Genomic DNA, 56,048 nt, shown 5'->3' with positions numbered 1-56,048 from the left:
ATAAAATAGCAAGGTCGTGCTATAAAGGCAACATGCCGAAGATCGTCGACCCCGGGGCCCGGCGCCTGGAGATAGCCGAAGCCGTCTTCCGGGTGATCCAGCGGGACGGCCTCGCGCAGGCGTCGCTCAGGAGCGTCGCCGACGAGGCCGGGCTCGCGATCGGTTCGGTGCGGCACTACTTCCGGGGCCACGACGAGCTGATCGTGTTCGCCATGCGCGCGCTCGGAGACCGGGTGGAGGCCCGGTTGCTGCGCCACCTCCCCGAACTGCTCGATCCGGAGACCCCGCGTTCACGACGGCAAGAACTCACCGAAGCGCTGCTCGGCGAACTGCTTCCGCTCACCGAGCAGACCCGGGCCGAGACCGACGTCTGGCTGGCCTTCTCCGCCGCCGCGAAGTACCGACCGGATCTCGCCGAGGAAGCCGCGCGGGCGCACTCGGGGGTCCGCGCGCTCGTCCGCCGGGTGCTCGAAGGCGCGCGTGGCGCGGGCGGCCTCCTCGACGACCTCGACCTGGACGTCGAAACCGAACGGCTGGCGGCGTTGCTGGACGGCCTCGCCATGGCGGGCGGGCGGACTCCGCCGAAGCTGATGCGCACGGTGCTCGGAAGGCATCTGGAAACCCTCCGACACCCCGGAGCGGAGACGAAATGAGCACGTTCTACGAGGTCGCCGCCCAGGACCCCGGCCGCGTCGCGGTGATCGACGTCGACGGGCGCGAGACCACCTTCGGCGAGCTCTCGGCACGCGCGAATCAGCTGACCCACGCCCTGCGGGCGCTCGGCCTCGGCGAAGGCGACGGCGTGCTCGCGATCATCCACAATGGACTCACCTACTACGAGCTCCTGCTGGCGACCCTGCAGGCGGGGATGTACTTCACGCCGGTCAACCATCGGTCCTCGCCCGCCGAGATCGGCTACATCGCGGCCAACAGCGGTGCCAAGGTCGCCGTCGCGGACGCGGACATCGCGGTCACCTGCACCGCGGAATTGCCTGGCCTGCACCGGTTTTCGCGGGGCGTGACACCCGGCTGGGCGGACTACGCGGCCTGGGGCGCGGACCGGCCCACCACCACGCCGGAGCGGCGGACCGCCGGCCAGACGATGCTCTACACGTCCGGGACCACAGGGCGCCCCAAAGGCGTGCGGCGTGCCCTGTCCGGGCGGCCACCCGCACTGCACCCGATCCACGCGCACGTCCTCGAACGGCTGGACGTCCTGCCAGGGCACGGCGTGCACCTCGTCGCCTGCCCGCTCTACCACGCGGCACCGGGCATGTTCTCGACGTCGATCCTGCATCTCGGGCACACACTCGTGCTGATGGACCGGTTCGACGCCGAGGAAACGCTGCGACTCACGGAAAAGCACCGCGTGACGAGCACGCATCTGGTGCCGACGATGTTCCACCGCATGCTGCGGCTGCCCGAGGACGTCCGAGCGCGCTACGACCTGTCGAGCCTGAACTCGGTGATCCACGGTGCCGCGCCGTGCCCGCGGGAGGTCAAGGAGCGGATGCTCGTCTGGCTCGGGCCGGTGGTCCACGAGTACTACGGCGCGTCCGAGGGCCTGATCACGGCGGTGCACGCGCGCGAATGGCTCGGCGCGCCGGGTACCGTCGGCAAAGCGCTGGACGGGGTGCGGGTCAAGGTTCTCGACGACGACGGCGCCGAACTCCCCGCGGGCGAGACCGGGACGCTCTACTTCAGTTCCGCGCATACGAAATTCGACTATCACGATGATCCGGACAAGACGGCCGCCGCGCGTTCCGGAGAATTCGTCACCGTCGGGGACGTCGGCCATCTCGACGCCGAGGGCCGGGTGTTCCTTTGCGACCGGCGAACGGATCTCATCCTTTCCGGCGGTGTGAACATCTATCCCGCCGAGATCGAGGCACGGCTCCTGAGCCATCCCGACGTCGCCGACGTCGCGGTGATCGGGGAACCGGACCCCGAGTGGGGGCAACGGGTCGTCGCCGTCGTCCAACCGGTCGAGGGCGCCGTCGGTGATTCCTTGCTGGCGAAGCGGCTCGAAGAACATTGCCGAGCCGAGCTCGCCGGGTTCAAAACGCCGCGCCGGTTCGAATTCCGGGAGCGGCTGCCGCGGACCGAAAGCGGAAAGATGCTGCGGCGGACGCTTCGGGCGAAGTGAACAGCCCTTTCGGGCAGTGCCGATCGCGGTACCGTTTTCCCATGCGCCTGCGGTCTGTGACCACATTGCTCGCAACACTCGTTCTCGCGTTCGCCGTCCCCGCGACGGCCGCGGCGACTCCCGGATCCGGGGTGACCGGGACGATCTTCCACCAGAAGACCGTCGGGGACACCGATTACGTGCTGCGCGAGGTCGTCATCCAGCCCGGCGGCTACACCGGCTGGCACTACCACGACGGAAAGCTCTACGCGTACGTCAAGGCGGGCACGCTGACACACAACTCGGCCGACTGCGGGCTCGACGGCCTGCATCGGCAGGGCGCCGTCTTCACCGAACCGAGCGACACCGTCCACATCGGACGGAACCTCGGGACGACGCCGGTGGTGCTCGAGGTGCTCTACGTGCTGCCGCACGGGAGCCCGCTTTCGCAGGACGCGCCGAACCCGGGTTGCCCCTTCTAGGCGCCGAACCAGCCAGCCACGTCGAGGCGGAAGCCCTCCGACGGAGCCATCGTGCGAAGGTCGGCTTCGAGCGCGCGAACCCTTTCGGCGCCCAGCGCGCCGACCCACTCCTTGCGCAGCTTCTCGAAGATCGCCGCGGACCGGCCGAGTGAGTCGAATCCGCGAGCGGTGAGCCGGACGACCTTGCGCCGCGCGTCGGCAGGGTCGTCGGCGCGTTCGACGTAACCGAGCTGCTCCAGCTTGTCGATCGTCTTGCCCGCCGCCTGCTTGCTGACCCCGAGCCGCCGGCCGATCTCGCTCGCCGTCGCGCCGTGGCGGCCGATCGCCTGCATGGCGAAGCCGTACGCCGGGCGGACGTCGGGATGGCCCTGCCCGGCCAGCTCGGCGTGCATCCGGTCGATGATCGAACGGAAGCCCGCGAACAGCAGGAGCGGCAGCTCGAACCCCGGCGGGTCGGAAACCTGCTTGCGTTGTTCGACAACCTGGTTTACCTTTTCGTCAACCACGTTGACCATCTTAAGGGGCTGCCTTGTTCACCGATCACACCGTCGAAACCGCGCCCGAAGCCTCGCGTCGCTCGATGGAAGCGACCATCCGGAAGTTCGGCCACCTCCCCACCGCCGTCGCCCGGCAGGCGTCGTCACCGGAACTGCTCGACGGATTCCTGAAACTCAGCGCGAGTTTCGAGCGGACGACGCTCGAACCCCTCGCGCGGGAGACGGTCGTGATGACCGTGGCGACCCGCAACGGCTGCGAGGTGTGCGTCGAAATCCACACCGGCAAGCTGAAGGGCCTGCACGCGGACGACGACGTCATCGCGGCGCTTCGCTCACAGGAGCCCGTGCCCGACGAGCGACTGGAAGCCGTCCGGCAGTTCACGCTCGCGGTGCTCGAAACCGCCGGCGGCGTGGACGACGACACCCTGCGAACCTTCTTCGAGTACGGCTACACCGAGCGGAACGCCCTCGAAGTCGTCATGGGCATCGGGGCCTACACGATGTCGACCCTGGCGAACCGGCTCATCCGCGCCTAGTCGCTCTGCGTGATCGCCCCTCGTGGCCTGGATCACTCCAATGGCCGCCGATCTTGATGTATCTGGGCAGTCCCGACCGTCTCCTGTCTTGTGCAGCCGAAAGTTCGCCACCCGCGGCGCGGCGCACCGGCGGTCTGGCCTGCCGAGGGGGCAGACCAGACCGCCGAAAAACCGAAGACGTTCCACAGGTGTTGGGGGTACGCGAAGGCCCTCTTCCCGCGACTGAGTCACGGGAAGGGGGCCTTCGGGTGTCTTCTCCCGCAATTAGTCACCTACTTGCGGCGGGGCGTCCTGAGACCTACGTGGCTCCCGGCTGCGGTTGACCTCAGCCCGGTCCGTGAAGGCCTCCTTGAGGGACTCTGGGTCCCTCAAGGAGGCCTTCACGGACCCGTCCAGCGCCAACCCAAAGCGACAGCGAGCCAGGGCCGGATTCCCGTGGGCAGGCGACTACAGGTCCACCAGAACCGGAATCGCAATTAGTCACCTACTTGCGTCAGACCTCGAGAGCCCACCGCACGTACCGCATCGTCGGCGCGAAGCCCGCCTTCTCGAAGACCCCGAACGCTCCGGCGGGATCCGCGGAGTCCACGTTCAAACTCGCGCGGTCGTACCCCTGATCGGCGGCGACCCGCAACGCGTGGCCCATCAACGCGCCGGCGACACCTCGCCGCCGGTACTCCCGAAGCGTTCCGACGACCATGAAGTGCGCGTCACGAACGCCGGTGGCCTCCGTGTCGGCGTCCCAGCACATCGTCACCAGCATCCCCACCGCGGAGCCCGCCGCACGAAGCAGGAAGCTGACCTCGGGCCGGAAAGTCTGGTTGGTGATCTTGTTCCGCCAGAGATCGGCAGGCATCGGCACCGCGCCCCAGTAGTCCCGGTACGCCTCGTTCCGGACCGTCCGGAAGTCCTCGTCGTTCCACTCCGACCACGGCTCGATCCGGAATCCGTCAGGGATCGCCAGCCCGTCCAAGGCACCGAGCGAGTGCTCCATGCGCTGGAAGTAGCGCACCGGCACGAAACCCCGGGACCGGACGAGTTCGGCCAGGCCCGCGATGCGCTCCGGCCGATTGACGTCGACCACGAGCTTCGCCGACGGGTGATGCAGCGCGTGCACCACCTTGGCCGCCGCCACCCCCGCGTCGACGAGCGCGCCGCCGATCCCCCTGCGGCGATACGCGGGATGGACGCCGCCGTCGAGGAAGACCCGATGGACCTCTTCCGCGGACGGCTTGAAGCGGATCTTCATGTAGCCGGCCATCACGTCGCCGTCGAAGGCGGCGAGACTCGCCCGCTCCAAATCCGCGTACGGGTCGATCAGCTCCTGGAGAGTGTCCTCCGCCGTGTAGTTCTCGCCGATCCCGTCGACGGTCTCCATGGCGTTGAGGAGGTCAGCCGACGCCTGGGCGTCCTGCGGGGTGAGCGGCCGCCACGTGAGGTCGTGCATGCGGCCGAAGGTAGCGCCGCGCGTGCGGCCTGTCGCCGGGTTTTCGGTGGGCGCAGTAGGGATCGAACCTACGACCGCTCGGGTGTAAACCGAGTGCTCTCCCGCTGAGCTATGCGCCCGGGAGGTGGCACCCGCGGACGGGTGCCACCGGTGAAGACTCAGGCCAGCGAGGCCACGGCCTTCTTCCACGCCTGCTGGTCACGCGCCTCGCCGGGCTGGTTGACCTCGGCGAACCGCACGATGCCGTCCTTGTCGATCAGGAAGGTGCCGCGGGTGGCCAGGCCGGCCGTCTCGTTGAAGACGCCGTAGGCCTTCGCGACCTCACCGTGCGGCCAGAAGTCCGAAAGCAGCGGGAACTGGTAGCCCTCCTGCTCGGCCCACGCCTTGAGCGAGAACGGGGTGTCCACGGACACGCCGATGACCTGGACGCCCTGGCCGTCGTAGTCCGCGAACTCGTCGCGGAGCTGGCACAGCTCGCCGGTGCAGATGCCGCTGAACGCGAACGGGTAGAACACGAGCAGGACCGGCTTCTCGCCCTGGAAGGACGACAGCTTCACGGCCTGCTTGTTGTAGTCGTTGAGCGTGAAGTCCGGGGCTTGCGTTCCGACCTCGACGGCCATACCGGCGGTTTCCTCTCAAGAGCGAACAGGGGCCTGCGACGACAACCCTATCGTGTCGCTCGCGCGGCTCCTGAGGTCACCGCTTGGTCTTCGACGACTTCGGCGACACCAGCCGGGTACCCGCCCACTTGGGGCCGGCGCTGATGTTGGCCGTCTGCGCCAATCCCACCTGCGGCACCGCTTCGGCGATCTCGCTCGGCTCGACGTGTCCTGGCTGCCCCGTCTTCGGGGTCAGCACCCAGATCACGCCGTTCTCGTTCAAGGGGGTCCGGACCTCGATCAGCGTGTCGCCGAGATCACCGTCGTCTTCGCGCCACCACAGCAGCACCACGTCGATGACCTCGTCGGCGTCCTCGTCGAGGATGTCGCCGCCGATCTGCTCCTCGATCGCCGCACGAAGATCGTCATCGACGTCCTCGTCCCAGCCGATCTCCTGGACCACCATGTCCGGCTTGATCCCAAGCCTTTCGGCGACGCTGTTCTGATCAGCGTCTCCCGCGGCGACCACTGCTGTCACTCCTCCAACTACGACGGAGCGTGGTGTCGCCACGGCCGGATCGACCGGGCGGGCACCACACTCGGGTACACGATGCCCGTTAGCGAACACTGGTGAGGCGCTGCGCGCAACCGTCCACACCGGATCTTGAACAACTCGTGTCGCAGCGTACGGGCATTCGGACCACTCTGGCGAGGTCAATTCAGGCGCGCCTGGGCGCCTCCGAACGCCCTGCTCTAGGGTGGGAGAGAAAACGCGCGCGCGAATACAGGCGCGTGCGAGGCGTGTCGCAATCGGGTCCGCGAACGTTACCGATCAGTAGCGGTGACGAGAACGGAACCGGAGGACGACGATGGACGGCGAACACGCCCGCGTACGAGCACAACCAGCTACCACCTTTCGCAAGGAGACCCCTTGGCCCCGCAGAACGACGGCGCCTCCGGCAAGGAGACCCCGGCACGCGTCCGCGTCATCCGTGACGGATTGGCGGCGCACCTGCCCGACATCGACCCGGAGGAGACCGCCGAATGGCTGGACTCCTTCGACGAGGCGCTGGCCAGGGGTGGTCAGCAGCGCGCCAGGTACCTGATGCTGCGCATCCTCGAGCGGGCCAGGGAACGCCACGTCGGCGTTCCGGCGCTGACGTCGACGGACTACGTCAACACCATCCCCACCGAGAACGAACCCTGGTTCCCCGGTGACGAGGAGATCGAGCGCCGCTACCGCGCCTACATCCGGTGGAACGCCGCGATCATGGTGCACCGCGCGCAGCGTCCCGGCGTCGGCGTCGGCGGGCACATCTCGACCTACGGCTCGTCCGCGGCGCTGTACGAAGTGGGCTTCAACCACTTCTTCCGCGGCAAGGACCACTCGGGCGGCGGCGACCAGATCTTCATCCAGGGACACGCCTCCCCCGGCATCTACGCCCGCGCGTTCCTCGAGGGCAGGCTGAGCGAGAACCAGCTGGACGGGTTCCGCCAGGAGTACTCGCACGCCGGCGAGGGCGGCGGCCTGCCGTCGTACCCGCACCCGCGGCTGATGCCGGAGTTCTGGGAGAACCCGACCGTGTCCATGGGCCTCGGCCCGATGAACGCGATCTACCAGGCGCGGTTCAACCGCTATCTGCGCGATCGCGGCATCAAGGACACCAGCGACCAGCACGTCTGGGCGTTCCTCGGCGACGGCGAGATGGACGAGCCGGAATCGCGCGGCCTCATCCACGTGGCCGCCGGCGAAGGCCTCGACAACCTGACCTTCGTGATCAACTGCAACCTGCAGCGGCTCGACGGTCCAGTGCGCGGCAACGGCAAGATCATCCAGGAACTGGAGTCGTACTTCCGCGGCGCCGGCTGGAACGTCATCAAGGTCATCTGGGGCCGCGAGTGGGACTCGCTGCTGCACGCCGACCGTGACGGCGCGCTGGTCAACCTGATGAACACCACGCCGGACGGCGACTTCCAGACCTACAAGGCCAACGACGGCGCCTTCGTCCGCGAGCACTTCTTCGGCCGCGACCCGCGGACCAAGGAGCTGGTCAAGGACCTCACCGACGCCGACGTCTGGAACCTCAAGCGGGGCGGCCACGACTACCGCAAGGTCTACGCGGCCTACAAGTCGTCGCTGGAGCACCACGGCCAGCCGACGGTGATCCTGGCCCACACCATCAAGGGTTACGGCCTCGGGCCGTCCTTCGAGGGCCGCAACGCCACACACCAGATGAAGAAGCTCACCCTCGACGACCTCAAGCTGTTCCGGGACGCCCAGCGCATCCCGATCAGCGACGAGGAACTCGAGCGCGACCCGAAGCTCCCGCCGTACTACCACCCCGGCAAGGAATCGCCGGAGATCGAGTACATGATCGGCCGCCGCAAGGCGCTCGGGGGGTTCTTGCCGGAGCGCCGCCCGAAGGCCTCGAAGGCGCTCGTGCTGCCCGGCGACAAGGTCTACGAAGGCATCCGCAAGGGCTCGGGCAAGCAGGAGGTCGCCACCACGATGGCGTTCGTCCGGCTCGTCCGCGAGCTGGCGAAGGACTCCGAGATCGGCAAGCGGATCGTCCCGATCATCCCGGACGAGGCGCGCACCTTCGGCCTCGACTCGATGTTCCCGACGGCCAAGATCTACAACCCGCACGGCCAGACGTACACGTCGGTCGACGCGAGCCTGATGCTGGCCTACAAGGAGTCCGAAAAGGGCGTCATCCTGCACGAGGGCATCAACGAGGCGGGTTCCACCGCGTCGTTCACCGCCGTCGGCACCTCGTACGCCACGCACGGCGAGCCGATGATCCCGATCTACATCTTCTACTCGATGTTCGGGTTCCAGCGGACCGGTGACGGCCTCTACGCGGCGGCGGACCAGATGGCCCGCGGGTTCGTGCTCGGCGCCACCGCCGGCCGCACCACGCTGACCGGTGAGGGCCTGCAGCACGCCGACGGGCATTCGCTGCTGCTGGCGGCGACCAACCCGGCCGTCGTGGCCTACGACGCGGCGTGGTCGTTCGAGATCGCCCACATCGTGCGGGACGGTCTGCGCCGGATGTACGGCGAGACCGGGCCGGACGGCAACGGCGAGAACATCTTCTACTACATGACGATCTACAACGAGCCCTACCAGCAGCCCGCCGAGCCGGAGAATCTCGACGTCGACGGCCTGCTGAAGGGTCTGTACCGCTACGCCGACGCCCCGTCGGGCGACGGCCCGGAGGCGCAGATCCTGGTGTCCGGCGTCACCATGCCGGACGCTCTTCGCGCGCAGCAGATGCTCGCCGAGGAGTGGGGCGTACGCGCGGCCGTGTGGTCCGCCACGTCGTGGACCGAGCTGCGGCGTGAGGCCGTCGAGGCCGACCACGACAACCTGCTCCACCCGGGCGACTCCCCGCGTGTGCCGTACATCACGCAGAAGCTGTCCGGCGCGAACGGGCCGGTGGTCGCGGTTTCGGACTGGATGCGCGCCGTACCGGACCTCATCCGCCCGTGGGTGCCGAACGACATGCTGACGCTGGGCACCGACGGGTTCGGGTTCTCCGACACCCGCCCGGCCGCCCGGCGGAAGTTCCTGGTCGACGCGCAGTCGATCGTGGTCGGCACGCTGAGCGCGCTCGCCAAGCGCGGCGAGTTCGACCGGGCGAAGGTGGCCGAGGCGGCGCAGAAGTACCGCCTCGACGACGTCGCCGCCGCGGGTCCGCAGTTGTCGGACTCCGGCAGCGCCTGACGCTGAGATGAAGGGGCCTTTCATTGCAAAATTTGCGATGAAAGGCCCCTTCATTGCGTCCGGCGGCGAAGCAGTTAGGGTTAGACATCGGATGTTTCTGGGGGTTTGTGGAGAGGGTGAGCGAGTGTGACCAAGCGTCGACTGCCGAAGCCGAGTGAGCTGAAGCAGATCCTGCGGCCGAAGCCGATCGTGCTCAACCCCACCGAACGGCGGCTGGCGGGCGCGCACACGATCGCCGACCTGCGGATGCTCGCCCGCAAGCGGACACCGCGGGCGGCGTTCGACTACACCGACGGCGCCGCGGAGCTGGAGGACAGCCTCCGCCGTGCCCGGCAAGCCTTTCGCAGCATCGAATTCCACCCCAACGTCCTGCGCGGGGTGTCCGATGTGGACACCGGCAAGGAGATCCTCGGCCGGCGTTCGGAGCTGCCGTTCGCGTTCGCGCCGACCGGGTTCACGCGCATGATGAACCACGAGGGCGAGTCCGCGGTGGCCCGCGTCGCCCAGCGCAACGGCATCCCGATGGGCCTGTCGACGATGGCGACGACGTCGATCGAGGACCTCGCGGCGGCCGCCCCGGAGGCCCGCAAGTGGTTCCAGCTCTACGTCTGGCGCGACCACAAGGCGGGCGAAGATCTGATGAATCGCGCCTGGGCCGCCGGATTCGACACGCTCATGCTGACGGTGGACACCCCGGTCGCGGGCGCGCGGCTGCGCGACGTCCGCAACGGGCTGACCATCCCGCCCGCGCTCACCCTCAAGACGTTCGCCGACGGCGCGATGCATCCGGCGTGGTGGTTCAACCTGCTGACCACCGAGCCGCTGACCTTCGCGTCGCTGAGCCAGTTCGACGGCACGGTCGCCGAACTGCTCAACCAGCTCTTCGACCCGACCCTGAACTTCGACGACCTCGACTGGGTCCGCCAGACCTGGCCGGGCAAGCTCGTGGTCAAGGGCATCCAGAACGTCGACGACGCGCGTGACGTGGTCAAGCACGGCGCCGACGCGGTGCTGCTGTCCAACCACGGCGGCCGTCAGCTCGACCGCGCGCCGACCCCGATCGAACTGCTGCCCGCCGTGCTCGACGAAATCCAGGGCGACGCGGAGGTGTGGGTCGACACCGGCATCCTCTCCGGCGGCGACATCGTGGCCGCGATCGCGCGCGGCGCCGACGCGGTGCTCATCGGGCGCGCGTTCCTCTACGGCCTGATGGCCGGGGGTGAGCGCGGCGTTCAGCGGTGCGTGGACATCCTGCGTGCCGAGATGGTCCGGACGATGCAGCTGCTGGGCGTGCGCACCCTCGCCGACCTCAAGCCGTCACACGCCACCATGCGCTGACCCCCTCGCAATTCGGCACCTGCTTGCGGTACTTGCGCGTGCAAGTACCGCAAGCAGGTGCCGAATTGCGTGGTCAGCGGGTCGCGGCGGTGACTCCGGCCGGCGCCGTGCGGACCTGCTTCGCCGTGCGGTTCCAGCTCCACCAGCCGTGCACGACCAAGCCGGCGAACACGATGTAGACCGCGGCCGAGAAGTACAGGCCCGAGGAGAGCTGCAGCGGTACGCCGATCGCGTCGACGACCAGCCACACCAGCCAGAACTCGACGAGACCCGCGCCCTGCGCGGCGAAGGCGACCAGCGTGCCGACGAAGATCGCGGCGTCCGGCCATGGCGCCCACGAGGCGTTCAGGGCGTCGAGGACCAGCGCCATCGCGGTGGTGCCGATCGCGAACGCGCCGATCATCGCCAGCCGCTCGCCGAGACGGCCCTTGCGGACGACGACGCCGTAGACCGGATCGCTGCGGCGGGACCAGGCCCACCAGCCGTAGATCGAGATGACGAGGATCGCGATCTGCCTGGTGGCGAGCCCGCCGAGATGCGCGGAGAGGTAGACCGAAAAGAGCAGCACGGTGGCGCCGACCTGGACCGGCCACGTCCACAGCGTGCGGCGTTGCGCGAGGAAGACCACGGCCAGCGCGAAGATCTGCCCCGCCAGTTCGGCGAAGGAGATCCACTGTCCGAGCACCGTGACACCGTTGTGCAGCAGGAAGTCCACGTCCGCACCCCTCTCCGTCTCCCGCTCCAACATGCTCCGTCGCGACGCCATTCCCCAGCGAGTGTGAGGTGCGGAACAGGGAGACGGCTCGAGAGACGCTGAGGCGGAGTAACCGGGGGCCAGCGGGACGCGAAAAGGGCCCTCCACCGCGTGCTCCGCGGCGACGGGCCCTCATCGACTCCACGCGGGCCCGGTGCCTTCCTCGATCACCGGGCCCGCGGGATGCTCAGGAATCTACGCGACCGATGCCCACCGGCGAAGTCGGCGGCTCCGAACGGACCTCCCGCTTGCCGGCGCCCGGCTCCAACTGGCCCTGCAGATTGGCCAGCCAGCCCTGCCAGCGGTCCTGCGCCGGCTTGATCAGGCCGCCGCCGAAGCCGACGACGATGACGCCGCCGATGGTGGCGAGGACGGCCACCAGAACCGGCCCGGTCACGGCTGTCGCGATGTTCACCTGGCCGAGCGCGGCGATGATGCCGAACGCCATGATCATCCAGTAGGCGACCGTGCCGAGCAGGCGTCCCGCCGGCCGGGTGGAGAGCGCTCCGGTGACCAGGTCGCGGACGACCTTCGCGACGGCGGCCGCGACGATCACCAGCACCAGTGCCACCAGGATCCGCGGCAGGAACGCGATGATGTCGTTGAGCAGCGCGCTGACCGGATTGCTCTCACCGAATACGCCGAACGCGAGTTGCAGCGCGATCAGGAGAATGAAGTAGTACACGAGTTTGACGAGGATTCCGCCCGCGTCGACATTCGCCTGTTTGAGCGTTCCGGTGAGCCCGGTCTTCTCGATGAGCTTGCCGAATCCGATCTTCGACAGAACCAGTCCCAATGCCTTCGACAAGGCTTTCGCGATCAACCAGCCGATGAACAGGATGATCAGGAAACCGACCAACTTCGGCACGAAGGTGGCGACAAGGTTCCATGCTTGTCCCAGACCGTCTTTCAGCTGCTCGCCCACGGCGAACTCCCTCCTCTGCGCATCCGCGACCTACCCGGTGCGGCTTGCGAGGGATCGTTGATCACCGGCACCGCACCGGCAACTCGGCGACCCACGATCGAGTGAGTGAGCTAGCGGGAAAAGATCCACAAGTCGCATACTTGTCCTACCGGTGGGGACCGGGGAGACGAGGCCGTCCGGCGCAGCGAAAAACGCGAGCGCCGGGCGGCCTCGAGTATTATGCGAACTCTTTTCGCAATTCGCCGCCGTCTGTCCACTTCGGACACGAGCGGCAACGGGCCGCAGGATGAAGGCCACCTTTGCCCGGCGGACCAGGCCGTGTCCGGTAAGTCTGTTCGATGAGCTTCGTGATCCAGGCCGTCAGGGACCGCCTGGACACGAAGACCGCGAACATGACTTACAGGACACGGCCTAGGATCGGCTGACCATGGCTGATGCGACCTCCGGACGGCAAGTGCCCAAGCACCACGGGCTGTCCGTCAAGACCCTCCGGCGGCTCGAGCACGCCTCCGGCCGGCTCGCGAGCGCGAGCGTGGCGGTGATGGAAGAGCGGCTGAGCTGGTTCAACCGTCTCCCCGCCGACCAGCGCGCGAGCGTCCTGCTGATCACCCAGGCGGGTGCCGCCGGTTTCGTCGATTGGCTCCGCGACGCGAAGGAGGCGCTCTCCCTCACCACCGAGGCGTTCCGCGAAGCACCCGCCGAACTTTCCCGCTGGGTGAGCCTGCGGCAGGCGGTCGGCATGGTGCGCCTGGCGATCGAGGTGTTCGAGGAGCAGCTGCCGGAGTTCGCCGCGAACGAGGCGGAACGCGCCGCGCTGATCGAGGGGATCCTGCGCTACGGCAGGGAGATCGCGTTCGCCGCCGCCAACTCCTACGCGGCCGCAGCCGAGGCGCGCGGCGCCTGGGACGCGCGGCTGGAGGCCTTGGTCGTCGACGGCATCGTCCGCGGTGACGCCGAGGAAGCGGTACTCTCCCGCGCCGCCGCGCTCGGCTGGGATCCGGCCGCGCCCGCCACCGCGCTGGTCGGCACCCCGACGTCGGACGACCCGCCCGCCGTCGTGTTCGAGGTCCGCAGCCGCGCCGCCAGGGTCGGGCGCCCGGTGCTGCTTTCGGTGCAGGGGTCCCGGCTGGTCGTGGTGGTCGCCGGTCCCACCGACGGCAGCGTCAAGGACCGCGAAATCCTCACCAAGCTTTCGGTCGCGTTCGCCGAGGGCCCGGTCGTCGCCGGGCCGACCGTGCCCACTCTCGCCGAAGCGCACCACAGCGCGACCGAGGCGCTCTCGGGCCTGCGGGCCGTCGTCGGCTGGCCCGGCGCGCCACGGCCCGCGAGATCGATCGACCTGCTGCCGGAACGCGCGTTGTCCGGCGACCCCGAAGCCGAACGCCTGCTCGTGGAGCAGATCGCCCGGCCGCTGGAGGAAGCGGGCCCGGCCCTGCTGCGGACGGTGGAGACGTACCTCGACAGCGGCGGCGTCCTGGAGACCTGCGCGCGGACGCTGTTCGTGCACCCGAACACCGTCCGGTACCGGCTACGGAAGGCCGCCGAACTCACCGGCCGCCACGCCGCCGAATCGCGCGACGCCTGGGTCCTGAAGGTGGCACTGACGGTCGGGCGGCTGGCTCGCGCTCGTGGGCTCTGGTAGCCACGGATAGTGGATCAGGCCTTGGCCGGATCGGCGGCTTCGGCCGCCCGCTCGATTTCCGCCCGCCGGTTCTTCCAGAAGGCCGCGTCCCGCCGGGCCGTCTCGACCTCGCCGTCCACTTGCTCGCGCAGGATGTCGGCGTGCCCGGCGTGTCTGCTCGTCTCCGTGAGCATGTGGACCAGGACGTTGAACAGCAGCACGTCAGGACGTGGCCACCAGGGCACGTGGCCGGGTGAGTCGATGGCGAGCGCGGTGATGGTCGCGTCGGAGTGTTGCCAGAGGCGCCGGTAGCGGCCGGTGATCTCCTCGCGAGTTTCGTGTTCGGTCGCCCACAGGTCGGTACCGCGCTGCTCGAGATCGTCCCATCGGGGGACGGGCTCGGGGAACGGCCGATCGAAGACCTCGCCGAAGTACCGGGCCTCCCAGACCGACAAGTGCTTGACGAGACCGAGCAGGTTGGTCCCCGTCTTGGTCAGCGGACGACGGATGTCGTACTCGGACAACCCGTCCAGCTTCCGGAGCAGCACTTCACGGATCTCCCGCAGTTCGCCGTGCAGGTACTCCTTCGCGAAATCGTCGATCATGAGCACGAGCATGCACCACCCGGCCGGTGACTCTGCGCAGTGACGGACTTCATAGGGAAAGCTGGTTGAACCCGACAAGGCTTTTGGGTTAAGCGCAGAGATCAGGATGGCACTTTTGGAGGGTTCCTACAATTACGTCGGCCGGACTTGGTGAGCGTCGGCATCACGACCATGGTGGCCGAGAGTGTTCTCTAGTGGGGTGACAGTCGCAGTCCTCGCCCCCGGTCAGGGTTCCCAAGCCCCAGGCATGCTCTCCCCTTGGCTCGAGCTCGACGGTGCCCGCGCGCGCGTCGAAGCCTGGTCCGAGCGGGCCGGTCTCGACCTGGTCCGTCTCGGCACCGAAGCAGACGCCGAGGAGATCCAGGACACCGCGATCACGCAGCCGCTGATCGTGGCGCTGTCGCTGCTGGCGTTCGAGCACCTTCAGCGTGAGACCCCGGTCGCCGCGGACTCGCCGGTCGCCGGTCACTCCGTCGGCGAGCTGGCGGCCGCCGCCATCGCCGGGGTGCTGAGCCCCGAAGACGCCGTCGCGCTGGCCGCCGTCCGCGGCGCGGAAATGGCGAAGGCGTGCGCGCTGGAGCCCACGAGCATGGCCGCGGTCATGCTCGGCGACCCGGAGCAGGTCGTCGCGTGGCTCGACGGGCACGGCCTCGCCGCGGCGAACCGCAACGGCGCCGGCCAGATCGTCGCCTCCGGCGCCGCCGACGCGATCGAGAAGATCGTGGCCGAGCCGCTGGAGGGCACCAAGGTCCGGGCGCTCAAGGTCGCGGGCGCGTTCCACACCTCCTACATGGCACCCGCGCGTGAAGCGCTGGCCGCCCACGCTGCGAAGATCACCCCGGCGGACCCGACGCGTCCGCTGCTGTCGAACGCCGACGGCCAGGTCGTCACCAGCGGGGCCGAATACCTCGACCGGCTGGTCAAGCAGGTCACGAACCCGGTGCGCTGGGATCTGACCATGGACGGTCTGGTCTCCGCGGGTGTCACCTCGACGCTCGAACTTCCGCCGGCGGGCACGCTGACCGGGCTGGTCAAGCGGCAGCTCAAGGGAACCGTGACCACCACGATCGCTCTGAAGACGCCCGCCGAGCTGGCGAAGCTTCAGGGGCAGGAGGACGCTTCGTGACCGACCGATCCACCTTGCGGCAGGCGCCGGGCGCCGCCGGGACCCGCATCCTCGGTGTCGGGAGCTTCCAGCCCGAGAAGATCGTGACCAACGACGATCTCTCGAAGATCATGGACACCAACGACCAGTGGATCCGCGATCGGGTCGGCATCGTCGAGCGCCGGTTCGCCGAAAAGGACGAGTCGCTGGTCGACATGGCGGTCAAGGCGGGCACCGCCGCGCTGGCGGACGCCGGGGTGGACCCGTCCGAAGTGGACACGGTCATCCTGCCGAACTGCACGATGCCCACGCAGATCCCGAACGCCGCCGCGCAGGTGGCCGACCGGATCGGCATCACGCATCCGGCCGCGTTCGATCTCAACGCCGCCTGCGCCGGGTTCTGTTACGGCATCGGCGTCGCCTCGGATCTCATCCGGGCGGGCACCGCGAAGAAGGCGCTCGTCATCGGCGCCGAAAAGCTCACCGACCACGTCGACCCGGTCGACCGCGCGAACGCGATCATCTTCGCCGACGGAGCGGGCGCGGCGGTGGTCGGCGCGGCCGACACCCCGCAGATCGGCCCGGTCGCCTGGGGCAGCGCGGGCGAGCACGTCGACCTCATCTACATGCGCGACGACAAGTGGATCTACCAGGAGGGCCAGTCGGTCTTCCGCTGGGCGACCACGCAGATCGCGCCGATCGCCTTGCACGCGCTGGAACTGGCCGGGCTCGAACCGTCCGATGTGGACGTGCTGATCCCGCATCAGGCCAACCTGCGCATCGTCGAAGCCATCGCCAAGAAGCTGCGCGCCAAGGGCGCCCGCGAGAACATGGTCGTGGCCGACGACATCAAGTACTCGGGCAACACCTCGTCCGCGTCGATTCCACTGGCGCTGGACCACATGCGCAAAGCAGGCACCGCGAAACAGGGCGACGTCGTACTCGCCGTGGGCTTCGGTGCCGGACTCTCCTACGCGGGCCAGGCCTTCATCTGCCCGTGATGAATACTTCCCTTGTGGACACCGTGTCCGCTGGGCAGCCGAAAGCATCACCGAGAAGGGAACAACCAGTGGCAGACAACGCAAAGATCCTCGCCGGCCTCGCCGAGATCGTCGAAGAGGTCGCCGGTGTGGCGCAGGACGACGTGACCGCCGAGAAGTCCTTCGTGGACGACCTCGACATCGACTCGCTGTCCATGGTGGAGATCGCTGTTCAGGCCGAGGACAAGTTCGGCGTCAAGATCCCGGACGACGAGCTCGCGAACCTGAAGACCGTTGGCGACGCGGTGAACTACGTGTCGGCCAACTCCAAGTAAGTCCGACTTCTTGATTGGCGCCGACCTTGGGGAGACTCCAATGAGCAACATCGACGTCGTGATCACCGGGATGGGCGCGACCACGCCGCTCGGCGGGGACGTCGCGTCCACGTGGGACGGCCTGCTCGCCGGCGCGAGCGGGATCCGCCGCATCGAAGCCGACTGGGTCGACGAACTCGAACTGCCGGTGAAGATCGGCGCCATGCTCGCCGTCGACCCGTCCGAAGTCCTGCCGCGGGTCCAGGCCCGGCGGCTGGACCGCTGTGAACAGGTGGCGCTCATCGCCGCCCGGCAGGCTTGGGCGGACGCGGGCTTCGAGCAGCCGACCGACGAGCATCAGGATGTGGAACCCGAGCGCCTCGGGGTGACCATCGGTACCGGTGTCGGCGGTCCGGTCACCCTGATCTCCCAGAACGACCTTCTGCACAAGCAGGGACTCCGCAAGGTCTCCCCGCTGACCGTGCCGATGCTGATGCCGAACGGTCCCGCCGCACACGTCGGGATCGACCTGAAGGCGCGTGCCGGTGTGCACTCGCCCGCGTCGGCCTGCGCGTCGGGCGCGGAAGGCATCGCCGCCGGCTACGAGATGATCCGCTCGGGCCGGGCCGACGTCGTGGTCGCCGGTGGTGCCGAATCATGCATCCACCCGATCACCCTCGCCGGTTTCGCCCAGGCGCGGACGGTGTCCACCCGCAACGACGACCCGACGAAGGCGTCCCGGCCGTTCGACGTGAACCGTGACGGTTTCGTCCTCGGCGAGGGCTCCGGCGTCGTGATCCTGGAGCGGGCGGACCGCGCCAAGGCCCGCAACGCGCGGATCTACGCGCAGCTCAGCGGGTACGGGATCACCTCGGACGCCTACCACATCACCGGCAACCACCCGGAGGGCGTCGGCCAGATCGCCGCCATGCGGCAGGCGATGACGATGGCCGGGGTCTCCCCGACCGACGTCGGCCACGTCAACGCGCACGCGACCTCCACGGTCGTCGGCGACGTCGGCGAGGCCGCGGCGATCCGCAACGCCGTCGGCGAGCACGTCGTGGTGACCGCTCCCAAGGGCGCGCTCGGCCACCTGGTCGGCGGTGCGGGCGCGGTCGAGGGCATCGCCACGATCCTGGCGATCTACCACGGGCTCATCCCGGCGACACTGAACCTCGAGGACCTGGACCCGAAGGTGCAGCTCGACGTCGTCTCCGGCGAGGCGCGCAAGGTCGAGCTGGGCGCGGCGATCAGCAACTCGTTCGGCTTCGGCGGGCACAACACGGCTCTGCTGTTCACCCCGGCGGCCTGATTTCAGTACGTGAAGGCCCCTTTCGCCGCTTCTAGCGCGGTGAAGGGGGCCTTCACGTGCGTCGGGGCTGGCTGAGGGGCCGTAGGCGGGGTCAAAGCTGCAATGAAGGGGCCTTTCATAGCAAATTTTGCTATGAAAGGCCCCTTCATTGCAGCAGGGCGGGAGTCGCGGGGGCGCCGCCTCCGGATGCTATGAACGGTCCGTTACTTGCGAATTTTGCAAGTAACGGACCGTTCATAGCATTGGCCGGGGCGTCACAGGGACCTTCAGGCCTCCGAGCGCTTGACCAGATGCCTCCCGATCCACCAAGCGGCTTCCACCAGCACGATCCCCACCCCGGCACAGGCGAACGCCGACAGCGTGTACGCGCTCACGCTCGGGTCCAGCGCGAAGAACTTCTGCGTGAACGGGATCAGGAACAACGCGAGCGTCAGCACGACCATCCCGCCGATCAGCAGGATCTTCCACCACCGGTACGGCCGCGCGACGATCCCGAGCACCCACAGCGCGATCGTGATGAGGGTGATCAGCGCGGTCGTCCCCGCTTGGATCTTGTCCAGTTCGGACTGTCCGGATCCCTTGTACACCAGCAGGTAGCTCACGAAGGTCGCGGTGGCGATGACGAGCCCGGCCGGGACGGCCATCCGCATCACCCTGCCGACGAAGCCGCTGCGGGCGCGTTCGTTGTTCGGCGCCAGCGAAAGCACGAAGGCGGGCAGGCCGATCGTGAACCAGGCGGTGATGGTGATGTGCCGCGGCAGGAACGGGAACGGCACCTGCGCGATGCCGACCATCAGCGCCAGCAGCACCGAGTAGACCGTCTTGGTGAGGAACAGGTTCGAGACGCGCTCGATGTTGCCGATCACGCGCCGCCCCTCGGCGACGACGTGCGGCAGGGTGGCGAACTTGTCGTCCAGGAGCACGATCTGCGCGACCGCGCGGGTGGCGGGGCTGCCGGCGCCCATGGCGACCCCGATGTCCGCGTCCTTCAGCGCGAGGACGTCGTTCACGCCGTCGCCGGTCATCGCGACGGTGTGGCCCTTCGACTGCAGGGCACCGACCATCGCGCGTTTCTGCAACGGGGTCACGCGGCCGAAGACGGCGCGTTCCTCCACCGTGTCGGCCAGTTTTTCGGCGTCGTCCGGGAGCTTCCGCGCGTCGACGGGTTTGTCCGCGCCCGGCAGGTCCAGCGTGCCCGCGACGGCACCCACCGAAATGGCGTTGTCGCCGGAGATGACCTTGACCGCGACGTCCTGGTGCGCGAAGAAGTCCAGAGTGTCCTTCGCGTCCGGGCGGACCTTCTGCTCCAGCACCACGAGCGCGACCGGTTCGATGTCGCCGGGTCCTTCGGCCGCGTCGACGGCGCGCTCCGCGCGGCCCAGCAACAGGACGCGCAGGCCGCGAGAGCCGATCTTCTCGGCCTCCGCCCGGTGCTCCCCCTCGGGCAGCAGGACGTCGGCCGCGCCGAGCACCCAGTCGCCGTCGCCGTTGAACGACGCGCCGCTCCACTTGCGCGCCGAGGAGAACGGCATGGTCGTGGAGACCCGCCAGCCCGGATCGGTCCGGTGCGCCTCCGCGATCGCCTGCAGGCTCGCGTTCGGCCGGGGATCGGCGGCGGCGAGCGCGGCCAGCGCGGCGTCCACCGGGTGGCCCGGCGTGATCTCCCGGACCTCGGAAAGCCGCATCGCGTTCTCGGTGAGCGTGCCGGTCTTGTCCGCGCACACCACGTCGACCCTGGCGAGGCCCTCGATCGCCGGGAGTTCCTGCACCAGGCACTGGCGCTTGCCGAGCCGGATGACGCCGACCGCCAGCGCGACGCTGGTCATCAGCACCAGTCCTTCGGGCACCATCGGCACGAGCGCCGCGACCATGCCGCGCAGCGCGTCCGGCCACGCCTGGTCGCCCGCGAGCTGGTTGTAGATGGTCAGCGCGCCCGCCGGGACGAGCAGGTACGTGATGAACTTGAGGATCTTGTCGATGCCCTGCCGCAGCTCCGACTTCACCAGGGTGAACTTGCTGGCCTCCGCGGCCAGTTTCGCCGCGTAGGACTCGTCGCCGATGACGTCCGCGCGATAGGTGCCGCTGCCCGCGACGACGAAGCTGCCGGACAGCACCTTGTCGCCGGGCTGTTTGATCACCGGATCGGATTCACCGGTCAGCAGCGACTCGTCGACCTCCAGCGCGTCGGCCGTCAGCGTCGGGCCGTCGACGACGATCTTGTCGCCGGGCCCCAGTTCGACGAGGTCGCCGAGCACGACGTCTTCCGGGGCGATCTCGGCGCTCTGCCCGTCACGGCGGACCGTCGGCTTCGCCTGCCCGACGATGGCCAGCCGCTCCAAGGTCCGTTTCGCCCGGAGTTCCTGGATGATGCCGACGGCGCTGTTGACGATGATCAACCCGCCGAACAACCCGTCGATGAAGTACCCCGTCGACAGGATGAGCACGAACAGCACGCCGTAGATCGCGTTGATCCGGGTGAAGACGTTCGCGCGGATGATCTCGCCGGTGGTCCGGCTGGTCTTCGTCGAGACGACGTTGGTCTGGCCCGCGGCCACCCGCTGGGCGACCTCTTCGCTGGTGAGCCCCCTCGAGGCGTCGGTCAGCAGGGCCGGCTGATCTATTGCCATGCCCGCGACTCTATTCCGCCCGGTTCCCGCCCGCGTCAGCCTGCGGGACCATGTCACCCCTTACTTCAGCATCTTTCGTGCTCGGGGTTGGTACCGCCCTCGGTGGTGTCGACGCGCCAAGACCCGCTCTCCAGCCGCAGCGGCAGCACCAGCCGCCAGCGGATGCACGCCTCCGGCAGGTACACCGGCGCGTCCTCGACGTCCTGCGTACTGGTGAAGGCGACGAGTACCCGGAGCGTGTTCGGCGCGCCCGGCTCGATGCGGTAGACGAGGATGCTGCCGTCCCGAGTGGACTGATAGTCCTTCTTCCACTCCGCCGCGGTCTTGGTCTTCGCCCGTTCGCGGGTGACCACCGAAGTCCACTTCGGATAGTCGCGTTCGTTGATGGAGTCGAAATATCCCTGCAGCACCTGCCGGACGCTTTGGTACTGCGGATGCGCGAAAACGTCGGGAGTCACCTCGACGGCCGGCGAGCCAGGCTGCTCCTCCGGGGCGACCGACGTCGGCGAGTCGCTGACGACCGGTTCGGTGGGCGCGGCTTCCGGGCGCAGGTAGAGATCGCGTGCCAGCAGCCCGACGCCGACGGTCAGGGAGACCACGACCACGATGACGGGAATCAGCCACCGCTGGCGAGAGAAGGGGCGAGGCTGGGCGGTCACCCTGAAAGGTTAGCCGCCCGCCTCTTCCGTCTTCACCGGCGTCTACCCGACTTGGTGCAGCCAGGTGACCGGGGCACCGTCACCGGCGTGCCGGTACGGTTCGAGCGCTTCGTCCCAATTGGCGGCGAGGAGCTCGTCGAGCTTGTGCGCCAACGATTCGCCGGTGCGGACCTTGCTCACGAGAGCGCGCAACTGGTCCTCACCCACGACGATGTCGCCGTTGGCACTGGTCCTGCCGTGCCACAGGCCGAGACCCGGGGCGAAACAGAACCTCTCGCCGTCGACCCCCGCACTGGGCTCTTCGGTGACTTCGAACCTGATCATCGGCCACGCCTTGAGCGCGGACGCCAGCTTTCCGCCGGTGCCCGAAGGCGCACGCCAACCACATTCGGCGCGGAGCTGTCCTGGACTGGCGGGCTGCGCCGTCCACTTCAACTCGACTCGGGCACCCAGGGTGCCCGAAATGGCCCACTCGACGTGCGGACACACCGCAGACGGCGACGAGTGGACGTACACCACGCCACGGGTGTTGCCACGGGTGCTCACTGCTGACCTCCGCTACTCGACGAGGGGCGTCTTCCCCTACGACCTCGCGAGCTGCGCTGGTCAGGTGGCTCGTGCCGCCTCCCGGTACGCGTGAGCACATTGTGCACCCCAACTGTGCTGTTTGGCCACATGAACACCACAAGTCGCACCTGATTGGGACGCGTGACTCACGTGAAGGCCCCCTTTCCCGGGCTCAGCCGCGTGAAGGGGGCCTTCACGCGGGTTAACCCTGGGCGCCCAGGGACTTCGCCGCGGCGAAGGTGTCCACCAGGCCGGTGCCCTTGTCGAAGCTCGACGTGTACGGCCCGGCCGCCACGTACGGCGAGCCGTTGGCGAACTTGTACGCCGTGCCCTTGATCGCGGCCTCGATGTCACCCGGGGTCGCGGACGGCGCGACCTGGAACAGCTGCGCGACGATGCCGGCGATCTGCGGTGCCGCCATCGAGGTCCCGCTGATCACGTTGTAGGTGGCGAGGTCCAGGAGTCCCGGGCCGTTCTTCGGTTGCAGGCCCTGCGTGCAGATCGGCTGCGTGGGACGGCAGGACGAGAGGATGTTCTCCCCCGGCGCGGAAACGTCGGGCCAGCTCGCCTGGTCGGTCTTCAGACCGCGCGAGGAGAAGTCGGACACCGTGCCGTCGCGGGTGCCGGTCCCCTGGTCGTTGAACGACGCCGCGGAAAGCACGCCCGGTGTCTGGTCCTGCCCCGGCGGGTTGGAGAGGTTCGCCGAACCGTCACCGCCGTCGTTCCCGTTCGCCCACACCGTGACGACGCCTTCCGCGGCGAGCGCGCGTTGCAGTTTCACGGTCGCCGAGTTCGGGTCGAAGGTGCCGCCGCCGCTGGGACCGTAGGAGTTGTTGGTCACCTTGATCGGCGGGCAGACCGACGCCGCGACACCCGGGCCGCAGGGTGCCCTGTGGTTCTCCAGCACCCAGTTCAGCGCCGCGTCCGTGCCGAGCACGAGCAGCGCCGCCCCGGTCGAGACCGAGACGATCTTCGAGCCCGGCGCCGAGCCGCCGACCTTGGTGCCGTCGGTCAGAGTCAGCTGGTTCCCGGCGGCGATGCCGGTGACATGCGTGCCATGGCCGCCGAGGGCGAGGGTGTCGGTGTCGACGGAGGTCGGGACGTCGACGATGCAGTTCGTCGCCGTGCCGTCGAGACAGAGACTCTTGAGGTTGCGCACCACCCGCGTCTTGCCGTCGGCGCCCTTGAACGCCGGATGGGTCGGGTCGACGCCGGTGTCGATGATCGCGACGGAGACGCCCCGGCCGTCCACGGGAGCGCCGCCGGCGTCCTTGAGCTGCGCCTGCGTCTGGAGGCTCCGCGTCGCCGTGGTGCCGGAGCTGCCGTGTGCCTTGAGCTTCTCGTTGCCTTCGACGTAGGTGACCCCGGCGGCCTCGCGCACCGCGCGCACCTGGTCTGCGGTGCCCCGGACGGCGACGACGCCGATCTTCCCGAACGAGGTGATCTTCGTGAGTCCGGCCGAGCGGGTCGCGCGTTCGGCGGTGGCGACGTCGTCGGCGTGCACGAGCGCGGTCACCCCCGTGGCGCCGGCGACGGCCGAGAGCAGGCGGGACAGTCCGGGGGCGACGGGGGCGAGCGGCCCCGCGGCCTGCGCGGGGACCATCCCCGCGGCCGGGACGGCCAGCAGGGCGACGACGAGGGCTGCGCGTCGACGCCAAGGACGAGATACGGCCATTGCGTTTCTCCTGGTGACAGGGGGCAAGGAACTGTCACCTACCAACGAGTACCACCCGGACGGGTGACGGTGCTCACGCGCATTACAACTTTTCGGAGCAACATCACCGCGCCTACCTGCGACGTGTCTTCCCGTTGCTCCGGATGGAGGCGCTAGTTTGTGCAGCGAGACCGACGAGATGGGGAGGGGTTCGGTGCGACTCGTTCGCCTCGCTCAACAGCCGTCCCGGGTGGCCGAGGACGTCCGCGCCGCGCTGGCTTCACTCGGCCGGGGCAGCAACGTCGTCGGCGGGGTCGCCCTCGTCGGCGCCAGCCCGGTCGACGGGCGGCCCGTGGAGGCCGTCGTCGTCATGCCGAAGGGCGTCCTCATCGTCATCGGCGTCGACCTGCCGGACCCGGCGCTGAAACTCGAAGCCCCGCTCGGCGGACCGTGGAAGGCCGACGGCTGGCCGCTGGTCCACGGTGACACCTCGATCAACCCGGCCACGGACGCGCTCTCGCTGTCCGCCGCGTGCACCCACAAGATCGCGGACGTCGCCCCCGGCGCCGGGCCGATCGGCACGATCATCGCCGTCGGCCCCTATGTGGAGACGGTCGACCAGCCGGCCGCGGATCTCGCCGGCTCGGTCCGTGTCCTGTACCCGACGGCGACGACGATGCTCGCCGCGACGGTCTCGCTGGCCACCGCGCCCCGGCCCCGCTCGGTCCAGCAGGCGCGGGAACTGATCGCCGCGCTCGCCCCGGACGCGCCGCCGATGCCCGAGGAGATGTTGCTCGGCGAGGGTTTCTCCGCCTACTCCGACGACGAGCCGACGGTGATCCGCGAGAACCCGCTCGTCGCCATCGCCCCGACGGTTCCGGTGCAGCATCCGGGGAAGGCGAAGAGACCGGCGAAACCGGCCGCTCCGCCCGTTCCGCCCGTCAAGCCCGTGCAGGCGGCCCCGCCCGTTCAGCCTGTTCAGCAGGCCGTCGCCGCGAAGCCCGCTCCTCCGGCCCGGCAAACCCCGCCGCCGGCGGCGCCCGCTCCTGCCGAACCGTCCCCGAAGAAATCGCACCAGTCCAGGACGGTGAAGTGGCTTCCGGTCGCCGCGATCGGCCTGCTCATCGTGCTGCTGGTCGCGGCCATCAGCGTGGCCTCCGGCGGTGACGACACGGCGTCCACGCAGACTCCCCCGCCGCCGACTCCGGCCACCAACCCTCCGCCGCCGAGCAGCAGCGCGGTGGAGAACATCCAGTTCACCTCGCGGGCGTCGGCCGCGGACCAGAAATGCGCGTCGCACGCGTACGGCGACGTCCAGGCGAGCCTTCAGCGGACGAGTTGCGCGGGGGTGAAACGGGCCAGTTTCGCCAGTTCCATCGACGGCCGGGCCGCCGCGGTGACGATCGCCGTCGTGGAATTCCCGAACACCGAACAGGCGACCGCGTTCAAGGCCGCCGCCGACACCCCCGGCGGTGGCGGCATCCTCGACCTCGCCACCGAGACCAACCAGTGGCAGGGCGAGGTCCCGGTGTTCGAGGGCGCCGCCTACCAGAGCGGCCTCGACGGGAAATCGGTCCGGCTGGTGCAGGTGGTGTGGGTGCCGGGACCGTCCACTGCGGACGATCCCGGCCTGGTCCGCGGCGCGAAGGCCGCGCTCGAACTGCCGGTGAACGGCTAGGGCGTGTCCGGTAAGTCATGTTCGACGGGCTTCGTGATCCAGGTGGTTCCTGACGGTGCGGGCGGATCGGCCTCGTACCGGGTCGTACTCGGCCGCATCCGCCCGTGCCGTCAGGGACCGCCTGGGCGCGAAGACCACGGACATGACTTACCGGATACGACCTAAAGGCCATATGCCTCCAGGAGGCGCAGCCACACCTCGCTGATCGTGGGGAACGACGGGACCGCGTGCCACAGCCGCGACAGCGGGACCTCCCCGACGATCGCGATCGTCGCCGAGTGCAGCAGTTCGGAGACGTCCTGCCCGACGAAGGTCGCGCCGAGGAGGACACCGCGTTCGGTGTCGACGACGATCCGCGCCTTGCCCGCGTAACCGTCCGCGTGCAGCGAAGAACCGGCGACCGCGATGTCGATGTCGACGACGCGGTGCGGCTTGCCCTCCTCGGGTCCGGCTAGCCCGACCGAAGCGACCTCCGGGTCGGTGAAGACGACCTGCGGGATGGCGTGGTGATCGGCCGTGGCGCTGTGCGCGCTCCATGCGGCGGAATCGACCGGCTTGCCCGCCGCCCGCGCGGCCACGGAGTCCCCGGCGGCCCTGGCCGCGTATTTGCCCTGATGGGTCAGCGGCGCCCGGCCGGTGACGTCCCCGACCGCGAACAGCCAGTCACCGTCCACAGCGGACACACGGCCGTTGTCGTCCGTCTCGAGCGGCGCGCCCGCTTCGAGCCCGATCGACTCGACGCCGAGTCCGTCGGTCGCCGGGCGGCGGCCGGTGGCGACGAGGAGTTCGTCGACGACCAACCGGTCGCCGCCCTTCAACGCCAATTCCTTGCCACCGTCCACTGCGGACACGGAGTCGATGCCGGAGCCGGTGTGCACGGTGACCCCGGCTTCGCGGAGTCCCGCGATGACGGCGTCACCCGCGAACTCCGGCAGCCGCGGCAAGGGACGCGCCCCCGAGATGATCAGGTGGACTTCGGCGCCGAGGGTGGCGAAGGCCTGCGCCATTTCGACTCCGACCACACCGCCGCCCAGTACGCCGAGACGACCCGGAACCTTCTCCGCCGAAGTCGCCTCTCGCGAACCCCACGGGGAAACGGTGTCCAGCCCGGGGATCGACGGCGTACGCGGGACACTGCCCGTGGCGACGATCACGGCGTGCCGCGCGGTCAGCACGTCGCCGCCGTCGACGGTGACCTCCCGCTCACCGGTGATCCGGCCGTGCCCGCGGATCGGGACGATCCCGACGCCTTCGGCCCACTTGACCTGTCCGGTGTCGTCTCCCTTGCCGGTGAACCAGTCCCGGCGCGCGAACACCTCGGCCGGGTCGACCGCGTCGCCCACCGGGACGCCGGGCACCCGCTTGGCGGCGGCGAGGAGGTTCCCCGGCCGCAGCAGCGCCTTGCTCGGAATGCAGGCCCAGTAAGAACATTCGCCGCCGAAGCGCTCGTGTTCGACGAGCGCGACCCGCAGTCCGCCGCGTGCTGCCCGTTCGGCGGCGACCTCGCCGACGGGGCCGCCTCCGATCACGATCACGTCAAAAGTCTGTGCTGACATGCATTCAGCGCACACCACCGCGCAGCTTCGCGCAACCTGCCGCTATCCTCGTGTCGCTGCGTGAGTCATCAGCCGCGGGTTCAGGTTGCACCGTGCCGGTTACGCAGTAGAACGATCGAGCGCGGGAGGTTTTTTCATGGCCAGGAACACTGCTGTGCATCTGCTGGATGATCTGACCGGCGAGGCGGCCGAAGAAACGGTCGCTTTCGGTTTGGACGGAATCGCTTACGACATCGACCTTTCGGCCGACAACGCCACCGCACTCCGGGAAATCCTGCGTGCCTATGTGGACAACGGCCGACGGATCGGTGGACGGAAACTGCGGCCGCGGGTCGTGCAGCGACCCAAGGGCGCCCGGGTGTCGAAGTCGACCCCGAAGACCACGGCCACCGCCGCGAAGGCCGAGGCGAAGTCGGCCGCGAAGCCGGGCCGCAAGCCCGCCGCGAAGGGTGTCGCCGGTCGCAAGCCCGCCGCCGCCAAAGCCGCTCCCAAGACCGCCGCCGCGAAGACCACCGCAGCCAAGGCGGAGGCCAAGGCTCCGGCCAAGACCACGACGAAAGCCACCGCTGCCAAGGCGAAGGCGACCCGCGGCACGACGGCGAAGCCCACCTCGGCCAAGGCTCCGGCCGGTCGCGCGAAGACCGCCGCCGCGACCAAGACCACGGCCGGCGCAGCGCCGAAGACCGCGGCCAAGACGACAGCCGGCGCAGCGCCGAAGACCGCGGCCAAGACGACTGCCGCGAAGGCCGCGCCGAAGGCAGCTGCCGCGAAGACGACGGCCGCCAAGGCCGCGCCGAAGGCCGCCGCCAAGACGCCGGTGAAGAAGGCCACGGAGCCGAAGAAGGCCACGCGCGCCGCCCGTAAGGTGCCTGCCGTGACATTCTCGGCCACCGAAAAGTAGTTCCGCTAAAAGCAAATGGCCCCCTTCGCGTAATTGAGCGAAGGGGGCCATTTGTGTCCGGTCTCGTGAGTGGTAAGTGTCGTTAGAACGACACTTACCACTCACGAGGCCGGACGCTGAGCCCCTTCCGAATGCCACTTCGGATACCCGTACCGCGTGTGCCGGAGCGAGCGGTGCCACTCCCGCTCCTCGGCCGAGGGCTTCCGGGTGGTGAGTTCACCCAGTCGCGCGGCCGCCGCCACGCGGACCGCGGCCGTGACTTCGGCAACACCTTTACGCAGGCCATGCTCGGCGAGCGACGCGACCGGGCTCCGGTGGGAGTCGAGCGGACGGGGATCCGCGGGTGCCGAAGTGAGGTACCGGCCGACCCGCTCGGCCGCGGTCGACACGAGCAGTGTCGAGTGCGCGAGCAAGCCCGTTCTCGTCCGGAACACGGCGAAACCGCACAGCTTCGCGTCACCGACGAACAGTCCCCGATCACCGACCCGCGACGGCAGCCCGAGTTCGGCCACCGTCGCGGTCATCAGTTCCCCGAGCGCTTCGAGCGGCTTGACGGCTTTCGCCGACAAACCGAGCTCTGGCAGGACGAGGGTGATGTTGAGATTGCCGGGATCGTGGAACACGGTGCCGCCGCCGCTGGCCCGGCGCAGCACCGGGACGCCGTCGGCCGCGCAGACGTCGGCCTTGACCTCGCGTTCGATCTTCTGCCCCCGCCCCACGACCACGGAGTCGGTGCTGCGCCAGATCCACAGGACCGGCGCCTCCGGTGCGGCGCGCAGGAGGGCTTCGTCGAACGCGAGGTTGTCGGCCGGGTCGTCGAACGAGGCGACGACTTCCGAGGGACCGATCACAGTGCTTTGAGTTCCTCCACGATCTCGCCCACCGACGATTTGGCGTCGCCGAAGAGCATGCTTGTCTTCGCATCGTAGAAGAGCTCGTTGTCGATGCCGGCGAAGCCCGAGCTCATCGAGCGCTTGAGCACGATCACCGACCGGCTGTGGTTCACCTTGAGGATCGGCATCCCGTAGATGGGCGAGCCAGGATCGGTCTCCGCGGCCGGGTTCGTGACGTCGTTCGCGCCGATCACCAGCGCGACGTCGGTCTGGGCGAACTCGGAGTTGATCTCGTCCATTTCCTTGAGCTGTTCGTACGGGACGTCGGCCTCGGCGAGGAGCACGTTCATATGCCCAGGCATCCGGCCGGCCACCGGGTGGATGGCGTAGGCGACCGTGATCCCCTTGGCCTCCAGCAGTTTCGCCATCTCGCGGACCACGTGCTGTGCCTGCGCGACGGCCATGCCGTAGCCGGGGACGACCACGACCTTGTTCGCGTACGCCATCTGGATCGCGGTGTCGGACGCGCTGGTGCTGCGGACCGGGCGGACCTCGCCGGAGCCACCGCTCGAAACCGCCGTGCCGCCACCGAACCCGCCGGCGACGATGGCCGGGATCGACCGGTTCATCGCCTTCGCCATCAGGTTCGTCAGGATCGAACCCGAAGCACCGACGATCATGCCGGCCACGATCAGCGCGGTGTTGTCGAGTGCGAGCCCCATGGCCGCGGCGGACAACCCGGTGAGCGCGTTCAGCAACGAGATGACGACCGGCATGTCCGCGCCGCCGATCGGCAGCACGACCACCACGCCGAGCACGCCCGCCGCGAGCAGCAGGCCGATCATCAGCAGTTCGGCGTCACCGCCGACGGCGATGACGACCGCGAAGACGATCGCGGCGATCAGCACCAGCGCGTTCACCGGCTGCTGCAGTTTGCCCAGCGTGATCGGGCGGCCGGAGATGAGCTCCTGCAGTTTCCCGAACGCGATGTTCGAGCCCCAGAAGGACACCGAACCGACGATCGCGGCGAACAACGACGCGATCGCGACGTACGCCGGCTCGTGCGCGTAGCCCTCGGTGGTGCGGAACTCGACCCACGCGATGAGCGCGACCGCCCCGCCGCCGACGCCGTTGAACAGCGCCACCATCTGCGGCATCGCGGTCATCTTCACCTTGCGCGCGGACGGCACGCCGACGACGACACCGATCGCGACGCCGAGCGCGATCAGCAGCCAGTTGCTCATTCCCGGGGTCAGGAGCGTCGCGATCACCGCGATGCCCATGCCGATCGCGGCGATCCAGTTGCCGCGTACCGCGGTGCGCGGACCGGTCAATCCCATCAAGCCGTAGATGAACAGTGCGAAGGAAATGATGTAGAGGACGGCGATGAAGGTCGTCACTTGTCACCACCGTCTTCCGGCTTCTTCGCCTTGAACATCGAGAGCATCCGGTCGGTGACGAGGAAGCCGCCGACCACGTTGATCGTGCCGAAGGCGATCGCGATCACCAGCAGGATCTTGTTCAGTACGCCGTCGACACCGAGGCCGAGCACGATGAGCCCGCCGAGCAGGACGATGCCGTGGATGGCGTTGGTGCCCGACATGAGCGGGGTGTGCAGCGTGTTGGGCACCTTGGAAATGACCGTGAAGCCCACGAATCCGGCGAGTACGAGGATCGCCAAACTGCCTACGAGCATCACTCGCCCCCTTCTTCTTTTCCGGCCACGCAGGCCCCGGCGACGATCTCGTCGGAGAAGTCGAGCGCGAGCTTGCCCTCCTTATCGACGAGCAGTTCGAGCAACTCGGTGACGTTGCGCGCGTAGAGCTCGCTGGAATGCGCGGGCATCTCCGCGGCGAGGTTGAGCGGCGAGCAGATGGTGACGTCGTGCTCGACGACCTCCTCGCCCGGTTTCGTCAGTTCGCAGTTGCCGCCGGACTCGCCGGCGAGGTCGACCACGACACCACCGGCGGGCATCCCCTTCACCGCGTCGGCGGTGACGAGGACGGGCGCCTTGCGGCCAGGGACGAGCGCGGTGGTGATCACGACGTCGAACCTCGTGATCGCCTCGGTGAGCCTGCGTTGCTGCTCGGCCTTTTCCTCGTCGGTCAGCTCGCGGGCGTATCCGCCTTCGCCGACCGCCTCGATGCCGAGGTCGAGGAATTTCGCGCCGAGCGACTTGACCTGCTCGCCGACCTCGGGCCGGACGTCGTACCCGGTGGTCTGCGCGCCGAGCCGTTTCGCCGTCGCCAAGGCCTGCAAACCGGCGACACCCGCGCCGAGCACGAGCACCTTCGCCGGTGGCACCGTCCCCGCCGCGGTGGTGAGCATCGGGAAGAACCGGGTGAGCTTCTCCGCCGCCAGCAACACCGCGCGATAACCCGCGACACTGCTCTGCGACGACAACGCGTCCATCGCCTGCGCGCGGGAGATCCGCGGGATCGCCTCGACGGCGAAGGCGCGGACGCCCGCCGATTCGAGCGCCGCTATCCCGTCCGGATCACCCCGTGGATTCAGGAAGCCGATGAGAATGGTGCCCTGCTTGAGCTTCGCGACTTCGGCCGCGCTCGGAGGCGCCACCTTCACCACGATGTCGGCATCCCACGGGTCGCCGATCACCGCGCCGGCCTGCTCGAAGGTCTCGTCGGCGAGCAGCGCGCCGGCGCCCGCGCCGGGCTCGACCACCACCCGCAGTCCGCGTCCGGAGACGCGCTCGATGAGCTTCGGTACCAGCGCGATGCGGCGTTCACCTTGTCCGGTTTCCCGGACAACACCGACCGTGAGCTGCTCGTTTTCTGCCGCCACAGGCGACCTCCTCGCTGGAGAGGACCACACGAACCCGCACTGTTTACCACGTCCGACCGACAACTTTCCTGGCTGAACGTATCCGGACGGCATCTTTCCGTGACATCGCTCATCACGATCGATCCAGCCATCGATCCAGGTGCGCGACGTCATAGGGGGTCGGCCGCTGGGGAGAGGAGAGCCGAACGTGGTGTGTTTAAGCCTGCACGAGGTACATGAAGGACCCCTTCCTTGCGCTAGGCGCAAGGAAGGGGTCCTTCATGTACTGGGGAAGGTGTGAAGGTCGAGTTTCCTCGGCTGAGCCGAGGGAAGGGGCCTTCACGCGCAGCCGCCGTAACTGCTGCTGTCTGTGGGGCGAACGTGGCGATTATCGAGTCCGTGAAGGCCTCCTTGAGGGACTCTGGGTCCCTCAAGGAGGCCTTCACGGACCGGGCCTGGCACCGACCCGCAGCCGGAACCCATGTAGATACCCAAGACGCCCTGCGCGGATGCACTCAGGCTTAGGGCAGCGCTTTCCGCATCACGGAACGCTTCGCCAGTTCGGCACGCCCAGAAAGATCAGCCGCAGCCGCCGTTCGGCCGTGCGCCCGATCTCGTCGTCCCGCGAAGGCGCCTCGAGCAACTCCAGCACCGTCGTGAGCATGGTCGTCACGATCAGGTCGGCGAGCAGGTGGAGATCTTCGGTGCTCCATTCGCGGAGATTGTCGAACCGCGCGAGGTCGACGGCGAGTTCGCTGACGAAGAGCTTGAGTTCGAACGCGATCGCCTGCCGGACCGGTCCCGTGCCGCCGTAACGCTCCCGGGTGAGGAAATGAAAGTGGTCCTCGTGCGCCCGGACGTGCTCGCGCAGGATGCGCACGGACATCTTGATCATGTCGTTGTACGCGGCCGGTCTGGTGCGTGCCGAACGGATCATCGTGCGCAGTGTGCGCATCGACTCCTCGACGAGCGCCACGCCCAGTTCGTCCATCGACGCGAAATGGCGGTAGAACGCCGTCGGCACGATTCCGGCCTGTTTCGCCACCTCGCGCAGGCTCAGCCCGGAGAACCCTCGTTCCGCCACCAGATCCAGGGCGGCGTCCAGCAGCGCCTGCCGTGTGCGCTGTTTGCGCTCCCGCCGGGAAACGGGCTCCGTTGTCACGACGGACAGCGTAATCGCCTCCGCGGTATCACCCACGTCACATCGCCCTCCTCTCGCGTTGACAAGCGCGACCATCGCCACTTCACTATTGAGTGTACAAGCGTTCACTGAATTTGGGAGAAGCGATGACGGCACTGGTACCGCGCAGGGCCAGGCGGCTGGCCTCGCTGGCCGAGGCCCTGCTCACGCCCCATGGCATGGACCGCTACCTCGAACTCGTCGATCCGATGCTGGTCCGCCGGGAGATCCGCGGCCTGGTCACCGACGTCCGGCGCCAGACACCCGACACGGTCACGCTGACCATCCGGCCGAGCCGCGCCTGGCGGGGACACGTCGCGGGCCAGTACGTGCGGGTGACCGTCGAGATCGACGGCGTCCGCCGGACCCGCTGTTACTCGCCCGCAGGTTCGGAGCACGACGGATCACTGGAACTGACGATCAAGGCCGATCCGCAGGGGCTGGTCTCGCGACACCTGAACCGCACGGTCACCATCGGTTCGGTGCTCGGACTGTCCACTCCGGACGGTGAATTCACGCTGCCGTCGCCGAGGCCCCGGCGGATCCTGCTGCTGAGCGGCGGGAGCGGGATCACGCCCGTCCTGTCGATGCTGCGCACGCTGGCGGACGAGAAGCACGAGGGCGATCTCACCTTCCTGCATTACTCCAACGGGGCCGAAGACGCGCTCTACCGCGCCGAGCTCGCCGACCTCGCGCGCCGCCTGCCCGGCCTGCGGGTGGTACACGCGTTCACTCACGCCAAAGCCGGCGGCGACCTGCACGGGTTCTTCTCGAAGGAACACCTCGCCGAGGCCGCGCCGTGGTATCCCGACGCCGAAACGTTCCTGTGCGGTCCGAAGCCGCTGATGGATTCGGTCCGCGAGGTCTTCGAGGCCGACGGTCTCGGCGCACATCTGCACACCGAGGAGTTCACGCCGCCGGCGCTCACCTTCGACACCGAGAACGCCGAAGGGCAGGTGCGGTTCGCGCGCAGCGGCCGCGAATTCGCCAACTCCGGGAAACCGTTGCTGGAGCAGGCCGAAGAGGCGGGGCTCAGCCCGGAGCACGGTTGCCGGATGGGCATCTGCTTCTCCTGCACGCAGATCAAGACCTCCGGCTGCGTGCGCAACGCCAAGACCGGCGAGACCTCCAGCGAAGAGAACGAAGAGATCCAGCTCTGCATCTCCGTCCCGGTCGGGGACGTCGAGATCAACGCTTAGAAAGGAGTCGGTCATGACCGGCTTGCAGGACAAGCTCACCCCCGCCCAGGTCGAGGAGTTCGGCCGCGAACTGGACGAGATCCGGCAGCGGATCGTCGCCGACCTCGGCCAGGTCGACGTCGACTACATCCACAACGTGATCAAGACCCAGCGCGCGCTCGAAGTCGCCGGACGCGGGCTGCTGTTCGCCGGGTTCTTCCCGCCGGCGTGGGTCGCCGGGGTGACCGCGCTTTCGGTGGCGAAGATCCTCGACAACATGGAGATCGGCCACAACGTCATGCACGGCCAGTACGACTGGACGCGCGACCCGGCGCTGAGCTCGCAGAAGTTCGAATGGGACACCGTCGCGCCGTCGGAGAACTGGCGCCACTCCCACAACTACATCCACCACACGTACACCAACATCCTCGACAAGGACCGCGACATCGGTTACGGCGTCCTGCGGATGGACACCGCGCAGAAATGGCACCCGTACTACCTGGGCAACCCGGTGTACGCGACGCTGCTCGCGCTGTTCTTCCAGTGGGGCGTCATGCTGCACGACCTCGAGTTCGACCGCGTCGTCAAGGGCGAGCGCAAATGGTCGGACAACAAGGAGGTCGGCCTGAAGATGCTCAAGAAGGCCGGGCGCCAGGTCGGCAAGGACTACGTGCTGTTCCCGCTGCTGACCGGTCCGCTCGCCCCGCTGACCTTCCTCGGCAACGCCACCGCGAACCTGACCCGCAACCTGTGGGCGTTCTCGATCATCTTCTGCGGGCACTTCCCCGCCGACGTCGAGAGCTTCACCGAGGAAGAGACCGAGAACGAGTCGCGGGGCCAGTGGTACCTGCGGCAGATCCTCGGCTCGGCGAACATCACCGGCGGCAAGCTCTTCCACATCATGACCGGGAACCTCTCGCACCAGATCGAGCACCACCTGTTCCCGGACATCCCCGCGCGCCGCTACCCGGAGATCGCGGGCGAGGTGCGGGCGATCTGCGAGAAGTACGGCCTCCCCTACAACACCGGTCCCCTGCACAAGCAGCTGTTCTCGGTGGCCAAGAAGATCGTGAAACTGGCACTGCCCTGGAACGGTGAACCGCGCACTCCGGCTACCGTGGAGAGCGACAAGACCCTCCGAGCGGCTTAAGGTGTCTGACATGGTCGGTCAGTTCGAAAGCACCAAGGACGTGGTCCAAGAGGTCACCGAGTCCGCGGCCACCCACATCGGCAACATCGCGACGATCATCACCGGCGCGATCCGGGACATCGCCCGCGAGACCGGCGATTGGCTGACGGACGTCATCGAGATGCGTGAGGCGTCCCAGCGGGCGCAGGCCGACGGGACGCGCGAAGACTAGAGGGTCGCCCCACGCCGGCTTCGGACGAAGATTACGGAAAACCGGATGGGCACGAGGCGGTGACCAAGGCAGGCTGAAGCCATGATCACCCGCCTCGCCCCGCGCCGGTTCGCCGGTCGCGTCCTCAGCGCGCAACTGAGCCGCGCGTACTGGGCGGAGCTGGCGTGGGTGATCATCGGCGCGCCGCTGACGCTGGTGTTCATGGCGCTCGTCGTCGTCGGGCTGTTCCTCGGGATCGGCCTGAGCCTGCTCACCATCGGCCTGCCGGTGCTCATCGGCGTCCTGGCGGGAGCGCGGCTGATCGGCGCCGCCCACCTCGGCCTGGCGCGTGCCCTGCTCGGGACCACGGTCGCCCCGCCTGCCCGGCCCGAGCTGCGGCCGGGGCTCTGGAACGGGGTCAAAGGGCGGCTCGGGGATCCGATGGGCTGGCGGTCGATCGCCTATCTGGTGATCCGGCTGCCGTTGTCGTTGACCGGGTTCTTCCTGGTCGTGACTTTGTTCGTGTACGCCGTGAGCACGCTGACCTATCCGCTGTTCTGGTTCACCCTGAACGGCGAGGCCATGCCGACGTTCGACCTCCGCGTCGACACCTGGCCCCTCACCCTGCCGCTCGCCCTCACCGGGCTGGCCGTGCTGCTGGCGATGCCGTGGGTGGTCCACGGCCTCGCCGAATTCGACCGCCTGCTGGTGCGCGGGGTGCTCGGCGCCGAGGACCTCTCCAAACGTGTGCGCGATCTCGAACGCACCCGGGCGACCGCGGTCGACGACGCGACGCGACGGCTGCGCCGGATCGAACGCGACCTGCACGACGGCGCGCAGGCCCAGCTGGTCGCGCTGGCGATGAAGCTCGGCATCGCGAAGGACGAGCTGGCGGGCGACGGCGACATCGAGCAGGTCACCACCCTGGTCACCGCCGCGCACGCCAACGCGAAACAGGCGCTGGTCGAGCTGCGCGACCTCGCCCGCGGCATCCACCCCGCCGCACTCGACGCCGGTCTCGACGTCGCACTGTCCACTTTGGCCGCGGGCTCGGGCATCGACGTGCGGATCACCGTGGACCTGCCGAGCAGGCCGTCGCCGTCGCTCGAGACGATCGCCTACTTCACCGTCGCCGAGTTGCTGACCAATGCCGCCAAACACACTTCCGCCGCGATCGAGGTCGACGTGGGTATCGTCGGCGACGGCCTGCGCCTCGTGGTGCGGGACGGCGGTGAAGGCGGGGCCCGGCTGGAACGGGGCGGCGGGCTCGCCGGAATCGCCGAGCGGCTCGCGACGGTGGACGGCGGGCTCGACATCGACAGCCCTCCCGGGGGGCCTACGGTGATCAGCGCGGAGATACCACTACGGAAATAGAACAATGGGGGGCGGCGTGCGCGTCGTGATCGCGGAGGATTCGGCCATCCTGCGGGCGGGACTCGTCGAACTGCTGAATCTTCGGGGACACGAGGTCGTCGCGGCCGTCGCCGACGGCGACAGCCTGTGCGCGGCGGTTCGCGAACACCGGCCGGACGTGTCCATTGTGGACATCCGGATGCCGCCGACGCACACGGACGAAGGACTCCGCGCGTCGATCGCGTTGCGTGCGGAGCTGCCGGGGTGCGCGATCCTGCTGTTCTCGCAGTACGTCGAGACGCAGTACGCGACGGAACTCCTCGCCGACCGCGCGGGCGGCGTCGGCTACCTGCTGAAGGACCGGGTCGCGGAGGTGTCGGACTTCCTCGACGCGCTTCAGCGGGTCGCCGACGGTGAGACCGTGCTCGACCCGGAAGTGGTCAGCCAGCTGTTCACCGCCACCCGGAAGACGGACGCGCTCGCGGGACTGACGCCGCGGGAACGTGAAGTGCTGGGGCTGATGGCCGAGGGGCGGTCGAACTCGGCCATCGCGGCGGCACTGTTCCTTTCCGCGGGCTCGGTGGAGAAGTACGTGTCGAGCATCTTCGGGAAGCTGGCGCTGCCCCAGTCCGAAGGGGACAACCGGCGGGTTCTCGCCGTGCTGCGATACCTGGAGTCCTGAGAAGAGGGCTGAAGGGATCTTTCGCTGCATCGCATGCGGGGAAAGATCCCTTCGGCCTAGGCCGGCTCGACCGGCACCCCGTCCACCTCCGGCAGGCACAGCTGCACCCACATGACATCCCGCCAGGCCCCGTGTTTGTATCCGATCCGCCGATAGGTCCCCACCGGCTCGAATCCCATCGCGCTGTGCAGTCCGGCGCTCGCGTCGTTCGGCAGCACCATTCCCGCGCAGAAGTTCCGGAAACCGCGTGACGCCAGCTTGTCCAGCAGCGCTTGATAGAGCGCGCGCCCGCCACCGGTCCGCCGCCGGCCGAGCTCCAGATAGATACTGACCTCGCAAGACCAGCGATACGAAGGTCGACCGCTGAAGGGGCCTCCGTAGGCGTAGCCGGCGACGCGGCCTTCGTCGTCCTCAAGCACGAGCCAGGCATGCGATTGCTGCGCCTTGGCGATGCGCTCGGCCATCTCGTCCGGCTTGGGCGGCTCGGTCTCGAACGAAATCACCGTGTCGGTGACATACGGCGCGTAGATCTCCGCGCACGCCGTCGCGTCGGCTTCCGTCGCTTCCCTGATCACCATGGCGACCATAGTAACCGAGGCTGCCACTATAGTGATCAGCATGTCGGATCCCTTGTCCGCGTCGCTCGCCGCGACGCTTCAGTCCGCGAGACTCGACCAGAATCTTTCGGCCAACGCCCTCGCCGAGTCCTCGGGGGTGTCCAGGGCGATGATCGGCAAGATCGAACGCGGGGAGGCGCAGCCGACGGCCGTTCTGCTCAGCAGGCTTTCCGCCGCCCTCGGGATGACGTTGTCCGAGTTGATCGCGCGTGCCGAACACGGCGACCGGCGGCTCGTGCGCGTGGCCGATCAGCCGGCCTGGACCGACCCGGACACCGGCTACGTGCGCCGCGCGGTGTCGCCTTCGCTCGGCGGGCCGCTCGAACTGGTCGAGGTCGTGCTGCCCGCGGGTGCCGAGGTCGCCTTCCCCGCCCACACCTATGCGCTGACCCATCACCAGATCTGGGTGCTGGACGGGCATCTGCGGTTCCGCGAGGGCGACGTCGAGCACGAACTCGACGTGGGAGACTGCCTTCAGCTCGGCACTCCGCAGCAATGCGCCTACGTCAACCCGACCGGGGAGCCGGTCCGATATCTGGTCGCGCTCGCCCGGCGGCACGCCTGATACTCGGTTGATGGCGCACCGGGCCCTCGCGTACGTCGCGGCGAAAGCACGCGGCGGGTACGAGGCCGGGCTGCCGGTGACCCTGCACTTCCATCCGGACGGTTCCACAGTGGACGGACGTCCGCTGCTGGCGGCGATGGCGGCGGACGGGTTCTACCGCAACCAGTTCGAAACCGGGACGAGCAACGGAGGGCTGACCGCGTATCCCGGCGGGGATCGCTGGCGATGGGAGAGCCGCATGTTCGGCGGCGCCTACGACGACGCGCCACCGGCCGAACGGCCGAAGTACGGCGCCTTGAACTTCCGTCGCCGCGCGGCCGGCGCCGCGCCGAGATTCGGCTCGGCCCATTTCCGGATGGCCGCGCACACCGTGGACAGGACGACGTTCTGTTATCCGGACAGCGTGCTGGCACCCCACGATTTCGGCCACGGCACCAGGGTTTCCGCGCTGATAGCACTGGCGGAGCAAGACGACACCGATCTTCTCGACGACTACATCGAGGCGCACGTCCACGGCCCCGTCGACCTCTCGACGGATGTCGAAGCGCTCGTGCTCGACCCGAGTCACCGCGGCACCGACGTCGAAAAGGCCGCGTCACGACTCGGCTGCCCGGTCGAATGGCATCCGGGTTTCCGCCTGTCGACCGAAGAACTCGAACGGCACCCCGGATACCGCGGCGCCGAATTCGTCGAACTCGGCCTGACGTTGGCCGAGGACGGCTATCTGGATCCACGTGTCCTCGGCGAAGCGCGCCACGTCGACCAGCAGGCCCTCAAACGCGTCTGGCACTACGTCGCACGCTTCGGGGCACTACCGTGAAGAGCATGTATTCCACGGAGATCGAGGTGCGCACCGGCAGCGTGGCCGTGGTGCACGACCTGACCAAGGACGCTGAGACCTTCCTTCGCGACGCGGACGCCGAGGACGGGATCCTGCACGTCTTCGTCCCGCACGCGACGTCCGGGCTGGCGATCCTCGAGACCGGCGCGGGCAGCGACGACGACCTGCTGGCGGCGCTCGACGACCTGCTCCCCCGCGACGGCCGCTGGCGGCACCAGCACGGCAGTCCCGGTCACGGCCGTGACCACGTCCTGCCCGCGCTGCTGCCGCCGTACGCGACGATCCCGGTGCTCGGCGGCGTGCTGACGCTGGGCACCTGGCAGTCGATCTGCCTAGTGGACACCAACCTGGACAACCCGGTCCGGCGAGTCCGCTTCAGTCTTCTGGAGGGCTGACCGGCCCGGCCACAGCGCGAGCAGCAGCCCCGCCGCGAGAAGTCCGGCGAGCACCCAGACCCCGGTCGCGACGTCCGGTGCGCCGGGCACGCCCTGCAGCAGGCTCCGGAGGCCTTCGGCGGAGAACCTGAACGGCGTCCATGACCACAGCACCGCGCGGTACGCGGGGTTCAGCAGTTCCGGCACCTGACCCGCGACGGCGGGCGCGACCAGGTACAGCGGGCCGAGGATCGCCATCGCCCGCACGCCGAGCAGGCGCAGCAGGCCGGTCTGCAGAGCGGCGAACGCGGTCGAGGCAAGGAAAAGGAAGCCGAGGACGTCCCAGCCGAGCGGGAGCGACGAGTCCCACAGCTTCAGGAATCCGGCCAGCACACCGGTGACCAGCACACCTGCCGAAACGATCTGCGTGCAGCGCGCGGCGGCTCCCGCATCCCGGCCGATCCGCCGTCCGGCCAGGATCAGCACGGCGCCCGCGGCCAGGCAGCCGTCCCAAGCCAGCGCGCTCAGCGCGAGCGGCGCGACCCGCCCTGCCGCACTGGCGGGGTGCAGCGTTTCGACCTTGGGTGTCCCGCCCAGTGCTTGCGCCGCGCCGGTCAGCGCCTGTTGCGCGATCTGCGTTCCGGACGGGTTCACCGCCCCGGAGACCACGACCGTCGAAGGAAGTTCGAGGACTCCGTAGACCTCCTTGTCCTCCAGCAGTTTCCGGCCTTCCTCCAGCGAGGTCACCCGCCACGAAACCTGTCCTCCGCCATGGGACGCGATCCCCTTCGCGGCCGCCTGGAGCGGCCCCGGGGGCGCGGCAACGGCAAGGGGGAGACCGTCGGGTGCGACGGTGGCCTGCGCGCCGAAGGTCAGAAAGCCGAGTACGGCGGCGATCAGCGCACCGGCCACCGCGGCGAGTAAGGCGAACGCCCCGGCAGGGCGATGGCTCTGGGTCGGCATGGCCGTCCTCCATTTATTCATCTCATGTTGAATTAGTCGCCAACGTAGGCGTCCGCGCCACGGAAGTCAACAGACGTTGAATAAGCTCACCGGTACCGTCGACCGCGTGACTACTCCGCACCGGCTCGTGCTGTGGGACATCGACCAGACCCTCGTGGACCTGCGCGGTACCGGCGCCGCCTGGTACACGACCGCGCTCGCCGAGGTCGCGGGCGTCGAACTGCGGGCGCTGCCGAACTTCGGCGGCCGCACCGAACGCGCCATCAGCGCGGACATCCTGACCTCGCACGGCGTCGAGCCCACCGAGGAGAACGTGCGCAAGCTCTGGCTCGCGCTGATCGCGGTCTCCGAAAGCCACGCCCCGACGCTGTCCTCCAGCGGCCGGGCGCTCCCGGGCGCCAAAGACGCTCTGAACGCCTTCGCCACGCACGGCGGCGTCGTCCAGACACTGGTCACCGGGAACCTGCCGGAGATCTCCGTGCACAAGCTGACCGCGTTCGACCTGCACGAGCACGTGGACTTCGAGATCGGTGGCTACGGCTCGCTCTCGGCACACAGGCCCGATCTGGTGCCCGCGGCCGTCGGCCACGCTTCGGCGAAACACGGCACCGAGTTCGCGCCGGCGTCGGTCGTCGTCATCGGCGACACCCCGGACGACGTACGGGCCGCGCTCGACAACGGCGCCGTCGCGGTGGCGGTGGCGACCGGGCAGTTCAGCGCCGAGGAACTGGCCGACGCGGGCGCGCACACCGTGCTCGGAGACCTGTCCGACCTGGCAGCGGTGCGTGCGGCCGTGCTCGGGAACGCCGACTAAACTCGGTCCATGGCATACCCAGGCGGCAACGGCTGGCCGGAGCAACCACAGCAGCCCGATCAGCGGCAAACCCCGCAGCATGGGTACCCGCCCCAGTACGCCCAGGATCCCCAGCAGCAGTACCAGGGTTATCAGCAGCAGGGTTTCCAGCAGTTCCCGCAGCAGGCCTACCAGGGTTTCTCTCCGGAACCGCCGAAGAAAGGCAAGAAAGGCCTGTGGATCGGCCTTGGCGCGCTCGTCCTGGTCATCGCCGTCGGCGCCACGCTGTTCTTCGTCCTGCGTGACGGCGAAGAACAGCGGCCCGAGCCCACTCCACCACCCGCGGCCGCGTCCGCGTCGAACCCTCCGTCGACGTCCCAGAGCGGCGACGCCCCGCAGGACAACAAGGTCCCGTCCAAGACGTTGGGCTGGCAAGGAATCGTCTCCCGACAGGACAAGACGGCGTACGACCTGCCCCCCACGGGCTGGGAGACCAAGCCGGGATACATCACCGGGAACACCGAGCGCGAGTTCAAGATGGTGATCCGCGAGGCGATGAGGTACAAGCTCGGCGCCTGCCCCGACATCAGCGGTTCGCACCGGGGAATGGTCGGCTTCGCCACCGCGGATCAGATCCCCGTCGAGAACGCCGCCAGAGGCGCTGTCCGGCTCTGGATCCAGTCCGCCACCGGCAAGGCCGACGTGCCGCTGCCCGAAATCAAGCAGATCCCCATCGCCGGCGGCACGATCCAGGCGCTCAGTTCCACTGCCTCGTTCACGCCGAGCGAAGGCGAAGGCTGCCGGGCGCCGAGCGTGAAGGTCACGTCGGCGGCCTTCAAGGTCGGTGAGCAGACCGTCTGCTTCGTGATGGTCCTCGATCAGGGCGTCCCGGACGCCGTGTCCGAAGCGGACGCGCAAATGATCCTCGCGAGTTTGAGGCCGCAGCAATGACCGGCCCCGGTGGGCCCATCGACGAACCTCGGCCGTGGTTCGTCGATCCGCTCACCGGGCAGCCGCTCGAAACCGAAACCGAACGGACGGCGCCGCTTCCGGTCATCCGGGACAGCGCTCCGCCGCGCCGTCGCTTCCGCCTCGGGCCGGTGCTGGGCGTTCTCGGCCTGGCCGTCGTGATCGCAGTCGGCACCACGGCCACCTACCAGGCCAAGACCGCGACGCCGCCGCCGTCCGCCCACGATCTCGTCCTGCCCGATCCGGTGGGGCCCACCCGGATCAAGCCGGTGATCGCGGGCTGGCAACCAGTGCGGTCCGACGATCACCCGCTCGTCTACGACGTCCCGCCGGACTGGAAGATCGAAGAGCCCGACGTCGCCGTCGGATACGAGACACCGGCAGGCGACGTCGTCACCCTGCAGGGTGTCGCCCGGTACCGCCGCGACTTCTGCCCCGCCGCCGGACTCTCGGCGCGGGCGATGGCGGGGTTCACCACCATCGACGAGGGCGAGGTCGGCGGCATCGCCCAGGCAGCCGAGGAAACGACTCTGCGGTGGGCCGAAGCGGCATACGGGCGGTCCACGAAGGCCGAGGTCGGCAAGTCCGGGTCGGTGCCGGTCCTCGAAGGCGGCACGACCGCCAACGCTGTGACCGCCACCGTCGTCCCCGCCGCGGACGGACCGTGCCCCGCCCCCTCGGTCGCGATCACCGCGATCGCCCTCCCGCTGGACGCACTGCCCGGATCGGGCCGCTACCACGTCCTCCTGGTACTGGCGGACCAGGAGATCTCCGGCCAGGTGGCCAGGGACGTCGTCCTCAAGATGGGTGAGAGCATCCGTCGCGAGTAGCACTCCCCTAAGGGAAATATGGGTCCCCTGCCGGATGTGGCCGATGGGCTCCGGCACTTACCTTGATCTCCATGCCAACAGGGGGAAGCGGGACGGCCGCGCCGGGCCGGACACACAAGATCGCCACGGTGCTGAGGCACCGGCTGCCTTTCACCACCCTCGTCACGGTGACCATGCTCGCGCTCGCCTTGGCCACGGGCGCGCTCTGGTCGGCCGCCGAGGATCGCGCGGTGTATCCGTACATCGCGTACGGGCTGCCGTCGCTCGAAGCGGGCCGATGGTGGACCTTGCTGACCGGACCGCTGTTCGCGGTCGTCCCGCTGTACTACCTGCCGATGGTGCTCAGCTTCGCGTTGTTCGCCGGGTTCGCGGAATGGCGGCTCGGCACGCGGCGGGCGATGGCCGTCGCCATCGGCGGCCAGTTCGTCAGCGTGCTGGTGGCGGTGCAGTTCCTCGCGTTGAGCCGTAACTCCGGCTGGGAATGGGCGGAACGGATCGCGGGCAGCCTCGACGTCGGGTTCTCCGGCGGCGCGCTCGCCGCGGTCGCGGTCGCCAGCGCGACCCTGCGCCCGCCGTGGCGGCTGCGGTTGCGCGCCGGATTGTGCGTCTACGCCGGGATCGCGATCATCTTCGTCGGCACGCTCGCCGACCTCGTGCACTTCTTCGCGCTCGTCCTCGCCCTGCCGTTCGGGCGCAGGTTCCTCGGCGCCAAGGACGCCTCGCGCGAACGGAGGCCGAGCCTGCGCGAGTGGCGGTTCTACGTCGTGGCCGGGCTGCTGGTGCTGACCGTCGCCGAACTGGTGATGTCCTTCGTGCCGGGCAACGGGCCCTTCGGTTCCTCCGAAGAGCTTTCGCTGTCCACGTGGGAAGTCATCGTCCTGTGCCTGATCGTCGTGCCGATCATGAACGGCCTGCGCAAGGGGAGCCAGGTCGCCTGGTGGTGCGCGATGATCCTGACGTCGTTCGTCATCCTGCAGGTGATGGTCTACGGCGGGGTGCTCACGCTGGCGGAGATGTTCGGCGAAGACGCCGGCCTGATGGATCCGCCGCTGTTCTTCGTGGACAACCTCCTGTGGACGGTCGAATTCGCGCTGTTGATCTCCGCGCGAGGCGCCTTCCGGGTGCCGTCGCGGCGCAAGCGCCGTCGGCTCGGCCGGATGGGCAACCCCGCGCTGGCCCGCACGCTGCTCAGCCGTCACGGCGGAAGCACGCTTTCGTGGATGACGACCTGGCCGCAGAACTCCTACTTCGTGGCCGCGGACGGCAAGTCCTATCTCGCCTACCGCCGCCACGCCGGTGTCGCCATCGCCCTCGGCGACCCGATCGCCCCGGACGGCGCGGCCGACCGGACGATCGCCGAGTTCATCACCATGTGCGAGAACACCGGTCTCGTGCCGTGCCTGTTCTCCGCCACCGGCGACACCACCGCCAAGACCGAAGAGCTCGGCTGGAAGCAGGTCCAGGTCGCCGAGGACACCTTGATCGAACTGGAAACGCTGGAGTTCCGCGGGAAGCGCTGGCAGGACGTGCGGACCGCGCTCAACCGCGCCAAGAAGGACGGCATCGAGTTCCGGCTCGTCCGGCTCGCCGATCAGCCGCGCGCGGTGATCTCGCAGGTCCGCGCGATCTCCGAGGAGTGGATCAGCGACAAGGGCATGCCGGAAATGGGCTTCACCCTCGGCGGGGTCGACGAGGCGATGGACCCCGAGACCCGCGTGGGTCTCGCGGTGGACGCGGACGGCGTCGTCCACGGCGTGACGTCGTGGCTGCCGGTGCACACCGGCGCGGGCGCGATCGGCGGCTGGACGCTCGACGTCATGCGCAAACGCGCCGACGGATTCCGCCCGTCGATGGAATTCCTGATCGCGTCGTCGTGTCTGGCCTTCCGTGAGGAAGGCGCGAAGTTCGTTTCGCTGTCCGGTGCCCCGCTGGCCGGCTCCGGCGAACCCGCGCACGCCGTCGAGCGGGTGCTCGACGCGCTCGGCACGATGATGGAACCGTTCTACGGCTTCCGTTCACTGCACGCGTTCAAGGCGAAGTTCCAGCCGCGCCACGTCCCGCTGTACCTCGCGTTCCGCGACGAGGCGGATCTGCCGCGGATCGGGATCGCACTCGGCCGGGCCTACCTGCCGAACACGGGACTGCTGCGGCTGGCGAAGCTCGCGCGCTCCGGCAAGAAGCCTCAGCGCCTGCTCGCGAACCCGCAGCCGCGAACAACTTCTTCGCTGGCTTCTCAGTAGGTCACGCCCTGGCGGAGGGGTAGCGGTCTGCTGCTCCCAATGTGGCATTGGGGACGGTCAGCGTCCCCAATGCCACATTGGGAGCAGGCCCGAAGGCGTCCATCACCGCATCAAACGCGGCGAAGGGAGCCTTCGCCATCCCGGCTCCGCCGGCGAGAAGACTCAGCGCAACGTCGAAGGCGGGGGCGTGCTGGTCTTAAGGTCGGCCTCCGGGACACCCCGGTAGGTCTTGAGGATCTTCAGGATCTGCTCGCGGTCCGCACCACCCGGCGTGTCCTGGCCCGAATAGACGGCCAGGACCGCCGAGGCTTCGCCCAGCTCAGGTGCGAGCACGCCGACCAGGGCGCGCCGCGCGCCACAAGGTCCGGGCGGGGTGACGACCTCCGCGAGGACGATGCTCGCGGGCACCTTCTTGCCGGTACCGAGCGTGAATTCGGCGGGCTGGGCCGGTTCCTTGGTGATCTTGGCCGTCAGCGGACCGTTCTCCGGGTTGTAGGCGCTGACGGTGAGGTCGTCGATCGCCTTCTGCGCCGCGGCGGAAGGATCGGAGACCTTCACGTTCGTCACGCCGCTGCCGCCGATCCTGCTCTCCTTGTCCTGCGGGCAGTAGCGGTCGCCGACGAAGGCACTGGCGACCATGCGGATGCCCGGGACCTGGGTGCCCTTCTCCCAGCCGTGGATCGTGCCGGGTTTCGGCGTCCAGTTCGGCGGGACGTCGTAGGCGTAGACGCCGTCCTTCCCGGCCACCGACTGCCAGCCGTCGATCACCGGCGGCGCGACGACCTGGGGTGAAGGCGTGTAGACGATCGGCGCCCGGGTGGTCGGCGTGCTGCTCGACGACCGGTCCGAGCCGTTGTTCGCGAGCGTCGCGACCGCGATGACACCGAGCGTCGCGAAGAAGCCGTACATGGCCCTTCGCCCGCTTCGTGACATCGGCTGCTTCGCGGGCTGCGGCTCCGGTTCGACAGGAGCGGCCAGTTCCGGGACCGGCGGCGTGTAGCCGGACGAGTCCGAGGGCTGATAGCCCCCGAACCCGTCCAGCGCCGCGTTGTCCTCGTAGCCCGGGGAATCCCCGCGCTTCTTGCCGAACAAGCCCATTACGAACGGACGAGCTTGACCAGGTGCTCCACGACCGCATCCACGGCGATCTCTTCACGGTCGCCGGTGCGGCGGTCCTTGACCTCGACGACACCGTTCGCCAGCCCGCGCCCGACCACCAGGATGGTCGGCACGCCGACGAGTTCGGCGTCCGCGAACTTCACACCGGGGCTGGCCTTGCGGTCGTCGAGGACGACCTCGACACCGGCGGCGTCCAGTTCGGCCGCGAGTTTCTCGGCGCCCGCGGTGACCGTCTCGTCCTTGCCCGCGATGACGATGTGGACGTCGAACGGCGAGACCTCGCGCGGCCAGATGATGCCGAGGTCGTCGTAGTTCTGCTCGGCGAGCACGCCGACGAGGCGGGAGACGCCCACCCCGTACGAGCCCATGGTGATGCGGATGGGCTTGGAGTCGGGGCCCAGCGCGTCGAGTTCGAACGCGTCCGCGTACTTGCGGCCGAGCTGGAAGATGTGCCCGATCTCGATACCGCGCGCGGCGACCAGAGTGCCCTTGCCGTCGGGCGACGCGTCGCCTTCACGGACCTCGGCGGCCTCGATCGTGCCGTCGCCGGTGAAGTCGCGGCCCGCGACCAGGTCGACCACGTGGTGATCGCGCTCGTCGGCGCCGGTGACCCAGGCGGTGCCGTCGACGACGCGCGGGTCGAGCAGGTAGCGGACGCCGTTGTCCTTCAGCGCCTTCGGGCCGATGTAGCCCTTGACGAGGAAGGGGTTCTTGGCGAAGTCGGCCTCCGTGAGCAGCTCGAACTCGGCGGGCTCGAGCGAGGCTTCGAGGCGCTTCGTGTCGACCTCGCGGTCGCCGGGGAGGCCGATGGCCAGCAGCTCCCACTCCTTCGCGCCCGGCTGGCGGGTCTTCACCAGGACGTTCTTGAGCGTGTCCGCGGCAGTGAAGGTGCGGCCGAGGCCGGCGTCGTTCAGGAACGCGACGAGCGACTCGATGGTCGGGGTGTCCGGCGTGTGGTGGACCTTCGCCTCGGGCAGGCCCTCGACCGGCTTCGCCTCGGGAGCGGGCGTGGTGACCGCTTCGACGTTGGCCGCGTAACCCGATTCGGTGCTGCGGACGTAGGTGTCCTCACCCGTCGCGGCGACGGCGAGGAACTCCTCGGAGGCCGAGCCGCCCATCGCGCCGGAGGTCGCCTTCACGACGACGTACTCGATGCCGAGACGGTCGAACAGCTTCGTGTACGCCTGGCGGTGCAGCTCGTACGACTTCGCCAGGCCCTCGTCGTCGAGGTCGAAGGAGTAGGAGTCCTTCATGACGAACTCGCGGCCACGCAGGATGCCGGCCCGGGGACGCGCCTCGTCGCGGTACTTGGTCTGGATTTGGTACAGGACGACGGGATAATCCTTGTACGAGTTGTATTCACCCTTCACGGTGAGCGCGAAGAGCTCTTCGTGCGTCGGGCCGAGGAGATAGTCGGCGCCCTTGCGGTCCTTGAGGCGGAAGAGGGCGTCGCCGTACTCGGTCCAACGGCCGGTGGCCTCGTAAGGCTCCTTCGGCAGCAGCGCGGGGAACTGGATCTCCTGCGCGCCGATGGCGTTCATCTCTTCACGGACGACGTTCTCGATGCGGCGCAGCACCCGCAGGCCCAGCGGCAGCCAGGAGTAGCCGCCCGGGGCGACCCGGCGGACGTAGCCGGCGCGTACCAGGAGCCGGTGGCTCGGTACCTCGGCGTCCGCCGGATCCTCACGCAGGGTGCGAAGGAACAACGACGACATCCTGGTGATCACTTCTGGGCTCCTCGCTGGAATTACGTGCTGAGACGTTCTGCGCAGCGTAGTCACCCCACCCAAGGACGGTTCAACCGGTTATCGCGGGCGGCCGGTTTTGTCGGTGGTCTCCGCTAGCTTGCCGCCATGGGTATCGAGCTGGGCATGATCACGATCGACTGCGCGGATCCGCGCGGGCTCGCGGCGTTCTGGACGAAGGCGCTCGGCGTGGAGGTGGATCAGGACCACGACGGCGAGTTCCTGATCCTGCACCCCAAGGTGGAGAACGGGCCCGTGCTCGCGTTCCAGCGCGTGCCGGAGCCGCGGGCGGGCAAGAACCGGGTCCATCTGGACTTCGGCACGGACGACATGGAGAAGGAGGTGGACCGCCTGACCGGACTGGGCGCGAAGAAGCTGGACAAGAAGGAGATGCCGGGCATCGCCTGGACAGTGCTGGCCGATCCCGTCGGCAACGAATTCTGCGTGGCCACCCACGAGGGCTGAGGCGGGCCGCGATGGTCAGAATGGCGGCATGACGGAGCGAGCCATCCTGCCCTGGACCGACATCGAGCTGCCCGAAGGCCTGAGCGCGCGGTTCTACGACGGAACGGGCCCGCTGCCGGAGGGAGACCTCGATGACGTCGAGGTGTACGTGCTGCCGTACGACACCGGTATGGAGCCGGCGAAGCTGATCGCCGGGCTTCCGTCGCTGAAGCTCGTGCAGTCGCTGTCGGCCGGGGTGGAGAAGCTGCTCCCGCTGGTGCCGGCGGGGGTGCGGCTCGCCAACGGCCGCGGTCTGCACGACCTCAGCGTGGCCGAGCACGCGCTGGCGCTGATCCACGCGTCGCAGCGGGATCTGCCGCGCTGGTTCACGCAGCAGGCGACGGCGTCGTGGGAGCGCGAACACACGCGCTCGCTGGCCGACAGCCGGGTGCTGCTGGTCGGCTACGGCTCGATCGGCCAGGCCATCGAGCGGCAACTGCTCGCGGCCGAAGCGGTCGTGACCAGGGTGGCGAGCACAGCCCGGCCCGCGGAGCAGGTGCACGGCGTCGGCGAACTGGCGGAACTACTGCCGTCCGCCGACATCGTGGTCCTGATCCTGCCCGAAACACCCGCGACGATGGGCTTGTTCGGCGCCGCGGAACTCGCCGCGCTGCCGGACGGCGCCCTGGTGGTGAACGTCGGGAGGGGCTCGGCGATCGACACCGAAGCGCTCACCGCCGAGACCGTCTCCGGCCGGTTGCGTGCCGCGCTGGACGTCGTCGACCCCGAGCCACTGCCCGCCGGGCATCCACTGTGGACCGCGCCGGGAGTGATCATCACGCCGCATATCGCGGGCGGGTCCGCGGCGTTCTACCCGCGCGCGAAGCGGCTGGTCGCCGAGCAGTTGCGCCGGTACGCCGCCGGCGAGGAACCGCTGAACCTCGTGAGCAATAAGGACAGTTAGGGCCAGCTAGCCACTCATGAGCCTTGTCTCCTAGCCGAGGTGTTGCCCCCGCCGGAGGCGTTGCGAAAGCCACTTTCGCAACGTTGAAGGTTGCGAAAGTGGCTTTCGCAACGGGGTCCCGGTCGCAGTGAAACCGGACGAGCAGGTGCTACTGCCAGTGCGTCCGGTAGGCGAGCCAGTCGCGCATCGCCGCGGCAAGACGGCGCTGCGCCGTGCGGACCCCGGTCGTCGCGGGCGGTTCCGGTAGCCGGCTCGCGCGTTCGGCGTGCCCCGCCAGGGCGACGCCGAACGCGGTGACCGCCCAGACCGGGACGCCGGTGAGCACGGGTCGCCGCCGGAGCAGGCGGTCGACGTCGGCGGGCTCGTGTCCGGCGTCGAGCAGATACGGGACGAGCGCGACGAGATCGAGCCAGCCCGCGCCCCGCGCCGGGTAACGCCAATTGGTGACGAGCACCCTGCCCGATCCGGTTCGCACCAGGTACTCGGGCTGGATGTCGTTGTGCAGCAAGGTGTCCCCTGCCGACCAGGGGTGCCAGGACGTCTCCAGCTGGACGAGCCTGTCGAGGTTGCGGACGGCCCAGCCGTCGAGGTCGTCCGGCGGTTCCTTCGCGAGTTCGTGCCAGCCGCGCAGGAGTGGGCCGAGATCGTCGAGCGCGTCCGGGACGTCGGGCAGCGGGCACGGCGTGAGCGTGCGGCCGAGCGTGCCGAAGGTGGCCAGGACGGCGGAGAGATCCGGCGACCCCGGGCGCAGGTTCGGCCTGGTGCCGTCGAAGTCGGCGAACGCGAGCACCAGCCAGCCGCCATCCACAAAGGACAGCAGTTTCGGCGTGGGTGCTTCCGCGGGCAGCCGCCGCGCGATGGCGGCCTCCGTGCGATACCCGCCCGCTCGCGGGCTGCCGGCGGGGATCGCCTTCAGGAAGACCCAGCGATGACCGCGTTCGAGTTCGAGCCTAGCGGCGACACCGCCGTCGAATTCCGGGGTCTGCCACAACGAACGGCGCACCGCCGAACCGAGCTCACGCTCCACGGCGTCACGCGTCGCCGACGGCAGGTCGTGCCAGCCGAGGCGTGCGGAAACCGGCAACGCCCTACCACCCCCACCGATCTCTCCGAGAAGATCGACTGTACCGAAATCCACCCTTTCGGGTGACAACCGGTCAGGTCGAGATGGGCTTCACGTACCCGCCCCAGCGTTGGAACTCGGTGAACCCGACTCGCTCGTAAACCCCGAGAGCACGGTGGGTGTTGTCCTGGTCGACGTTGAGCGAGGCCCGCTGGAAACCCTGGGCCTTGGCCTGGGCGAGCGTGTGCCCGAGCAGCGCGCCCGCGATACCGCGTCCGCGAAGGCTCGCGTCGGTCGCGACGTGACTGACGTACAGGTCCTTCACACCCGTGGCGGCCTCGTCGGAGGCGAAGAACGCGCTCAGCACCATCGCGACCACACGATCGCGCTCGGGGCTCAGCAGCAGGTACGACAGGTCCGGCTGGAAGTCCTTCGCGCCGACGACCAGATGCCGCCACGCTTGCGGGGACTGCTCCGTGCTCCCCCAGTGGTCCGCGAAGGTCTCGTTGCGGGACCGCAGGGTGAGGGCCTCGTACTTGTCCTCGTACGTGACGAGCGGGAACTCTTCGGGCAGCGGTTTGACCGGCGGGATCGAGCCGAGGCCGGCGCGCATGTCGACGAACCACCGGGCGTGTTCGTACCCGGCGCCCGAGAGGACGTCGATGAGCCATCGCTGCTTGGTGTTGGCCGCGGCGTGGAGTTCCAGCGGCACGTCCGGGTGGGACGTCGCGTGGAGCTTCTTGCCCGCCTCCTCGAACCAGCCGGTGAGGTGCGCGGCGATCGCCGCGTCGCGGTACGCGGGGTGGACGAGCGTCTCGACCCGCATCATGTGCACCGGATCCGCCGCGTCACGCTTCCGGAGCAGCCCGTAGGCGACCAGGGTGTCCCCGTCCCAGGCGCTGGTGGACGCCGTCGGCAGGTCGACGGTCGGCGTACCGATCTCTTCGGCGAGGTCCTCCGCGCTGTAGTGCTCGTCGATCGGCTCGACGCGCTCCGCCTCGGCGAAGGTCTCGGCCAGTCGCGGCATGTCGTCCAAGGTCAGCGGGCGCCAGGTCAGGCTCATGCGGTCGAGGCTAAGCCCGCGCCTCGGGGTGACGCACTCCATTTAGTTACGCTTCCGTGGTGCTCGTGCTCCTGCCCCCTTCCGAAACCAAGGCCGCCGGCGGCACCGGCGCGCCGCTGGACCTCGGCGCCCTGTCGTTCCCGGAGCTGAATCCGACCCGGGCGAAGCTGGCCGACGCGCTGGCCGAACTGGCGGGCGACGTCCCGGCCAGTGTCGCCGCGCTCGGGATCACGCCGCGGCAGGCCGACGAGGTCACCCGCAACGCCGAGCTGTGGACCTCGCCCACGATGCCCGCGCTGCGCCGCTACACCGGCGTCCTCTACGACGCGCTCGACGTGAAGTCCTTCACCAAGGCGACGCTGGCGAAGGCCGAGAAGCGCCTCGCCGTCGCTTCCGCGCTGTTCGGGGTGGTCGCGGCGACCGACCCGATCCCCGCGTACCGGCTTTCCGGCGGGAACGCGCTGCCGTCGCTCGGCACCGTCCGCAGCGTGTGGAAGCCGGTCCTCGAACCGGTGCTCCAGGGTATCGAGGGGCTCGTCGTCGACCTGCGTTCCGGGACCTACTCGGCGCTGGCGAAGCTCCGCCCGGACGCGGTGACGGTGCGCGTCGTGACCGAGGACGCGAAGGGCAACCGGACCACGGTGAGTCATTTCAACAAGGCCTACAAGGGACGGCTGGCCGCGGAGCTGGTGAAGTCGCGCAGCGAACCGTCCACTGTGGAACAACTGATGCGGGTGCTGTCGAAGGCGGGCCTCGACGTGGAACGCACCGGGGAACACAGTGTGGAGCTGCTCACCGGGGACGGCGTGCATTAGTTCCGTACCCCTACGGTCTCCTTCCTCGGTTGTTCCGCCAGGTGCACATGCGGAAAGTGATTTCCAGCCACCTGGAAAGGAACCACCGTGAACAGAAGACAACGGCTACTGGGGATCGCCACCGCCACCCTCGGTTGCCTCTCGGTCCTCCTGCCCGCGCCCGCGGCCGCCGCGAACCTGCCCGCCGTCACCCCGACGGATCAGGCGGTCGTCCCCGGTGGACCGCACACGAACTCCATCGGCGGCACCCCCGCCTCGGTCAAGGACCACCCCTTCATCATCGCGGGCCTGCGCGAAGGCGGGACGCGGCCGCAGGGCCAGACGTGCACCGGTTCGGTCGTCGCGCCGCGCAAGATCCTGATCGCCGCGCACTGCAAGGACGCGGCGGGTGAGAAGTCCTTCCTCTACGGGCTTGACGATCTCAACGCCGGTGGCGGAACGCGGATCGGCGTCGTCAGCTACGAGAAGCACCCGAAGTACGTCAACTTCGACCAGGGCTACGACGTCGCGGTGGTCACCACCGACGCCGACATCCCGGTGCCCGGCGGGCAATACGCGAAGGTCGCGACCTCGGCCGACACGGAGCTGCACAAGCCGGGCAAGTCCGGGCTGGGGCTCGGCTACGGCAAAAAGGACCACAACGACGACACCCGCAACGTCGAACTGCACAAGTTCACCCTGCCGATCGTCCAGGGCAGCAACTGCAACGGCGTCGGCGCGGGCTTCAAAGACGCCACGATGATCTGCAGCGGCTACAACGACGGCCACGTCACCATCCTGCCGGGCGACAGCGGCGGACCGCTGATCGTGGACGGCAAGGTCGTCGGTGTCGCGTCCTGGAGCCGCAGCGACTTCAAGTGGTACAGCGTCTACGGCAGGCTCAACAACGACATGGGCGACTGGGTCAAGCAGCAGATCGGCGAGCCGCAGAACCCGGAGACGTTCTCGCTCGGGGTGACGCCGTCCGCGCTCAAGGTCGAGCCGGGCAAGTACGTTTCGGCCACGGTGACCAGCAAGCCCGGCAAGAACGGCGCGGAGAAGGTCGACCTCAGTGCTTCGGGACTTCCCGAGGGCGCGACGGCCACGTTCCAGCCCACGTCCATCACCTCCGGTGAGTCGGCGAAGGTGACCATCGAGGTTCCCGCCGGGGCGGCCGAAAAGGACTACGCCGTCACGATCTCGGGCAAGGGCACCACCGACACCGCGACCACGAACCTGACGCTGACCGTCGGCGACGGCGGGCCCCAGCCCGGCGAGCTCAAGGTCGGCCTGAGCCCTGCCAGCGGGACTTCGCAGCCTGGCTTCTTCAGCAACGTCACGGTTTCCGCCACCGGCGGCACGGGCGCGATCACGTTGTCGGCGTCCGGGCAGGGGCTGCCGTTCGCCCCGTTCTTCAACCCGAAGACGATCTCGAGCGGTGGCAGTTCGACCATGCAGGTGGTCGCGCCGTTCCAGCGCGGCACGTACCCGGTGACCGTCACCGCGACGGACTCGGCGGGCAAGACCTCCACGGCGACCTACACCCTCACGGTCCAGTAGCGAGTGTCAGGAAAGGGTCGTTCAGGACATATCTTGTCCTGAACGACCCTTTCATGACATTTCAGGACCGGAAAGCACCGCCATGGCGGCATTGTGCCCGGGGATACCCGAGACGCCGCCGCCCCGCACGGCCCCCGCACCGCAGAGCAGCACACGCTCGTGTGCCGTCTCAACGCCCCAAAGCCCCACCTGAGCGGCATCGGCGGCATAGGGCCACGACAGATCGCGGTGGAAGATGTGTCCCGAGGGCAGTCCCAGTTCGGCTTCGAGGTCCAGCGGTGTCTTCGCCTCGACGCACAACCTGCCGTCCGGCGAACGCAGCACGCAGTCCTCGATCGGCTCGGCCAGCACACTGTCCAAAGAGGACAAGGTCGCTCGCAGCGCCTCGTCGCGCGCGGCGTCGTTGCGCCCCTCGAAGAGTCGCGCGGGCATGTGCAGCCCGAACAACGTCAGCGTCTGCACCCCGGCGGCTTGTTCGGCCGGGCCGAGGATCGACGGGTCGGTCAGCGAATGACAGTAGATCTCGCACGGCGGCAGAGACGGGATCCGGCCCGCGGCGGCCTCGGCGTGGGCCGTCGCCAGCTGCTCGTAACCCTCGTTGACATGGAACGTGCCACCGAACGCCTCACGCGGGTCGACGCCCGGATCCCGCAGCCGCGGCAGCCGTGACAGCACCATGTTCACCTTGAGCTGCGCGCCTTCCGGCGTCTCCGGCGGCTCCTCCCCCAGCAACCGCGCGAGCACTCGCGGCGCGACGTTCGACAGCACGTGCCCACCGCGCACGGTGAATTCGTCGTCGCCGAGCCGGTAACGCACCGATCCGCCGGGATCGATGGACAGTACCTCCGCGCCGGTCACCAGCCGCGCGCCCGCCGTCCGCGCGGCCGACGCGAGTGCCGCGGTCACCGCGCCCATCCCGCCCACCGGCACGTCCCAATCGCCGGTCTCGTTGCCGATCACGTGGTAGAGCAGGCACAGGTTCTGCCGGAAGTCGCCGGCGCCGGCGAAGGTGCCGATCAGCGCGTCGGTCAGGACGACGCCGCGAACGGTGTCGTCGCCGAACATCCCGGTGATCGTTTCCGAAATCGGCCGTTCGAACAGCGCGTCCCATGCCCCCTGCTCGATGCCCGAGCGCAGTTCTTCCCTGGACACCAACGGTTCGGTCAGGGTGGGAAACGTCCGTTCCGCGACCTGGGACGTCATCGCGTAGAACCGCCGCCACGCCTCGAAGTCCTTTGTGGACCCGGTGAGCCCGGAGAACGACGCCGCCGTACGGCCGTCGTCGCCCGTGTCGACAAGGAGACCGCCTTCGCCGACGGGCGTGTACGACGACATCCGCCGCCGCCGGAGATCGAGGCCGAGCCCGAGGTCCGCGATGATCTTGCGCGGCAGCAGGCTCACCAGATACGAGTACCGCGACAGCCGGACGTCGACGCCGGGGAAGGCACGGAAGGAGACCGCCGCCCCGCCGACCTCGTCGCGCCGTTCCAGCACGAGCACCGAGCGGCCTGCCCTGGCCAGGTAGGCCGCCGCCACCAGGCCGTTGTGCCCGCCACCGACGATCACGGCGTCAAAGGACTCCATGCAAAGCCTCCCAGCGAAAACGGCGGTGGGGGGGGGGGGGGGGGGGGGGGGGGGGGCGCGCCGGGGGGGGGGGGGGGGGGGGGGGGGGGGGGGGCCCCCCCCCCGCGGGGGCGGGGGGGGGGGGGGCGGGCGGGGGGGGGGGGGGGCGGCGCGGCCCGGGCGCC

General features: G+C 68.9%; 53 protein-coding genes and 1 tRNA gene. 29 read left to right on the top strand and 25 right to left on the bottom strand.

Annotated elements, in window-relative coordinates:
- Positions 1–32: 32 nt before the first annotated feature.
- From ACIHAO_RS38505 to ACIHAO_RS38495, 3 genes are read left to right on the top strand one after another with little or no spacing between them, the layout of a single operon-like run.
- Positions 33–653 (top strand): TetR/AcrR family transcriptional regulator, encoded by a 621-nt coding sequence (locus ACIHAO_RS38505; RefSeq protein WP_396566490.1) that lies wholly within the window; start codon positions 33–35, stop codon positions 651–653.
- Positions 650–2,146 carry an AMP-binding protein gene (locus ACIHAO_RS38500; protein WP_396566488.1) on the top strand — a complete coding sequence of 499 codons (1,497 nt, stop codon included), beginning with the start codon at positions 650–652 and terminating at the stop codon, positions 2,144–2,146. The genes ACIHAO_RS38505 and ACIHAO_RS38500 overlap by 4 nt, the downstream gene beginning before the upstream one ends.
- Positions 2,147–2,187: 41 nt before the next feature.
- The gene (locus ACIHAO_RS38495) at positions 2,188–2,607 is read left to right on the top strand and encodes a cupin domain-containing protein (RefSeq protein WP_396566486.1); all 420 of its coding nucleotides are present in this window, start codon (positions 2,188–2,190) and stop codon (positions 2,605–2,607) included.
- On the opposite strand, the gene ACIHAO_RS38490 is transcribed toward ACIHAO_RS38495, so the two are convergent.
- Positions 2,604–3,122 carry a MarR family winged helix-turn-helix transcriptional regulator gene (locus tag ACIHAO_RS38490; protein ID WP_396566484.1) on the bottom strand — a complete coding sequence of 173 codons (519 nt, stop codon included), beginning with the start codon at positions 3,120–3,122 and terminating at the stop codon, positions 2,604–2,606. The two genes, ACIHAO_RS38495 and ACIHAO_RS38490, sit on opposite strands and share 4 nt — an antisense overlap.
- A 14-nt stretch (positions 3,123–3,136) precedes the next feature.
- Between ACIHAO_RS38490 and ACIHAO_RS38485 the strand changes: the two genes are divergently transcribed.
- The gene (locus ACIHAO_RS38485; RefSeq protein ID WP_125799238.1) at positions 3,137–3,640 is read left to right on the top strand and encodes a carboxymuconolactone decarboxylase family protein; all 504 of its coding nucleotides are present in this window, start codon (positions 3,137–3,139) and stop codon (positions 3,638–3,640) included.
- A gap of 493 nt (positions 3,641–4,133) precedes the next feature.
- Here ACIHAO_RS38485 and ACIHAO_RS38480 read toward each other — a convergent pair whose 3' ends face one another.
- The 4 genes from ACIHAO_RS38480 to ACIHAO_RS38465 all read right to left on the bottom strand — a co-directional run bounded on the left by ACIHAO_RS38480 (position 4,134) and on the right by ACIHAO_RS38465 (position 6,215).
- Positions 4,134–5,087: a GNAT family N-acetyltransferase gene (locus ACIHAO_RS38480; RefSeq protein ID WP_396566482.1), complete on the bottom strand. Its 954-nt coding sequence runs from the start codon at positions 5,085–5,087 to the stop codon at positions 4,134–4,136.
- 47 nt (positions 5,088–5,134) lie between these two features.
- Positions 5,135–5,206: transfer RNA gene (locus ACIHAO_RS38475), tRNA-Val, on the bottom strand.
- Between the two features lie 39 nt (positions 5,207–5,245).
- A complete protein-coding gene (locus ACIHAO_RS38470) occupies positions 5,246–5,707 on the bottom strand; it encodes a peroxiredoxin (RefSeq protein WP_125792822.1) in 462 nt (153 codons plus the stop codon).
- 76 nt (positions 5,708–5,783) lie between these two features.
- On the bottom strand, positions 5,784–6,215 hold the full coding sequence (locus tag ACIHAO_RS38465) for a DUF3052 domain-containing protein (RefSeq protein ID WP_061984298.1): 432 nt from the start codon (positions 6,213–6,215) through the stop codon (positions 5,784–5,786).
- 402 nt (positions 6,216–6,617) lie between these two features.
- Here ACIHAO_RS38465 and aceE point away from each other — a divergent pair, with 402 nt between their 5' ends.
- Complete coding sequence (gene aceE / locus ACIHAO_RS38460) at positions 6,618–9,413, top strand: pyruvate dehydrogenase (acetyl-transferring), homodimeric type (RefSeq protein WP_396566479.1); 2,796 nt, start codon at positions 6,618–6,620, stop codon at positions 9,411–9,413.
- Positions 9,414–9,539: 126 nt separating this feature from the next.
- Positions 9,540–10,751 (top strand): alpha-hydroxy-acid oxidizing protein, encoded by a 1,212-nt coding sequence (locus tag ACIHAO_RS38455; RefSeq protein ID WP_396566477.1) that lies wholly within the window; start codon positions 9,540–9,542, stop codon positions 10,749–10,751.
- 73 nt (positions 10,752–10,824) lie between these two features.
- On the opposite strand, the gene ACIHAO_RS38450 is transcribed toward ACIHAO_RS38455, so the two are convergent.
- Positions 10,825–11,466, bottom strand: coding sequence for a nicotinamide riboside transporter PnuC (locus tag ACIHAO_RS38450; RefSeq protein WP_396566475.1), 642 nt, complete (start codon positions 11,464–11,466; stop codon positions 10,825–10,827).
- A 226-nt stretch (positions 11,467–11,692) separates the two neighbouring features.
- The gene (locus ACIHAO_RS38445; RefSeq protein ID WP_396566473.1) at positions 11,693–12,430 is read right to left on the bottom strand and encodes a hypothetical protein; all 738 of its coding nucleotides are present in this window, start codon (positions 12,428–12,430) and stop codon (positions 11,693–11,695) included.
- A gap of 427 nt (positions 12,431–12,857) precedes the next feature.
- Here ACIHAO_RS38445 and ACIHAO_RS38440 point away from each other — a divergent pair, with 427 nt between their 5' ends.
- Positions 12,858–14,072, top strand: a complete 1,215-nt coding sequence (locus ACIHAO_RS38440; RefSeq protein WP_125786411.1) for a CdaR family transcriptional regulator — start codon at positions 12,858–12,860, stop codon at positions 14,070–14,072.
- Positions 14,073–14,086: 14 nt separating this feature from the next.
- On the opposite strand, the gene ACIHAO_RS38435 is transcribed toward ACIHAO_RS38440, so the two are convergent.
- Positions 14,087–14,656, bottom strand: a complete 570-nt coding sequence (locus ACIHAO_RS38435; protein ID WP_396566471.1) for a DinB family protein — start codon at positions 14,654–14,656, stop codon at positions 14,087–14,089.
- Between the two features lie 199 nt (positions 14,657–14,855).
- Here ACIHAO_RS38435 and ACIHAO_RS38430 point away from each other — a divergent pair, with 199 nt between their 5' ends.
- From ACIHAO_RS38430 to ACIHAO_RS38415, 4 genes are all read left to right on the top strand, one after another.
- A complete protein-coding gene (locus ACIHAO_RS38430) occupies positions 14,856–15,782 on the top strand; it encodes an ACP S-malonyltransferase (protein WP_396566469.1) in 927 nt (308 codons plus the stop codon).
- Positions 15,779–16,762 (top strand): beta-ketoacyl-ACP synthase III, encoded by a 984-nt coding sequence (locus ACIHAO_RS38425; protein WP_396566467.1) that lies wholly within the window; start codon positions 15,779–15,781, stop codon positions 16,760–16,762. The genes ACIHAO_RS38430 and ACIHAO_RS38425 overlap by 4 nt, the downstream gene beginning before the upstream one ends.
- 68 nt (positions 16,763–16,830) lie before the next feature.
- Positions 16,831–17,076 carry an acyl carrier protein gene (locus tag ACIHAO_RS38420; protein ID WP_396566465.1) on the top strand — a complete coding sequence of 82 codons (246 nt, stop codon included), beginning with the start codon at positions 16,831–16,833 and terminating at the stop codon, positions 17,074–17,076.
- Positions 17,077–17,116: 40 nt separating this feature from the next.
- Complete coding sequence (locus tag ACIHAO_RS38415; RefSeq protein WP_125786415.1) at positions 17,117–18,367, top strand: beta-ketoacyl synthase; 1,251 nt, start codon at positions 17,117–17,119, stop codon at positions 18,365–18,367.
- A 266-nt stretch (positions 18,368–18,633) separates the two neighbouring features.
- Here ACIHAO_RS38415 and ACIHAO_RS38410 read toward each other — a convergent pair whose 3' ends face one another.
- The 4 genes from ACIHAO_RS38410 to ACIHAO_RS38395 form a co-directional block, all read right to left on the bottom strand.
- Positions 18,634–20,994, bottom strand: coding sequence for a cation-translocating P-type ATPase (locus ACIHAO_RS38410; protein ID WP_396566462.1), 2,361 nt, complete (start codon positions 20,992–20,994; stop codon positions 18,634–18,636).
- Positions 20,995–21,059: 65 nt separating this feature from the next.
- Positions 21,060–21,653: a hypothetical protein gene (locus ACIHAO_RS38405; RefSeq protein ID WP_396566460.1), complete on the bottom strand. Its 594-nt coding sequence runs from the start codon at positions 21,651–21,653 to the stop codon at positions 21,060–21,062.
- Positions 21,654–21,695: 42 nt separating this feature from the next.
- The gene (locus ACIHAO_RS38400) at positions 21,696–22,199 is read right to left on the bottom strand and encodes a DUF3145 domain-containing protein (RefSeq protein ID WP_091599164.1); all 504 of its coding nucleotides are present in this window, start codon (positions 22,197–22,199) and stop codon (positions 21,696–21,698) included.
- Positions 22,200–22,422: 223 nt separating this feature from the next.
- Complete coding sequence (locus ACIHAO_RS38395) at positions 22,423–23,895, bottom strand: S8 family serine peptidase (RefSeq protein ID WP_396566458.1); 1,473 nt, start codon at positions 23,893–23,895, stop codon at positions 22,423–22,425.
- 193 nt (positions 23,896–24,088) lie between these two features.
- Here ACIHAO_RS38395 and ACIHAO_RS38390 point away from each other — a divergent pair, with 193 nt between their 5' ends.
- Positions 24,089–25,552, top strand: coding sequence for a hypothetical protein (locus tag ACIHAO_RS38390; RefSeq protein WP_396566456.1), 1,464 nt, complete (start codon positions 24,089–24,091; stop codon positions 25,550–25,552).
- Positions 25,553–25,713: 161 nt separating this feature from the next.
- Here ACIHAO_RS38390 and ACIHAO_RS38385 read toward each other — a convergent pair whose 3' ends face one another.
- The gene (locus tag ACIHAO_RS38385; protein ID WP_396566454.1) at positions 25,714–27,087 is read right to left on the bottom strand and encodes a dihydrolipoyl dehydrogenase family protein; all 1,374 of its coding nucleotides are present in this window, start codon (positions 27,085–27,087) and stop codon (positions 25,714–25,716) included.
- A 157-nt stretch (positions 27,088–27,244) separates the two neighbouring features.
- Here ACIHAO_RS38385 and ACIHAO_RS38380 point away from each other — a divergent pair, with 157 nt between their 5' ends.
- Positions 27,245–28,009, top strand: coding sequence for a histone-like nucleoid-structuring protein Lsr2 (locus ACIHAO_RS38380; protein WP_396566452.1), 765 nt, complete (start codon positions 27,245–27,247; stop codon positions 28,007–28,009).
- Positions 28,010–28,110: 101 nt separating this feature from the next.
- Here the strand turns inward: ACIHAO_RS38380 and ACIHAO_RS38375 are convergent, their stop codons facing one another.
- The 5 genes from ACIHAO_RS38375 to ACIHAO_RS38355 all read right to left on the bottom strand — a co-directional run bounded on the left by ACIHAO_RS38375 (position 28,111) and on the right by ACIHAO_RS38355 (position 32,821).
- Positions 28,111–28,860 carry a lipoate--protein ligase family protein gene (locus ACIHAO_RS38375; RefSeq protein ID WP_396566450.1) on the bottom strand — a complete coding sequence of 250 codons (750 nt, stop codon included), beginning with the start codon at positions 28,858–28,860 and terminating at the stop codon, positions 28,111–28,113.
- Positions 28,857–30,242: an NAD(P)(+) transhydrogenase (Re/Si-specific) subunit beta gene (locus tag ACIHAO_RS38370; protein WP_396566448.1), complete on the bottom strand. Its 1,386-nt coding sequence runs from the start codon at positions 30,240–30,242 to the stop codon at positions 28,857–28,859. Before ACIHAO_RS38370 ends, ACIHAO_RS38375 begins: the two co-directional genes overlap by 4 nt.
- The gene (locus ACIHAO_RS38365; protein WP_007032801.1) at positions 30,239–30,538 is read right to left on the bottom strand and encodes an NAD(P) transhydrogenase subunit alpha; all 300 of its coding nucleotides are present in this window, start codon (positions 30,536–30,538) and stop codon (positions 30,239–30,241) included. The genes ACIHAO_RS38370 and ACIHAO_RS38365 overlap by 4 nt, the downstream gene beginning before the upstream one ends.
- Positions 30,538–31,644 carry a Re/Si-specific NAD(P)(+) transhydrogenase subunit alpha gene (locus tag ACIHAO_RS38360; protein ID WP_396566446.1) on the bottom strand — a complete coding sequence of 369 codons (1,107 nt, stop codon included), beginning with the start codon at positions 31,642–31,644 and terminating at the stop codon, positions 30,538–30,540. The genes ACIHAO_RS38365 and ACIHAO_RS38360 overlap by 1 nt, the downstream gene beginning before the upstream one ends.
- 520 nt (positions 31,645–32,164) lie before the next feature.
- Complete coding sequence (locus ACIHAO_RS38355) at positions 32,165–32,821, bottom strand: TetR family transcriptional regulator (protein ID WP_396566444.1); 657 nt, start codon at positions 32,819–32,821, stop codon at positions 32,165–32,167.
- An 89-nt stretch (positions 32,822–32,910) separates the two neighbouring features.
- Between ACIHAO_RS38355 and ACIHAO_RS38350 the strand changes: the two genes are divergently transcribed.
- From ACIHAO_RS38350 to ACIHAO_RS38330, 5 genes are all read left to right on the top strand, one after another.
- Entirely contained in the window at positions 32,911–34,002 is a 1,092-nt protein-coding gene (locus ACIHAO_RS38350; RefSeq protein ID WP_396566442.1) for a ferredoxin reductase, read from the top strand.
- A gap of 13 nt (positions 34,003–34,015) precedes the next feature.
- Complete coding sequence (locus tag ACIHAO_RS38345) at positions 34,016–35,131, top strand: fatty acid desaturase family protein (RefSeq protein WP_396566440.1); 1,116 nt, start codon at positions 34,016–34,018, stop codon at positions 35,129–35,131.
- Between the two features lie 10 nt (positions 35,132–35,141).
- Positions 35,142–35,342: a hypothetical protein gene (locus ACIHAO_RS38340; protein WP_125786427.1), complete on the top strand. Its 201-nt coding sequence runs from the start codon at positions 35,142–35,144 to the stop codon at positions 35,340–35,342.
- Between the two features lie 81 nt (positions 35,343–35,423).
- Positions 35,424–36,695, top strand: a complete 1,272-nt coding sequence (locus ACIHAO_RS38335) for a sensor histidine kinase (protein WP_396566438.1) — start codon at positions 35,424–35,426, stop codon at positions 36,693–36,695.
- A 16-nt stretch (positions 36,696–36,711) separates the two neighbouring features.
- Positions 36,712–37,356, top strand: a complete 645-nt coding sequence (locus ACIHAO_RS38330; protein WP_034311085.1) for a response regulator transcription factor — start codon at positions 36,712–36,714, stop codon at positions 37,354–37,356.
- A 56-nt stretch (positions 37,357–37,412) separates the two neighbouring features.
- On the opposite strand, the gene ACIHAO_RS38325 is transcribed toward ACIHAO_RS38330, so the two are convergent.
- A complete protein-coding gene (locus ACIHAO_RS38325; protein ID WP_396566519.1) occupies positions 37,413–37,943 on the bottom strand; it encodes a GNAT family N-acetyltransferase in 531 nt (176 codons plus the stop codon).
- A gap of 31 nt (positions 37,944–37,974) precedes the next feature.
- Between ACIHAO_RS38325 and ACIHAO_RS38320 the strand changes: the two genes are divergently transcribed.
- The 3 genes from ACIHAO_RS38320 to ACIHAO_RS38310 are packed head-to-tail and all read left to right on the top strand — an operon-like array spanning position 37,975 to position 39,774.
- Positions 37,975–38,538, top strand: coding sequence for a helix-turn-helix domain-containing protein (locus tag ACIHAO_RS38320; protein WP_396566436.1), 564 nt, complete (start codon positions 37,975–37,977; stop codon positions 38,536–38,538).
- 10 nt (positions 38,539–38,548) lie between these two features.
- Positions 38,549–39,358, top strand: coding sequence for a DUF3626 domain-containing protein (locus ACIHAO_RS38315; RefSeq protein WP_396566434.1), 810 nt, complete (start codon positions 38,549–38,551; stop codon positions 39,356–39,358).
- Between the two features lie 5 nt (positions 39,359–39,363).
- A complete protein-coding gene (locus ACIHAO_RS38310) occupies positions 39,364–39,774 on the top strand; it encodes a secondary thiamine-phosphate synthase enzyme YjbQ (protein WP_396566432.1) in 411 nt (136 codons plus the stop codon).
- Here the strand turns inward: ACIHAO_RS38310 and ACIHAO_RS38305 are convergent.
- On the bottom strand, positions 39,712–40,716 hold the full coding sequence (locus ACIHAO_RS38305) for an ABC transporter permease (RefSeq protein ID WP_396566430.1): 1,005 nt from the start codon (positions 40,714–40,716) through the stop codon (positions 39,712–39,714). The two genes, ACIHAO_RS38310 and ACIHAO_RS38305, sit on opposite strands and share 63 nt — an antisense overlap.
- A gap of 127 nt (positions 40,717–40,843) precedes the next feature.
- Here ACIHAO_RS38305 and ACIHAO_RS38300 point away from each other — a divergent pair, with 127 nt between their 5' ends.
- From ACIHAO_RS38300 to ACIHAO_RS38285, 4 genes are all read left to right on the top strand, one after another.
- Positions 40,844–41,530 (top strand): HAD hydrolase-like protein, encoded by a 687-nt coding sequence (locus tag ACIHAO_RS38300; protein ID WP_396566517.1) that lies wholly within the window; start codon positions 40,844–40,846, stop codon positions 41,528–41,530.
- A 9-nt stretch (positions 41,531–41,539) separates the two neighbouring features.
- Positions 41,540–42,460: a hypothetical protein gene (locus ACIHAO_RS38295; protein WP_396566428.1), complete on the top strand. Its 921-nt coding sequence runs from the start codon at positions 41,540–41,542 to the stop codon at positions 42,458–42,460.
- Positions 42,457–43,308, top strand: coding sequence for a hypothetical protein (locus tag ACIHAO_RS38290; RefSeq protein ID WP_396566426.1), 852 nt, complete (start codon positions 42,457–42,459; stop codon positions 43,306–43,308). Before ACIHAO_RS38295 ends, ACIHAO_RS38290 begins: the two co-directional genes overlap by 4 nt.
- A gap of 71 nt (positions 43,309–43,379) precedes the next feature.
- On the top strand, positions 43,380–45,548 hold the full coding sequence (locus ACIHAO_RS38285) for a bifunctional lysylphosphatidylglycerol flippase/synthetase MprF (RefSeq protein ID WP_396566424.1): 2,169 nt from the start codon (positions 43,380–43,382) through the stop codon (positions 45,546–45,548).
- Positions 45,549–45,710: 162 nt separating this feature from the next.
- On the opposite strand, the gene ACIHAO_RS38280 is transcribed toward ACIHAO_RS38285, so the two are convergent.
- Both ACIHAO_RS38280 and ACIHAO_RS38275 read right to left on the bottom strand, forming a co-directional pair.
- Positions 45,711–46,646, bottom strand: coding sequence for a hypothetical protein (locus ACIHAO_RS38280; protein ID WP_396566422.1), 936 nt, complete (start codon positions 46,644–46,646; stop codon positions 45,711–45,713).
- Positions 46,646–48,394: a proline--tRNA ligase gene (locus ACIHAO_RS38275; protein WP_396566420.1), complete on the bottom strand. Its 1,749-nt coding sequence runs from the start codon at positions 48,392–48,394 to the stop codon at positions 46,646–46,648. The genes ACIHAO_RS38280 and ACIHAO_RS38275 overlap by 1 nt, the downstream gene beginning before the upstream one ends.
- 126 nt (positions 48,395–48,520) lie before the next feature.
- Between ACIHAO_RS38275 and ACIHAO_RS38270 the strand changes: the two genes are divergently transcribed.
- Together ACIHAO_RS38270 and ACIHAO_RS38265 are read left to right on the top strand one after the other, a co-directional pair.
- Positions 48,521–48,877 carry a VOC family protein gene (locus ACIHAO_RS38270; RefSeq protein ID WP_396566418.1) on the top strand — a complete coding sequence of 119 codons (357 nt, stop codon included), beginning with the start codon at positions 48,521–48,523 and terminating at the stop codon, positions 48,875–48,877.
- 28 nt (positions 48,878–48,905) lie between these two features.
- A complete protein-coding gene (locus ACIHAO_RS38265) occupies positions 48,906–49,820 on the top strand; it encodes a 2-hydroxyacid dehydrogenase (RefSeq protein WP_396566416.1) in 915 nt (304 codons plus the stop codon).
- Between the two features lie 148 nt (positions 49,821–49,968).
- On the opposite strand, the gene ACIHAO_RS38260 is transcribed toward ACIHAO_RS38265, so the two are convergent.
- On the bottom strand, positions 49,969–50,904 hold the full coding sequence (locus ACIHAO_RS38260; protein WP_396566414.1) for an aminoglycoside phosphotransferase: 936 nt from the start codon (positions 50,902–50,904) through the stop codon (positions 49,969–49,971).
- 73 nt (positions 50,905–50,977) lie between these two features.
- Positions 50,978–51,946 (bottom strand): GNAT family N-acetyltransferase, encoded by a 969-nt coding sequence (locus ACIHAO_RS38255; protein WP_396566412.1) that lies wholly within the window; start codon positions 51,944–51,946, stop codon positions 50,978–50,980.
- 59 nt (positions 51,947–52,005) lie between these two features.
- Between ACIHAO_RS38255 and yaaA the strand changes: the two genes are divergently transcribed.
- Both yaaA and ACIHAO_RS38245 read left to right on the top strand, forming a co-directional pair.
- Positions 52,006–52,761 (top strand): peroxide stress protein YaaA, encoded by a 756-nt coding sequence (yaaA, locus tag ACIHAO_RS38250; RefSeq protein WP_396566410.1) that lies wholly within the window; start codon positions 52,006–52,008, stop codon positions 52,759–52,761.
- 87 nt (positions 52,762–52,848) lie between these two features.
- A complete protein-coding gene (locus tag ACIHAO_RS38245) occupies positions 52,849–54,300 on the top strand; it encodes a trypsin-like serine protease (RefSeq protein WP_396566408.1) in 1,452 nt (483 codons plus the stop codon).
- Between the two features lie 51 nt (positions 54,301–54,351).
- Here the strand turns inward: ACIHAO_RS38245 and ACIHAO_RS38240 are convergent, their stop codons facing one another.
- Complete coding sequence (locus tag ACIHAO_RS38240; RefSeq protein ID WP_396566406.1) at positions 54,352–55,884, bottom strand: phytoene desaturase family protein; 1,533 nt, start codon at positions 55,882–55,884, stop codon at positions 54,352–54,354.
- Positions 55,885–56,048: the final 164 nt, after the last annotated feature.

It is taken from the genome of Amycolatopsis sp. NPDC052450 (assembly GCF_044547565.1).
Lineage (GTDB): Bacteria > Actinomycetota > Actinomycetes > Mycobacteriales > Pseudonocardiaceae > Amycolatopsis.
The sequence above is the reverse complement of the archived record's forward strand: the minus strand, read 5'-3'. Positions and strand labels throughout refer to the sequence as shown.

Bases quoted from the DNA above. Each gene is read 5' to 3' on its own strand.
- ACIHAO_RS38505 (WP_396566490.1), top strand. From the start codon at position 33: ATGCCGAAGATCGTCGACCCCGGGGCCCGGCGCCTGGAGATAGCCGAA.
- ACIHAO_RS38500 (WP_396566488.1), top strand. From the start codon at position 650: ATGAGCACGTTCTACGAGGTCGCCGCCCAGGACCCCGGCCGCGTCGCG.
- ACIHAO_RS38495 (WP_396566486.1), top strand. From the start codon at position 2,188: ATGCGCCTGCGGTCTGTGACCACATTGCTCGCAACACTCGTTCTCGCG.
- ACIHAO_RS38490 (WP_396566484.1), bottom strand. From the start codon at position 3,122: ATGGTCAACGTGGTTGACGAAAAGGTAAACCAGGTTGTCGAACAACGC.
- ACIHAO_RS38480 (WP_396566482.1), bottom strand. From the start codon at position 5,087: ATGCACGACCTCACGTGGCGGCCGCTCACCCCGCAGGACGCCCAGGCG.
- ACIHAO_RS38470 (WP_125792822.1), bottom strand. From the start codon at position 5,707: ATGGCCGTCGAGGTCGGAACGCAAGCCCCGGACTTCACGCTCAACGAC.
- ACIHAO_RS38440 (WP_125786411.1), top strand. From the start codon at position 12,858: ATGGCTGATGCGACCTCCGGACGGCAAGTGCCCAAGCACCACGGGCTG.
- ACIHAO_RS38435 (WP_396566471.1), bottom strand. From the start codon at position 14,656: ATGATCGACGATTTCGCGAAGGAGTACCTGCACGGCGAACTGCGGGAG.
- ACIHAO_RS38415 (WP_125786415.1), top strand. From the start codon at position 17,117: ATGAGCAACATCGACGTCGTGATCACCGGGATGGGCGCGACCACGCCG.
- ACIHAO_RS38410 (WP_396566462.1), bottom strand. From the start codon at position 20,994: ATGGCAATAGATCAGCCGGCCCTGCTGACCGACGCCTCGAGGGGGCTC.
- ACIHAO_RS38395 (WP_396566458.1), bottom strand. From the start codon at position 23,895: ATGGCCGTATCTCGTCCTTGGCGTCGACGCGCAGCCCTCGTCGTCGCC.
- ACIHAO_RS38380 (WP_396566452.1), top strand. From the start codon at position 27,245: ATGGCCAGGAACACTGCTGTGCATCTGCTGGATGATCTGACCGGCGAG.
- ACIHAO_RS38365 (WP_007032801.1), bottom strand. From the start codon at position 30,538: ATGCTCGTAGGCAGTTTGGCGATCCTCGTACTCGCCGGATTCGTGGGC.
- ACIHAO_RS38350 (WP_396566442.1), top strand. From the start codon at position 32,911: ATGACGGCACTGGTACCGCGCAGGGCCAGGCGGCTGGCCTCGCTGGCC.
- ACIHAO_RS38345 (WP_396566440.1), top strand. From the start codon at position 34,016: ATGACCGGCTTGCAGGACAAGCTCACCCCCGCCCAGGTCGAGGAGTTC.
- ACIHAO_RS38340 (WP_125786427.1), top strand. From the start codon at position 35,142: ATGGTCGGTCAGTTCGAAAGCACCAAGGACGTGGTCCAAGAGGTCACC.
- ACIHAO_RS38335 (WP_396566438.1), top strand. From the start codon at position 35,424: ATGATCACCCGCCTCGCCCCGCGCCGGTTCGCCGGTCGCGTCCTCAGC.
- ACIHAO_RS38325 (WP_396566519.1), bottom strand. From the start codon at position 37,943: ATGGTCGCCATGGTGATCAGGGAAGCGACGGAAGCCGACGCGACGGCG.
- ACIHAO_RS38320 (WP_396566436.1), top strand. From the start codon at position 37,975: ATGTCGGATCCCTTGTCCGCGTCGCTCGCCGCGACGCTTCAGTCCGCG.
- ACIHAO_RS38315 (WP_396566434.1), top strand. From the start codon at position 38,549: ATGGCGCACCGGGCCCTCGCGTACGTCGCGGCGAAAGCACGCGGCGGG.
- ACIHAO_RS38310 (WP_396566432.1), top strand. From the start codon at position 39,364: ATGTATTCCACGGAGATCGAGGTGCGCACCGGCAGCGTGGCCGTGGTG.
- ACIHAO_RS38305 (WP_396566430.1), bottom strand. From the start codon at position 40,716: ATGCCGACCCAGAGCCATCGCCCTGCCGGGGCGTTCGCCTTACTCGCC.
- ACIHAO_RS38295 (WP_396566428.1), top strand. From the start codon at position 41,540: ATGGCATACCCAGGCGGCAACGGCTGGCCGGAGCAACCACAGCAGCCC.
- ACIHAO_RS38290 (WP_396566426.1), top strand. From the start codon at position 42,457: ATGACCGGCCCCGGTGGGCCCATCGACGAACCTCGGCCGTGGTTCGTC.
- ACIHAO_RS38285 (WP_396566424.1), top strand. From the start codon at position 43,380: ATGCCAACAGGGGGAAGCGGGACGGCCGCGCCGGGCCGGACACACAAG.
- ACIHAO_RS38280 (WP_396566422.1), bottom strand. From the start codon at position 46,646: ATGGGCTTGTTCGGCAAGAAGCGCGGGGATTCCCCGGGCTACGAGGAC.
- ACIHAO_RS38270 (WP_396566418.1), top strand. From the start codon at position 48,521: ATGGGTATCGAGCTGGGCATGATCACGATCGACTGCGCGGATCCGCGC.
- ACIHAO_RS38265 (WP_396566416.1), top strand. From the start codon at position 48,906: ATGACGGAGCGAGCCATCCTGCCCTGGACCGACATCGAGCTGCCCGAA.
- ACIHAO_RS38255 (WP_396566412.1), bottom strand. From the start codon at position 51,946: ATGAGCCTGACCTGGCGCCCGCTGACCTTGGACGACATGCCGCGACTG.
- ACIHAO_RS38240 (WP_396566406.1), bottom strand. From the start codon at position 55,884: ATGGAGTCCTTTGACGCCGTGATCGTCGGTGGCGGGCACAACGGCCTG.